Raw genomic sequence first — 57,671 nt, forward strand, 5'->3', positions numbered from 1 at the left:
ATGATAGTGGAGCACATGTTATTAATGCAGCATCCTCATATAAGGGAAGAAGTTATTCACTTAAAGGAACAAGGTTTAAAAACAGAACCTGCTTTTGCTCAAGTATTAAATATTGACGGAGATCCTTATGAAGAACTTATTTTATTAGGGCAGGAAATGAAATTGTGGTAAATAAGATACGTAAAAAAATCCTCCAAAAACAAAAGAGGATTTTTTTATGCTGTTAACTTCCGAATTAATTCACTGAGCAATTTAACCCCGTAAGTCATTTGTTCTGGAGAAGCATATCCATATGATAAACGAATGTACTGATCTGATTCTTCTTCATAAATACGTCCCGGGTTTAAAAGAATTCCTTTTGATAGTGCCTCTGAAAATAGTTTTTTCATCGGAATGTTATGTACAACCTTTAGCCATATAAAAACTCCACCACTAGGAATATCCCACGATGCAATATCTGCACAATATTTATTTAAAGCTCGTATCATTATTTGTCTTCGTTCTTTCAGGTGCATTCTTACGTTTGCTACATGTTCTTCATAAAAACCTTCATTTATCCATTCAGCAGCTACTCTTTGAGATAAAGAACTCGATCCATAGTCTGTTTGCATTTTTATATCTGACAACCTATCAATAACAGGCTCAGGTCCAATTATCCATCCAATTCTAAGTCCAGGGCTAAGTGTTTTAGAGAGGCTACCAATATATAATACATGTCCATGTTTATCCATCGACTTTAAAGAAGCTGGAGGTGATTCATCAATCCATAACTCCCGGTAAATATCATCCTCGATGATAGGCAACTGCTCTTTTTCACATATTTTTAATATTTCTTTTCTTCGCTCTTTGGACATCAATATCCCCGTTGGATTTTGAAAACAAGGGATTGAGTATAAAATATTATTCTTTTGACTATATTTAATTCGTTTTAATAAGTCATTAGGTAAAATACCGTGATAATCCATTGATATACCGGATAAATTTATATTTGCTGATTGAAAAACATGAAGTGAATATAAGTAAGAAGGTTGTTCAAGTAAAACAGTTGATTTTCTATGTAAAAGACCAATTGATATTAATTGTAATGCTTGGAGTGCACCAGACACTATTAATATAGAACCCGGTGATGCATGTATTCCAAATGATCTTACATATTTGCTTATTGCTTCACGTAACGGATAAAAACCTTTTTGTTCTTCGTATCCGAAATAATCTAATTCCTCACTGACTTTTTTTATTATAGATTGCATAGTTTCGAGCGGGAAAAGATGAGGTGCAAGTTCACCTTTACTAAGATGGATAAGCGTTTTATTTGCTTCTGCTGCATTTATTTCTCGCACCATTAACTTACTTGGTTTATGAATACCTGCCTTTACATATTCACTCCAATCGGGCGGGGGATTAGTTGCTAATAATGACCATGTATTATTTGTTACAATTGTTCCTGCTCCGATTTGTCCTTGAATTAAACCATCTGCCATAAGTTCATCTAGCGCAGTTATTACAGTACTTCGATTTACATGAAATAATTTTGCTAACTGCCGCTGACTAGGGATTTTACTTCCAATTGGCCATTCTCCGTTTTCAATTTTTTCTTTCATATAGTCTATTATCTGCCGATATTTGGGCACTTTTTTATCGTTTGTCATATAAAAAACTCCCTCGTTTATTTAAAAGATTCAAAGTGGTTGGTTTTTCCGATAAATAACTGGTTGAAGACATTGTATCAACTATTAAATATGATGAAAAGAAATAATTGGTAATTTAAAAATGGTTGGTTTATTAGGGAGGGAGAGAAAACATGCATAATAAAAAATGGGATTTACGCATTATATGTGCTCATGCTTTTACAATTCTTATATGGGGAACTGCTTTTCCAGCAATTCGTATGGGGCTTGAATCTTATACGCCTGAACACCTTACTTTACTACGCTTATTAATCGCTTCATTTATACTTTTGTTATTTTCATTTATATACAAACTACGACTACCGGATTTAAAGGATATCCCAGCAATTTTTATATTTGGTGCTTTAGGGTTTACTATTTATCACATCGCATTAAACTACGGCGAAAAAACAGTAAATGCTGGATCTGCAAGTTTAATAATTTCAGTCACTCCAATAGTGACGGCAATTCTTGCTTTTGTTTTTTTGAATGAAAAAATGAAATTAAATGGCTGGATTGGTGGTGTAATGAGTTTTGCGGGAATTGTCTTAATTTCATTTAGCCAAGGCGACGCTATTCAATTAAATAGCGGGGGATTATTTATATTATTAGCGGCGATTTCAGAAAGTCTATTTTTCGTTTTCCAAACATCTTACTTAAAAAAATACGGCTTCTTACCATTTACCATATATACAATTTTGTCTAGTACTATATGTATGCTTATTTTCTTACCCGGAGTTTATCAAGAAATATTAGCAGCTCCTCTTGAAGTTAACTTGAGCGTTATATATTTAGGTGTCTTTCCAACAGTACTCCCGTATATTGCATTGGCCTATATTATATCTCGTGCTGGTGCTTCTGAAGCAACAAGTTCTCTATATTTAACGCCAATAACTGCGTGTTTTATTGCTTGGATATGGTTAGGAGAAGTGCCAACTTTAGTTTCGATAATTGGCGGAGTGATTACTATACTTGGAATTGTGATTGCTCATATACCAGTATTAAGAAAAGAAAAACATAGGAATTTAGCAAATAATCAATCCGTATAATGTAATTCAATAATGACTTTAAGATACTTTTTTATATAGTTTCTTTCTTATGTTGATAAATATAATATTTTGTATTTCAGTTAAATATTGTATGTTACATTTTATGTAGTAAGCATTTTAAAAGGAGCTGACAACATAATGAATGGAAAAAGAAAAATTTTCACATGTATTTCTATTGTAGGAATTGGACTAGCTAGTTTTTCTAATTTTAGTTTCGCAGCAAGTGTAACGGACAATTCAGTACAAAATTCTATTCCCGTAGTTAATCAACAAGTAGCTGCTGCAAAGGAAATGAAACCATTTCCGCAGCAAGTTAATTATGCAGGTGTTATAAAACCGAATCATGTTACACAGGAAAGTTTAAATGCTTCTGTAAGAAGTTACTACGATAATTGGAAAAAGAAATATTTGAAAAATGATTTATCTTCTTTACCTGGTGGTTATTATGTAAAAGGAGAGATTACAGGTGATGCTGATGGGTTTAAGCCACTTGGAACTTCAGAAGGTCAAGGGTATGGGATGATAATTACAGTATTAATGGCTGGTTATGATTCGAATGCTCAAAAAATCTATGACGGTTTATTTAAAACAGCAAGAACTTTTAAAAGTTCTCAAAATCCTAATTTAATGGGATGGGTTGTCGCAGATAGTAAAAAAGCACAAGGTCATTTTGATTCTGCTACTGATGGAGATTTAGATATTGCGTATTCTCTTCTTCTTGCTCATAAGCAGTGGGGATCTAATGGAACAGTGAATTATTTGAAAGAAGCAAAAGACATGATTACAAAAGGTATTAAAGCTAGTAATGTTACAAATAATAACCGACTAAATTTAGGAGATTGGGATTCTAAAAGTTCACTTGATACGAGACCATCTGATTGGATGATGTCACACCTTAGAGCATTTTATGAATTTACAGGTGATAAAACTTGGCTTACTGTTATTAATAATTTGTACGATGTTTATACGCAATTTAGTAATAAGTACTCTCCAAATACAGGACTTATTTCAGATTTCGTTGTAAAAAACCCACCACAACCCGCACCTAAAGACTTCTTAGAGGAGTCAGAATATACAAATGCATATTATTACAATGCTAGTCGGGTACCATTGAGAATTGTAATGGACTATGCGATGTACGGCGAGAAAAGAAGTAAAGTCATTTCTGATAAAGTTTCTTCGTGGATTCAAAATAAAACGAATGGAAATCCTTCTAAAATTGTGGATGGTTATCAATTAAATGGATCTAATATTGGTAGTTATTCAACTGCTGTATTTGTTTCACCGTTTATTGCTGCAAGTATAACAAGTAGCAATAATCAAAAGTGGGTAAATAGCGGTTGGGATTGGATGAAGAATAAGAGAGAAAGTTATTTTAGTGATAGTTATAATTTATTAACTATGTTATTCATTACAGGAAATTGGTGGAAACCTGTACCTGATGATACAAAAATACAAAATCAAATAAATGATGCAATTTATGAAGGATACGATAATTAATTAAATTTGAGAATGGTTACTCAAGAAAGGAATTAGCATACGCTAGTTCCTTTTTAATATTTTGTAAAACATTATCCATTCTAAAATTTGCATAGATATACTTGCTTTTTTCATATACATAGTTACTAATGACTCGTTTTTTTCGTGAGAGGAGCGTATTTCTTGGAAAAAGTATTATTTTTCGGAGACCCAGGTATTGATGACTCATTTGCCATTATGTATGGCTTACTGCATCCCGAAATTGAAATTGTCGGTATTGTAACTGGATACGGAAATGTTGAGCATATACATGCTGCACATAATGCAGCGTATATTTTACAGTTAGCAAATAGACAAGACATTCCTGTCATTAGTGGTGCAACAAAACCACTTACAGAAGAAATCACTACGTACTATCCTGAAATTCACGGAGCAGAAGGATTAGGGCCCATCCATGTTCCAGAAAATATATTATCTATTCCAATATACAATTTTGGCAGTATTGCTGCGATTCTTATAAAGTACGGAAAAGATTTAACGATTGTTGATGTAGGAAGATCTACCTCGTTAGCAATTGCTTTTAATTTGTGGAATGATTTAATGCTAAATGTAAAAGGAATCTATTTCATGGGTGGTGTTTTTTTAGAAGTAGGAAACGTTACGCCGTTAGCAGAGGCAAATGTGTATGGAGATCCTATAGCAAGTAAAATTGTTTTCCATCAAGCAAAGAATTTATTAATATTCCCTTTAAATGTAACAAACAAAGCTGTGTTAACACCAAATGTGTTTGACTATATTCAAGCTAATTCAAAGAATCCATTCCATACGATAATGAAACCAATGTATGATTACTATTTTTCTGCATACCAAAAACTTAATCCATCTATCGAAGGGCCATTGCTTCATGATGTGGTTGCTATAAGTGGATTAGTAAATCCAAACTTTTTTGAATTTGTACATCGTACAGTGAATGTTGATACATACGGAGATACGAAAGGACAAACATTTGCTGATTTTCGCCTTAGCTCTATATCTGAAGGAGCCCGTATAGCTTTAGAAATAGATGCAGAAAAATTCATTCAAGATTTTATAAAAATTATGTTATAAGTTGTTGTCGAAAAAGGGAATTATTTCAATGCGTTGAATATAAACATACATCCTCTATATAAGGGAGCTTACAATATTGAATATCCAGTTAAAGGTTGTTACGAGAGAAAATTGGGAAGAAGCATTAAAGCTACAAGTTAAAGAAAATCAGTTGAAATTTGTTCCACCCGTAGCAGTTTCGCTTGCTAAAGTATATATAAAACCAGATGGTGACAATGTAGAGTACATACCATTCGCTATATACCATGGTGACCTTATGGTTGGTTTTGTTATGCATGCTGTTGTAAGAGAGACATCGGATATGTATTGGATTAACGGATTTATTATTGATCAATCGCAGCAAGGTAATGGTTATGGAAAAGCAGCATTACAAGAAAGTATTAATATAATAAAAAATACTTTTAAATCGTGTAAAGAAATAAGATTAACAGTACATAAAGATAATCTCTCTGCAAAGAAATTATATGAACGATATGGTTTCATATCATTAGGACAAGAGTATGATGGTGAGCAAGTATATCGTTTATTTGTTTAACTATTAGGAAGTAAAGGTGTAAATGAAATATGCAATTTACTGAAGTGAAAATTGAAGTGTTCATTCCTGAAGAATATATTGAAACATTAAGGGATGAATTAAATAAAATTGGAGCATGTAAAACGGGCGAATATGACCATTGCCTTTCCTATAGTTCAGTGAAAGGATATTGGAGACCTTTAGACGAAGCATCTCCTCTTAATGGAGAAATTGGGCGAATATGCGAAGGGCAAGAATGTAAAGTTGAAATAAAGTGTAAACGAGAACTTGTAAAAGATGCTCTTGAAGTTATTAATGATATTCATCCGTATGAAACACCTATGATTTATATTATACCAATACTAAATGACTATTTTGAGCAACTATACATTGAATAACTAGGAGGGATTTCAATTGAAAAGTAAATTCCATCATATTGTACGAGCAGTCATGATAAAAGATGGGAAATTATTAGTTGCTGAATATATCGGCCATCATTATTTTTTACCTGGTGGCCATGTTGAAATTGGAGAATCAGTAGAGAATGCATTAATAAGAGAGTTAAGAGAAGAACTTGGAGTAAACTGTAGTATACAACAATTTTTAGGAGTCATAGAAAATCAATGGCAAGATAAAGAAGTGCTCCATCATGAAATTAATCACATTTTTGAAGTAGAGTCACAAGATTTACATACGGACTTAACACCGAAATCGAGCGAGTCTCATTTAGCATTTCACTGGATAGATTATAATAAAGAAGCCTTAAATCATTATGAAATCATGCCAATGCCTTTAGTGAAGGAATTACTAGAAAGAAAGTTAAGTGATGAACTACTAAATTGTTGGATTAGTAATTTTTAAATCACTTTATTTATAGTAAATACGTCCATCGAATAAATATAAAGAAAATAGGCTGAAAAACAAGGTACATCACCTAGTGTAAGTTCATATTTTGTTGATGTACGCATTTAGTCTATAGTCTTGTTTCTATTTTGTTTACAAAAATATATAAACTTTAACGTTTGGGCGAAATTTATATTTATAAATGGAGGGGTTCGTAATGAATCAGTTTCAACATGAATTACAAACATTAAACCTTAATGATTATCAAACTGGTAATGTTGTGTATTGGGATCAACAACAAAGCCAATATCCATATTATTACATCCAAGGCGATGCACGTCGTTGTGGCGGATGCGGAGGTTGTGGTGGACGCTGTGGCGGTTGCGGCGGTGGCAGATGTGGTGGTTGCGTAGGTTGTGCCGGATGTTTTGGTTGCTTTAATTGCTGGAACTGGTGGATTATTTAAATATAGTACATCATTAATATTTTATATGAAAGAAAGGTGTAAATACTGTTTATACTTTTCTTTCATGCTGTAATTTTGATGTGTATTAAGGGGGATTTATTTGTATACATATGATAAGTTGATTTCTTGGGTAGAGAATATAAAAGAAAAAAATCATAGTTCTGCTACAGCAATTTGTATTATAAAAAATAATAAAGTCGTATTAGAGCATTATAGCGGTTATCACTCAAATACATCGACTAATAAAAAAGTAACCGCATCTTCGCAGTTCAACGTTGCTTCTGCTAGAAAAAGTTATTTAGGATTAATGATAGCGTATGCGCTTTACGAGGGGAAAATAAACTCTATTGATGATGAAGCGATAAAATATTTTAAAGACTTTAATCCTGCATTGCTTGGTAAAACAACGATAAGACATTTAGTAACACATTCGCACGGATTAGAAGAAATGAATGACGGGACAATTTTTCGTGAATTTGAACCGGGACAAGCATGGGCATATAGAGATATTAATGTAAGAATGATGACACGTCTTATTTATCAGCTATATAACAAAAGTTTTCCTGAATTGTTAAAGGAGCGTGTTTTTAAGCCTGCTAATTTTCAAGAAACAGGTTGGAGAGTTCAGCGAGATGAAAATTTAGTTGACGTTGTTAATAATCCAAATGAAGACGCGACTAGTGAAATTGGTACGGTAGATGACGGTACTGAAAAAAATCTGTTTGTCTCAGCTAGAGAATTTGCTTATTGGGGCAATCTTCATTTAAATCAAGGTGTGATAAACGGTAAGCAAATTGTTCCAAAAGAAGTTATAAAAATCGCTACGAGTTTGCAGAGTCCAACATATGTAAATAAAGAGCTACCACAAAATGGCTTGTTTTGGTTCGTTCAAAATGAACCTGCACAATTAAGCGAACTTGGTGAACGTGTTCCAAAAGGGTCATATCAAATATTAGGGATTACTGGACCGACTATTTTAGTAATACCTGAATATAATGTAGTTGTTGCAAAAATGTATAACAAAAGATATAACTACGGCGGTGATAATTACTTATATTATTTACGTGAATTTAGTAATTTAGTCGCTGATACATTTAGTAACGGTAATAGGGCATAATTACTCCTATAACAAAAAGGAGTGATTGTAAGTGAAAGATAAAGTGAACAAAAATAAAAAACAAAATATAAAAGATGTAAATACAGAGCAAAATGCAATTTATAGCGATCCTAAAGATGCAGCTAATATGCAAACTGTACCGCAGCCGGAGGATTTTGATGAAATCGAATATTAATTTTTCATCCGACTATATGATGAATGAAAAATACGTCTTAAGTCTCATCACATATAAGAAATTATTTGATAACATATATACATAAGCATTTGAAAATGGCTTATCTTAACAAAGCTTTCTTTAGAAACATCTGATATAACCTGCAAAAGACACTTCTTTATGAAGTGTCTTTTTGTGTATATGAACTTAATTACCATTTTCCGTACAGTATCTTGCAAATTACGATGGATATACTAACTGTGAAAATCCATGTCAAGATAAAAGAAGGGGACAGTTAGTATGAAACAAACTTCTATAAATCCGTTACTAATTGTTCTAGGTACAATCATTGTTCAAATTGGCCTTGGAACAATTTATACATGGAGTTTATTTAATCAACCCCTTGTAAGTAAGTTTGGATGGAATCTTAATTCAGTAGCGATAACTTTCTCTATAACAAGTTTTTCTTTATCATTCTCAACTTTATTTGCAGCAAAATTGCAGAAAAAATTAGGACTTCGGAAACTTATTGCTACTGCAGGAATTGTTTTAGGACTCGGCTTAATACTTAGTTCACAAGTTTCTTCCTTACCACTCTTATATTTATTAGCTGGTGTCGTTGTTGGTTATGCGGATGGAACAGCTTATATTACATCACTATCTAATTTAATTAAATGGTTTCCAAATCGGAAAGGGCTTATTTCAGGTATATCTGTATCAGCTTATGGAATGGGCAGCTTAATCTTTAGATATATAAACGGAAATCTTATCGATAATCTTGGTGTATCACAAGCATTCTTATATTGGGGCATTATCGTGTTACTTTTAGTATTAATCGGATCGTTCTTCTTACGTGAGGCAATTGTAAGTAATGCTGTAACTGAAACATTGCACAATGACTATACTCCGCGTGAAATGATGCGAACGAAACAAGTATATCTGCTATTTTTTATGTTATTCACCTCGTGTATGGGTGGTTTGTATTTAATCAGTATGGTAAAAGATATCGGTGTACAACTCGTTGGACTTAGCGCAGCAACCGCTGCAAACGCCGTTGCTATGATTGCAATTTTTAATACAGTAGGTAGAATTATTCTTGGGACGTTATCAGATAAAATCGGCCGAATGAAAATTGTCTCTGCAACGTTTATTATTATAGGATTGTCAGTCTTTACTTTAAGTTTTATTCCGCTAAATTACGGAATCTATTTTGCTTGTGTAGCAAGTGTCGCCTTTTGCTTCGGCGGTAATATAACTATATTCCCAGCTATTGTCGGAGATTTCTTTGGATTAAAAAACCATAGTACAAATTACGGGATTGTCTACCAAGGTTTCGGATTTGGTGCGCTTGCAGGATCATTTATTGGAGCGATACTCGGGGGATTTCAACCAACTTTCATTATAATCGGTGTTTTAAGTGTTATTTCCTTCATTATTTCAATATTAATCCGCCCACCAAATGTAGAAAAGAAAAAGGAACTAAAACATTTACATCGGAAATTAGCTTAATTTTAAAAAGAGTCCTCATGTTAGGGCTCTTTTTTATTCCATTAACTTTGCTTCTTTACGAACTTATTAAAGACAGGACAATTTCATTATAAAATTGAATAGATAAGTAAAAAGGAGCGTGACACTTAAAATGAAAATAGTACAGCAATGGGTACAAGAAGATAGTGATTACATAAGAGAGAAAGTAATTGAATACAATCAAAAATATCTTGCAGATGAAGAAAAAACACCTTCAGAAAAGGTTAGTTTCATAGTAAGAAATGAAAAAGAAGAAATAGTAGGTGGGGTAACGGCAATAACTTTTTGGCACCATGTACACGTTGACTTTCTATGGGTTTCTGAAGAATATAGGCATGAAGGTTACGGAAGCAAGTTAATAAAGCTTATTGAAGAATTTGCAATTGAAAAAGGGTGTAGGTTAATTAATTTAGATTCTTTTAGTTTCCAAGCACCTGATTTTTATAAGAAACATGGATATAAAGTAATTGGAGTAAGTGAAGATCATCCGAAAGGACATAATCATTATTATTTAGAAAAACGGTTAAAAAGTATATAGAATTTGTTAACGTTAGTATTTGAAATACAAATGCAATAAGGGCGAGGTTATTATTAATTTCAGTATTAATTGAATCAATTTTTATACTAAAACTGCAAGAACGTACTTTGGATAATCTTCCTAAGGTACGTTCTTTTTTTATATCAGTAGCCTATTCTTATTAACTCCAACAATAGCGGTAAAGGCAAGACTTAACTAACTAACTTATATATATTAAAAGGAGTTAATGGTAGAATGAATAGAAGACAGAAAATTCCTTTTATTTAAAATAGAGGAGGTACATATGAAAAAAGTTAATGTTACATACGCGATTTTGTACGATAAAACTAATGAAAAGATCTTAATGGTAAAAAACAAAGGGGAAAATGGTTCTTATTATACATTACCAGGTGGCGCAGTTAAACTAGGAGAAACATTAGAAGAAGCAGTAATTCGAGAAGTAAAAGAAGAAACAGGGTTACATATAAACGTAAACGGGATTTGTTCTATCAGTGAAGCCTTTTTCGAGGAAAGAGATCATCATGCAATTTTCTTTAATTTTCTAGGCGAAATAATCGGCGGGGAGACATATATATCAAGGCCAAAAGAAATCGAAGAGATTACTTGGATGGAATTACATATAGCAGCACCGTATTTACGCATACCAGAACATTTACTATATTTATTACAAAAGAAAGAAACAGTACCTTATTTTTTTAACGGAACAATCGTTCATCAATCTTCATAAAAATATTATCTCATGTAAGGCGGGGGAAACATGGAGTTTATCGTTAATCACAAACAATTCACTCAAGCACTTTCAGAAGTCAACAAAGCAATATCAACAAAATCTTTAATTCCTATATTATCTGGTATAAAAATAACTGCAGATCAATCTGGAATTACTTTAATTGCAAGTAACTCAAATATTTTTATTGAAAAATTCATTCCTGTTTCAATTGAAGACGAAAAGATTGCAACTATTTTAAAGGTAGGAACTATTGTTGTACCTGCAAAGTATTTCATTGAAATAATAAAGAAAATGCCAAGTGATATCGCAATAAAAAGTAAGAATGAGCAAACTATTAAGATACAATCAGAAGAAATCACATTAAGTTTAAATGGATTTCCTGCAGATGAGTTTCCGAATGTACCGCTTATAGACAATCATGCAGAAATCAAGGTAGAGACAGAGCAATTGATTGAAGTATTTAAACAAACAGTCTTTGCGGTAGCAAAAAATGAATCTAGACCTGTTCTTACTGGGGTGCATATAGAGTTATCTAATAATAAGTTAATTTGTGCTGCAACTGACTCACATAGACTAGCGATACGCGAAACATTACTTTCCTCAGATGTAAAAGCAAATTGTATTGTACCAAGCGCAACCATTAGTGAACTTCTAAAATTAATGAACAGCAATTCGGAATTCGTATATATCTACCTTTCAGAGAGTCATATTATATTTACGCTCGGAACAACTACATTATATTCAAGACTAATTGAAGGGAAATATCCTAATATTTCTAACCTTATTCCAAATGATTTTAAAACGATTATTAACGTAGATAGAAAAAAGATATTACAAGGTGTAGACCGATCAAGTTTATTAGCAAGTGAATGGGCTAATAACAATGTTAACTTAGAAATCATAAACGAATCCACAATTAAAATTTCTTCAAACGCTTCTCAAATTGGGAAAATATCTGAAACGCAACAAATAGATGCGATTCAAGGTGAAAAACAATTAAATATATCTTTCGATGGGCGTTTTATGGTTGATGCTTTAAGAGCAATAAAAGAAGAAACGATTACTTTAAGTTTTGGAGGTTCTATGCGACCGATATTGATTGAAGCAGGAGAGCAATCTGCAACAGTACATCTTATATCGCCAGTAAGAGCTTATTAAGGATAGAGGAAGGGATTAATAGACAAAGCAGCAATGGTAATCTGAAATACAAAGCAAAATAATAATAACCTGAATATAAAAGCCATAGATTAATCGATATGGGGTGAGTACGATGAAGAAAATAATTGTTTTACTCATTGGTATAGTTTTAATTATTTTTGCTTTTTATCAATACAACAAAAAAGACTATGCAGCTAAAAGTACTAACTTGTATGTAGAAAACTTTAAAGGGGAAAATGATTCAATAAAAATACAATCTGCTATTAATAAAGCAGAGTCTAGTAAAATTAAAACTGTATTGCTTGATGATAAAAAGTATAAAATCACGTCACCAATCATTGTTAAAAAAGGTGTGAAATTATTATTTGGTTATGGATCCCAATTTGTAGTTGAGGGAAACTTTAGAGTTTTAGAACTAGAGAAAAACGCATCCATTGAAGGAGCGTATATAACTATTGACGATCCTAAATTTAACTCTGAAGTTATTTATTTAGACGGTAAAAATAAATATTATAACACTTGGAACAAAACACAAATAAAAGATATAAATATTATCAATTGGACGGAAACGAATAAAGGTACCGGAATTTCTTTATACTCTGCTGGAAAAGAAAATGAAATTTCGTTTGTTAACTTCGAAAATATTAAAGTTGTAGGAATGGAAACTGGACTGAAATTAGTAGCGAAAAAACCGAGCACCGGACAAGCTTGGATAAATGCCAATCGTTTTATGAACTTTTCTTTAGAAGACTGTGTAAATATGATTTATATGGATAGTCAAGTAACTACGCCAAATGAAATTAGTGGGAATCAATTTACAAACCTTCAAATACAGCCTTCAAATAAAACAAAAAGCATTATACAGGTAAGTGGTCAACATAATGAATTTCATGGGATGGTGTGGGATTTAAATAAAATAAAACATGAAAACGAACTCATTGAACTGACTGATAAGAGTATGAATACAGTGGTTGAAATGTCCAGTGTACCAGCAAATAGAGTATTAGATAGTGGGAGATCCAATATAGTGAAATAAGTTTAAATACAGAAAAAAGAGCGAATTCTTTATAAGAGGATTCGCTCTTTTTATATTTTAAAATTAAATTTCCTTCCACCAAGCGGATAAAGGATAGTCTGTAGATTTTAACGTAATAGATTCGCCAATTTGTGGCGTTGTAATTTTAACTCCTAAACGGTTAGCTTCTTTCGTAACACGTTCTATCGGGTCACTCCATTCGTGTAATGCTAACGTAAAAGCACCCCAATGAATCGGAAGAAGTAATTCTCCTTTAACATCAATATGAGCTTGTACCGTTTCTTCAGGCAACATATGAATAGCAGACCACCTCGGATCATATTGCCCGCATTCCATTAATGTAAGATCGAATGGACCGTATTTATCACCAATTTCCTTAAAGTGAGGGGCATAACCGCTATCACCACTAAAGAAAATTTTAGTCTCTTGACCAAGAATAAGCCATGAACACCATAATGAACGATCTCTATCTGTCATACCACGTCCAGAGAAATGCCTTGCAGGCGCACATACTAACTTAATATTATCAAACGTAATTTCGTCCCACCAATTATGCTCACTAATTTTACTAGGTGAAACACCCCATTTAATAAGATATTGTGCAACTCCAGTTGGAACATAAAAGTGTTTTGCGCGATTTTTTAACTGCATAATACTTTTGTAATTCAAATGATCATAGTGATTATGAGAAATGATAATCGCATCAATTTCTTGAAGGTCATCACGTTCTAAAGAAAAAGCACCACTATAACGCTTACTATTAAACAAGGGAAATGGGGAAGAGGCATCTCCAAACATCGGGTCTAATAACAGTTTTTTACCTTCTATTTTCAAAAGAGAAGCAGAATGGCCAAACCATGTAACACTCTCTAACGCTTCATTATCTTTATTTGATAAAACAACAGGCAAATCCTTTATAGGACGCAGCTTTGATTTTATTTTAAAGTAATCCGTCATTAAACTTATAATATCTTTCGGTTTAAAACTCATATCAGTATGAATTTGATTTGTATATTTCTTATTCATTCGTTCTCCTTTTTACGATTAACAATTTACGTATGTTGTTATTGTAGCTATTTGTAGTTTAAACTATATTATTTTACCTTTCATCTAAAATGCCTTCTATTTCATAAATCCGTCAAATTCATTATTTGTATCTATAAAGTACAAATCGCATAGCAGCAGCTAAGACAAATATTAAGTACATGTAAATTGTTTTTATTTAGTAAATTCCTTCTTATACGCAACAAAGAACATATGTTTCATTGTATGTTATAGAAGAAAATATGTCTCTAATAAAAGAAAGGAAGGAGAGGATGTAAGTGCACATAGAGCGAAAAAAGAAATCAAAATGTAAACTATCAAAATCTGAAATCATGCATTTGTATACTGAAGGGAAGAGCACCTCAGAAATCGCTATGCTTGCTAATGTGTCTGCAAGGTATATTCGTATGGTTTTATCAGACAGCAACGTCCCAAGGCGCGCTATAGGGAGTTGGAAGAGAAAGTATGACATAAAAGAAAATTATTTTAAAACTTGGTCAAATAATATGGCTTATATTTTAGGATTTATAGCAGCTGATGGCGTTATACAAAAAGAAAATCAATGCGTCAGTATATCACAAAAAGAAAGTTATATTTTAGAAGATATAAAAAAAGAATTAAACACCAACCAGCCACTTTATCAAAACAAAAAAACAGACGTATATATGCTAAACATTAATAGCAAAACAATAAAAGACGACCTTATGAACATACATGGAATCATGCCATGTAAATCATTAAATATTAAATTTCCATTCGTGCCTGAAGAATATTTACATCATTTTGTTCGTGGATATTTTGATGGGGATGGTCATGTTAATTCTCATAAATACTTTGTTAGCTTTGTTGGAGGATCATATAATTTTATGAATTCTTTTAAAGATATCCTTGAGAATAATAAATTCCAATTAAGTTTTGTTGACAAAGAAAAACAATATCGTATTTACCTAAGTGGTAAAAATAATGTTAATAAATTTTCACAGTGGATTTATAAAAATAAAGGTTTGCATTTAAAGCGTAAATACAATATTTTTCAAGAAAAAGAATAATTGTAATGATGATCGAATAATTCACAAACAAGTTCAATTATAAAATTAAAATTCACGATAAATTATTAATTAAAATCAAAGTAATTCCTAAAGCAAACAAATTATAAATATAGTTTAGTCAATTTCAAAGCAACTTGTTTAAATTTAATAATTAAACAAGTTGCTTTTTATTATGTTTTATTAATTATTATTTATACTAATCCAGCATCAACGAACTTTTCATTAATAAATAAAGAAAAGGGAAGTATACCAAACTAAGCTAACTTATAATAAGTTTATTATTTTTTACTAGTAGACATAATATATATTATAGGTAGTTACAGAAACAAAGCGATATCGGGTATCAAAAACCAAGTAAACTATACTTAATGAGACGAAACAGAGATTTTTAGTGAGATTTACACAAAATCTTATCTAAACGAATTTCTACAGTTTTTATCATTTATTTTGCTATAAATCCATCACAGCAAATTCAAATCAATAATCAATTAAGAATTATCGAATCAAAAACATTTTTGATCGACAAGAAATTTTTTTATACAGAAAAATTATTTCTATACAAAATATAAATTAATAATTATATTTTATGTTTTACTTTATGAATTTATTGCTATTTGCACACGTTTTACAACTTCACATTATTTGTTGTTATTTCTGTTATTTAGGCTTGACTTTCATTACACTCATTGTTTCTTATCCTAGTTAACATAACGCTTATTTTTAACATAAAAAAATCCTCCTCACCTTCAGGAAGATTTTTTATTTGCTATTATTTTATTTATATCTTCTAGTAACAATCCCAATTGTAAATGACATTGGAAAAATCTAGATTTAACAGCTCTTCCTTACGTATAAAGAAATTAGCAACCCCAGAATCGCCCCACATAATATTTAATGAATCGTCTGTATCAATTTGCAGCAATAATATGTCATGTTGCTGGTATTTTTCTTCCCATTCTCTCGGATCTGTCTGTGTGAAAAATGGATATCCACCAATTTTATGTCCTTGATCTTTACATAAATCATCATACAGTTCGCCTAATTCTGTATTATTTTCTTCATCAACAATTTCTTCCCAATCAATGTTATCACTAAAAATCATTTCAAATCGATAATCTCTTGGTGTTACTGGTTGATAAGCTAACTCAAAATTCAGTTTTGCTGCTTCAGGTATGATAAAGTCTTCTAATTCTAAAGTGTTTAAATAACTAAAATCAGTAATTACCTTATTTAAATTTTCTATAATTGTAGAATGATAAATAATTCGAAAGTCTTTTTGGATTGTTGGATGATCAAAATCTGCTCCATAAAGCTCATCATCAGCACTTACGAAAAACTGTAACATTCCCTTTTGAGGCATATATTCAACATGCGGAATTTCTTCAAAGTTTAACTGCGCAAGTAGCATCATAGGTTGTCCATTTGAGTCTTTAGGATGCTCTTGATCTATAGGTAAATACGGATAACCACCAAACTTACTCTCAAAAAGTGTTGTCTCTGCTAATGTTCCAGACACTTTAACATACGGTTTTATACTTTCTTCTAAAATACTACGATACTGCTCTAGTTCTGTCGGAATTTGAAGTTGATACGTATTCTTCATCACATTTGCCTCCCTTTAGTAATGAATTGAAAATGCCTTACTTAATTATATAGCAAGAAATAGCTTTGTGAAAAATTGTTAAAAGTCCGTTTTCACCCTCGTTTTTTGCGCACTTGGTGGACAAAGTAAATTGTGTTCTAAAACCTTTTTATTAATAGTTCGAATTAAATCCGCTGCTTCTGCCGCATTTGTATTTTCTTTTAGTCTTTCTTTTAAATCGTCAATTTCTTTTGAAAGCTCAATCCACCTTGGTAAAACATGATTATTTGCTAAAGTTCTATAAAGTTGTTTTTCAGGATTGTAAGAAAGATCTTTATCGAGATTAAGAGGTTTACCTTTACCAGGTAAATTATCAAAAGCTCCTTTCTGTTCTGCTTGTTTAACGATAGAACTAATATGATCCTCATACGTATACGACCAAACTTTCTCATCTTTTACTAAAATCTCTTGCTTTTTTAGTTTTTTATCTAGTTCTTCTTGATTCATAGCTTCTCTCTCCTTTTTATTTTTTAGTGTCGTTTTTGTAAAATTCAATGCCCTTAATCCTTCGAATAGCTTTTCTCGCCACCACACGCTATCATGACCGCCTTGAAACTCTTCATAAGTAATTGGGTATTCCTTTTCTTTTAAAGATTTATACAGACGTCTATTAGCCGTTAAAAGAGGTTTGTTTTCAAGTTCTCCTACTGCTATGTAAGAATAGAGATGAGTCGCATTAGAATCTATTGATTAAATTTGATTTTCAATCCAAGGAATTGCATTTTCATAATCATCTTTTTTCCAATGTACGGATCCAGACATTGACAACACATTTCCGAAAACATGTGGATTTTGAAGTGTTGCATAAAAAGCTGCTAAGCCACCAAGACTGAAACCAGCAATTGTTGTATGTTTTGCTTCTTGATGCACACCACGGAAGTAATTCCTCCTTGAAAAATGCATTCATTTTATCATTATAAGTTAGCTCTTCTAATCGATCGACAGGATCTATAGCAACAGCAATACAAGATGGGATTTCATTTTTGTAAATTAAATAATTAAGTGTTTTTGCGATTGGAAGGTTATGAATGAATTCCCATCAAATACAATGAGAAGTTCTTGAAGATGTGAAGTGTGAGAATAATCATGAGGCGTATAAATATGAATTTTACGTGTGTTATTTAAAATCGAACTATAAAAAGAATATGTTTCAATCTTTCCGGATGGATAATCATTTGAAGGAAAACGACTGCTATACTGCACGTCCATACCTATTTTTAACACAGACGCTTTATTGGTACCTTCTCCATCACCTCTCTTTCTCCTTTGTAGTATTCTATATGTAGTTTTTTCATTAGAATCCCTATATAAAAGTAGTCGTAAGTTATGTGTTTAGAGAAGTTATTGATTAGAAAGATGATCAATTGCTTGAATAGAAAGTTCCAATGATTTTATTCTTCTTTCTAACAGTGTTCTTTGAGGACTCCCAAGCTTTGACTTAACATAAATCTTTTCAATTGATGGCAACAAACCAATTAGAACATTTCGAGCGTCTGCTAAATCCTCTTGGGTGTAATGATGGGTTTCTTGATTCCAAATACTTTCTAACATAGCTAAGCCGATACTAGCTGCTTTGAGTCTTTTTTTCACTAATGTAGTATTTGCACCTTTTTGAGTCATCTGAGATAGCGCATTTTCAAGTTTACGGATTGTTGACTGTAAAGACTGTATAGATTCTACTTTATCTACATTTGATACGTTTTCCATATTAAACCTGTCCCTTCTTCGTTTCTAAATTAGTTTTCTTGATATTTGATAATACCATTTAGAAGCGAATTTTACTTGAAATATTTGAGTTGGACATGAATTGAAAGGAAAACAGCTAACAAGCTTCTATCTCCTCCCTCTTACATATTCTATATGTACTTCTTTTTTCTCGTTAAAATACCTACATGGACAAGGTGTTAATATTGTATATTTTATGAACAAAAAACGTACAAGCAGCATCACTTGTACGTTTTTTGTTCAGTAAGATAATAAAGTAATAGCTTACGGGTCTTTTCATAATTCATGAAATCTCTATATAAAATGGGATAATTCATAATCTCTGTTTCTAGAAAACGATATTGCGGAAACCACTCAAAAAACGATTTTCTTAGCCACTTAATTTGATTAAACACAATCTCCTGTTCATTATTATTAAGCACGTAACTTAAAGTACCTGCTGTATGCATCCAATAATAATTTAAATCAGCGCTTATACAATCATCTTCTGTAAACGTATTATTAAAATCTTTTCTTATTTTTCGAATGTCACAATTCGGAAACGGTTTATACAGTGGACTAGACGTGTTCTGCAATTCATTAAAAATAACCTTTTTACCTACCACCCCTTTATTTCTCTAGCCAATTTAATAAGTTTTCATAATGATATTGAGCATCGATATACCCAAGATTATATAGATTAACGAGCTTTTCCTTATTTCTTTCTATTCCGCTTATAGGAAGCTGTACACTTGGTTGAATTACATAAAAATTATCTTTTTGTTCTTCTTGATTCATATAAGATATCGTCTCGTTATAAAAACGATAATGGTCTACTAAATTCTCTGCGATTTTCGGATATTTTCTATATAGAATTTTAGCTAGACCAGAAAATTTATTTCGCTGCTTCTCGTATCCTTCTGGCTTTGTCATAATTACAACGTTCTTTTCATAACCATCAGTTTGAGCTTTTAAAACTGGTATAGGATCTATAATTCCTCCATCTAGTAATTTTCGATTATCATATTCTACAGCAGGTGCTATAAACGGCACAGAGCTGGATGCACGGATGATTTTTAAAATATCATTTCCATGTTCTGTTTTATTATAATAAACAGCTTGTCCTGATTCGCAATCAGTCGTCCCTATAACAAATTGTTCATTACAGTTTAAGAAAGTTTGAAAATCAAATGGAACAATTTTATTAGGTACTTCATCAAATAAAAAGTCCATTCCAAATAATTCGCGTTTTCGAATTAAATTTCGATAAGATATATACCTGTAATCTGATACTAGCTCTGTATTTACTTTCTTATTTCTCCCTTGTTGACGCGACAAATAGGTTGCTCCCATACAGGCTCCAGCTGATACGCCGACTACATATGGAAAGAATAAGTTCTTTTCCATGAAATATTCGAGTACACCTGCAGTATATAAACCTTTCATTCCTCCGCCCTCTAATACTAAACCGATATTCTTCATTCTATATCCCTCTGCTTCTTTTTTCTTAATTTCATATTAGCATAAGATTTTAAGATGAGGTTATATAAACTAATTACAACAATAACCAGAAACTACTAAAGTAATGTGATAATATCTTTGTGAGTAACATGTTACAATATAAGTAATTCATTCCACATATATTAAAGGAGGAATTTAATATGGGTTTATTTAGCGGTATTTTAGGAAATGCATCAAATACGAGTTCTGAAAGTGTAGAACGTGATTTAGAGAAGATTATGCTAGACGATGAAAAAGTAGAGCATGCTTATAAATTAATTCGTGATCTAATCGTATTTACAAATCGTCGTCTTATATTAGTAGATAAACAAGGAGTAACTGGCAAAAAAACAGAATACCATTCTATTCCTTATAAAAGTATTACACAATATAGCATCGAAACGGCTGGGCATTTTGATTTAGATGCAGAACTTAAAATTTGGGTGTCTAGTATGGAGGAACCAATTACGAAAGAATTTAAAGGTGACGATAGTATTTTAAGCATTCAAAAAGCGCTAGTAACCTTTACGACAAAGTAGTGGTTTTTGAATCTTTATTCATTTTCGAAATTACTAACCCGAGCATTTTGGAAGAACATACATTATTTTTGTATATTTAATCTAAAATAACATAAAAAGGTAAAGCGTATTTTAAATGCTTTACCTTTCTTTTTTGTAATAAACAAGTGTAGTTTTATCATTTAATTTCTTTATTACTTTTGTTCTTTTATACCCCATTTTCTCGTATAGAAAACAATTTCTTTCTTCTTCTAAAATCGTAGCAAGTTCAAAACTTCGTGCTTCTGGAAACATTTCTTCAATTAAAATAAGTACCTTCTGAGCAATTCCTTTCCCTTGATAGATTGGATGAATAAACATTGGACTAATCCAAAATTTATAAGGTAGTTCTTTTGCGGATATACATATCGCTCCAACAAGTTTCGAATCTATTATCACCTTATAAAAATTACTGCTGGGATTATTTATTCTAAAAATAGTTTTTTCAATAGTTTCATTTGCTGGATTTGTTTCATAGTCTTTATATTTATGTAATAAAGAGCTAAATGAGTCTATTTGCATTTGAAATATAACTTCTGCATCAGTTTCTGTCACCTTTTCTAATATAATCTCCATGTTACCAATTTAGACGCTTTCTTAAAGAAGTAATATGAGCGGTATGGTGACGACCATGCCATGCATATAGTCCTATTGCAACAGCAAGTTTTGTTTCACCAGTTTCAGGATGGTTAAATGTCTTTTCTAAATCTTCAATTTCTAGAGAATATAAAAGATTAACCCATCTTTTATGTAATGAATCTAGCATTACTAGTGAAACATCTACCGGTAATTTTGAATCAGGTAACTCTGCCCACTTCTCTTCTTTATACGGCTTAATAGTTGGATTCTTTTCTGTCAGTGCTAATTTAAAGCGTATGTAGCTATTCATATGGCTATCAACGACGTGATGAACTACTTGACGTACAGTCCAACCTCCAACGCGATATGGTGTATCTAACTGCTTCTGATCTAAATCTTTAATTGCCTTTGTTAGTTCATTAGGTAAATCTTCAATTTCTTGAATCCATGTATCAATCATTTCTTCAGTTATAGGACGTTTGTATGTAAATTGGCCAATTGGATAACGTAAATCATTCATGAATAAGTCCTCCTTATTATAAGTGCGAAGTATTTCTCCAAATATAGTGTACAAACTTCACATGTTCTCCATTTAATTCTACAGATGTTATATCTGATTCGTTTTGATAAGAAGAAAATCCGCTTTTTTCTAGTACAATTTGTGATGCGAGATTATTAGTCGTTGTTTTAGCATGAACTTCAGTAATTTCATTATTTTTCGCTACATCTAAAATTAATTTTACGGCTGCTGTTGCAACTCCTTTTTTAGTGAATTTTTCTCCGACACGATACCCGAGCGAACTAATTCGAGTTTCCGTATCTATATCTACTAAATTGATTCGCCCTACAATTTCTTTTTCTTCATTACGAATTAAATAAAAATAAGAATCTCCATCTGCCTGTTCAATTAATAAATCGTCTAGTAGTTTTTGGAAATATTCAAATTCAAAATATTTCGAGCCACGATTTGGTACCATTGTTTCAAAAAAAGATTTATTTGTAAGTTCAAACGTAAATAAATCCTTAGCATCTTGTTTCTTTAGTTGCTCTATGTATATTTCCATCCCGTATTCTCCTTCTTGATTTACTAACTGTTATACATTCTTTTTTAATCAATTATATTCCTGCTATTTCTTTCGATTAAGTAATACAGATAGTAGCACTTTCGGATGAAAGAGATGAAATGGACTACGAATTAAATTCATCACTCGTACTAACCGAATATAAACATCAGAATTACTTGCGGATAGTCGATATATTTGCTTCGTATACCATAGTTGAAATTTTTGTTTTGTAGTTAATTCTCTCTTTAGTTGCGGGTGACGTGATATTTCTGTTGTTGTCATATCCCAAGGAGTTTCTATTATAGTAGCTGCCTTTTTATAAAATTGTTGTGTAAATGTTTTATCAAGTTGTTTTCTATCTTGCAAAAGTAATTGCAATTGGTGAGCCTCCATAGCAGCAACTGATACGCCTTGGCCGAAAACGGGATCAAAACGACATTGCGCATCTCCAATAACTAATAATCCTTCTGGTACATTATTCACTAAATCAAATCGCCGGCGTACTTGATAAGGAATTTTGTATGTCTTTATATCAGTAATTCCCTCAGCCTTATTTAAGAAGTCTGTAACATTAGAAATTGATAGATTTTCAGCAAAATCATAAAACTCATCATCTGTTTGTGGTGCTTTCTCATTTGCGTATCCACTAAAAGTAACAAAATAACGATTATCTTCTATCGTTTGAATAAGAACGCCATAAGGGTTATCAGGGAAACTAGGAGACATTAGCATATTACAACAATCTAACTCCTCATTTTCTTTAAGTTTGAACATTTTCGTTGCGTAAAATAAATCAATACGAACTTTCTCTTCTTGTACTTTAATTTCGTATTCTCGTAGCCACTCTATACTTTTTGAGCCAAATCCACTCGCATCAACTACAAGATCCGCATGAACTTCTTCTTGTGTGTTTGTCTCTAAATATTTAACTTTTACTCCACACACTTTGTTAAGCTTTGCATCTACCAATAACCCTTTAACCAATGTTTCATATTTAATAGTAATATTTGAAATTTGATGTATTCGTTTTTGAATATGCCATTCTAGCAAAGGACGACTTTGTTGAATCATATGTACTTCCCCTATGAACGGTTGTTTCCATAGACCGAATTGATGCCATTTCAAATCACGCGTAAAGTTGTTTATAATACTACCCGCTTCTATTAATTCATTCGTAATATTAGGAAACAATTCTTCAATTGCGTTTTCTCCACCTTTTAATAACACGTGAGGATGATTACTTTGTGGAACTCTTTTTCTCGAAGACTTTCCATCCCACCTTTCATCAGCTTCTATAATGATTACTTCTTTAAAAGAAGTTGATAATGCTTTTGCTGCAAACTTTCCTGCCATACTTCCACCAATAACGATAGCCTTATTAAACATATTTTCCCCCTTAATAAAAAGAGATCCTGCCTTGTATGAATGAAACAGGATCTTAAACTAATTAACTTCTTTATCATTATACTTAAAATACATCAGTAAATTGCAACATTAAAATTAAAATACCTAATCCCCATACGTAATACGCGAATACTTTTAAGGAGTGACGTTTTAAATATTGAATCATCCATGAAACGGCTATGTATCCAAAAAACGCTGCTGATAACGTTCCGACAATTAAAGATGTACTAGAAATAGATTCTGCTTTCCCTTGAAAAACGTCTACAAATTGCAAAATGATAGCTCCAACGATGGCTGGTGTCGATAGTAAAAAAGAAAAGTAAGCAGCAGTTTCACGGTCTAATTTTCTCCATAATGCAGCGACAATTGTCATTCCAGAACGGGAAATGGCTGGAAAAATAGCAGCAGCTTGAAATGAACCGATAATTAATGCGTCTTTATATGTTATGTCATCCATTTTTTTACGACCATTCTTTTGTTTATCTGCCATGTAGAGAAAGAATCCGGTCACTAAAAACTCCCAACCGATCGTGATTCCTGTTTTTGAAATATCTTCAAAGAAATCTTTAAACAATAAACCAATTACAACTGCGGGTATTGTCCCAACGATAAGTAATAACATGAGCTTTGAAAATGGGTTTTTAATTAAATATATAAATTCTTTTTTGTAATAAATAAAAACCGCAAGTAAAGTCCCAATATGCAGCATCGTATCTAAAAATAAGCCAGCCTCATCTAATCGGAACAAATGCCTTCCTAAATAAAGATGTCCGGTACTACTGATTGGTAAAAATTCTGTTAAACCTTGAATTATACCTAGTATGAAAGCTTCTAACCAATTCATGATGGTCTCCTTTCTCTTTTGCTTGTACCAATATATGAGGGTTAAATTTTCGATATGAAAAAAACTATATTTCTCTATGAATTTACTTTTTATTTATGGATATATATGTAAAGAGAGTTAAGGAGGGTTATTATGTGGAAGCACACAAAATTCGGTAATGTATTACTTTGGGTGGGCCCTATCCTTGTATTTTTAGGACTATGTATGACAAATGTTATTTCAGATATTCCTTTCTTTGAGGGAAAACATAAAACGGTTGGTATTGTACTTATATTTATAGGTGTAATCTGTTTTGTTGCTGCTAATCATTTGAAAAAAGGAGAAAGATATGAAGAATAAATCTAAATAAAAAACAATCCTTGCATATTAGCTAGGATTGCTTTTTATTAATGTTGATTATTTGTAGAATACTTTATCAACGTTATATTTCGCTTTGTATTCATTAATGATATATGTTTCGTAAATTTCTCTTTCTGTTGGATCTTCTACGATACATGCATCAATGCGGTATACTTCATCACGGTGATTTTTAATTGGTGAAACATTATCTTCAAAATGCTTCTTAATACGTTGTCTAATTTTACGAGCTTTACCTACGAAAAGAAGTTCGTCATTAATATTGTAAAACATAAAAATGCCGCCTTTATCTCTAGGGAACAAGTGGAAATCAATAAATCCATTAATTGGAGTAATGATTGGCTCGTCTCCTTTAATAACTTGTTTACGTTCAGTAATTGAAACATCAGCTTCAGGAATATTAATTTTAATCAAGTTCATTCACGTCCTCTTTTATTATAAAGATAAATAATAGCATACATAAGTAAGAAAAGCTATGTTCAGAGGCATATTTCATTTTATAATTCAAATATTATAGGTGTATCATGTAAACTTTTCTTCCAAATCATATGATCACTGGATTCTCCCCAGTAATCTTTCAATACATAGCTAGGTTTTCCAAACTTTTTCATCCATATACTTTGCGCATTTTTATATCCACTATCTAAACAATATTCTGTTATCCCTCTGCTAAGTAATGTAAGAAACATTGTATGTAGTAATAAACTCCCTATTCCCTTTCTCTGATACTCCGGAAGTATGAATACAGTTCCTATTTCATACAAATTTTTAAGTACACCACCTGTACAACTATTAATCAATGTACTTGCTGGACCGATTTCGATTGTTCCAATGATTTTATCGTTACTTGTATCAATTGCTAATAAAAAGTAACGACTTTCTCCGTTACTATCAAAGTCACTTTTCAAATACTGCTTTTTTGAGTTAATTTCATTTTCTATGTCATCTAATAATTGTGACAATCCTTCATTTTTGTATGTATTCGTAATAACTATACGGAAAAATAAATATAGTTCATCTACATCATTCAAATTCGGTCTTCTAACTGCAACGTTAGTCATGAATTCAATCTCCAATCCTCATTATGCCATTGTCAATACAACACTTTATATAATCTATTCATCATTATTCTGCAAAAACCTGCATAAATCCAACAGTATAGAAAGCTCATTATAAATATTGATAAAATAATTTTTATATCCATAGTTGTATGAACAGCAGGACCAAGTACCGGAAAATGGAAAACATCGAGAACGATCATAATACCTATAAGTAGACAAGTTGCTGAAAAAGAAACAATCCAAATTCTCCTCTTTAATTTTAAAAAGGATACTCCTAAGGCTAGACCTAATAAGCCTGTAGTAAAAGGAAAGACAATTAGTTCACTGGGCTCAATAATAAATAATAGAAAAATAGTAAGAATATAAGAAAGTATTCCCTCACGAATAGAATAGAAAATAGCAAAAAAAATCGGTAATGTCGAAAATGGACTAATGAGCAAACCTATACCAGGAACTAAGTTCCCAGCTGCTTGAAACATGGTGGCCAATGCACTCATCAAAGCTGTAAATACTAACTTATTCGCAAGGGACAATTTTCTTTTATGAACAAAGCTCGTATCATGTTCTATCATCAGTTGATACCAATAACGTACAAACCAATTCATTAAAATACCCCCTAAAGATACCACATTCATTACTTTCTATATTATTCATACACTTATGGTTTATGAGTTGCTTTCTACTAGTTATAAATCACTATATAATAGATACTTATAGATTGAAGATTTTTAGGGGGACAAGTCAAGTTGTGCGTTTTGGAAGCAGAATAAACTCTTTATGTTTTTAAACTGAGAATTTATATCGTATCAAGGAATAATTTCAAAAATGGTACCTTTGTTAAAATCAGTTACTTTCATAGAACTGTAAACTCCTAAATATAATTTAGTTTGATCCGAATTTGTTCCTAAACTCATATAATAAGCTGGTTGCGTACCAAAATCATAATTGGTTTCAATAGCATAAAAGTCAGCATGTTTACCGTCTGTACCTGCTCTAGTATAGGCTAAAACACCCTTAACTGGAGACTGAGATTCTCCTTTCTTGGCAAGGTCAGTAAAAACAACGCTACCTGTTAAATTTGGAATTGCATTTCCCATATATGGCTGAACTCCTGTAAGTGAAGTTCCTCCAAACTTATCTGTTCTAGAATCTTTATGAAAATAACTAAGTAGAGGCAGAATACGCTTCACTGAAGTTTGTATTGTTTCATCATAATAAACCATTGTTCTCTCATCCAAAGTCTGATTCTCAGAGCAATGTCGTATAAAAGAAGTAGGCAAATCCCCTTCCCATCCTCGCCACCCAAAATTGATAAACCCATCTTGATTGAGAGTTAACCTCATAAAATGCATTTGAACAAGTTCTGTTACCGGTATAGGTTTATATTGAACAAATGAAAAAATAGACTCTACAATATCTTGTCCGACATTTCCGGCGTATTTGATATATTGATTATAAAACCTTTGAAATGAAATGCCAGTTATATTACGTACTCCTTTTGCAATTACTGTAAGTGTTTCTTGTATAGATAAAGGAAGTTCATTAAAGCGTGTAACTACAGGAGGGTTATTTATAAATGTATTTTTACTTACATCGATTTCAATTATTTTTCCTGCTATTTCTAAATCATCTTGGCTTAAATTAAATGGATCATAACCTGATCCGCCATCTCCATTTGTAAAAACAAGTTTTCCAGTCTCAGGTGAAAAGTTTAAACTATTGACTCCGTTATGATTAAAAAATGGTCTTCTTACATTCAGTAATGTTCGTCGTTTTTGAGCTTGACCATTAGATTGTAAAGTCCATTCTTCCACTGTATCAATGTGATCATATTGCGTATTTCTATTAAACCACTTTAAATTTAACGTTTTAGGGTCACAAGGATTCGGTTTAAATTGCTCAGAAAATGCACCTGGCCCTTGAGTTCCAGCTACTGAATAATGAAGATAAAATAACCTATTTTGATAAAATTGTGGATGGAACGCAAGTCCAAGCAATCCGCGTTCATCATAACCGCTACTAGAAACACCTTCTTCAAATGTACCTAATTTAATAATTAGGTGACGAATATCTAAAAATGTCTTTATAACTCCGTCCCCTATGTAAAAAATCTCCCCTAATTGAGTTGCGATAAATAGTCTTTCGGTCGATTCACCTGGAAGTATCGTTGTTTTCAATACAGTTGGTAAATTTACGTTATGAACAATGGGTCGTAAACTAACTTTAACTTTTGTCAATTAACTGTACACCCCTTTTTCTTCTTTTTTATAGAAGAATATGATTAGAGTAGTTCTGTTAGTATCAAATAAGTCGCATTCCTTTTTATTACAATTTTGTATATAATATAATTATAAATAATCTGGGGGACGAACTATGATAATCGTACTACAAATCATCTTACCACTGATTTTCACAGTCTATTTATTTACCCTCTATCGTAAAGGGACGTATGGATCAGCTTCATTTCTTTTAGCAGTCATGATAGGAATTTTCGGTTTAGAGAATATTTTTCAGCATGCTAGTCTAACAGATCATGCTATTTATCCATATTGGGGCAGTTTGAAGGCTGTTGTTATCGTTTTATCAGTCGTATTTCTATTTAAAAAAGGTGGTTTAACAGAAAAATATTGATTTTTAATGCGTTACATATTTTCTTGTTAAATTGCTTTTATTTTATAAAAGAAGAAATATTTATGTAAAAACACGAAGGGATGTGTTACATATGTCTATAAATATTATTTCAATAGTATCTATCATAATATGGATTGTGTTAATTACAGAACTTATAAAACCTTCAAAAGAACAGAATGGACGAAAAATAGTAACTTTAGTAACTGCTGGTTCCGCATCAACACTTATTTTGACGGTTTCATTTATTCAAAATGTCCCGTTTTGGAATTGATAGTGATATAACTAACAAAAATATGTATAAATAAAAAGATTAGGATTTACTCCTAATCTTTTTATTTTTTGAGGTAACACCATATGCCCAGCAAGCTAAGGTCTTGAAATAGCCCCTAAACAAAATTTGAAATTTTTCTAAAGTTATTTATGTGAATTTAACTCGTTTTCAGGAACATATATGGTCCTTTTATAATTTGAAGTTCTTTTTAAGCTTCTTATATTTTCTATACGAACGCCTAACAATGTTTAACATAAAATACGGTATTTTAACCGGGAAAGGCAATTTATATATGAAAGGAAAATAAAAGGTGAAATATGCCTTTTCTAGATCTCTCCACTTACTATCTTCTTTTATTTTTAAGAAATCAGATACATCGACTACATATCCCCTTCCTTTTTCCATCATCACATTTTTCCCGTGAACATCACAAGGAGTTAACCCTTGTTCCCTCGCATACTCTAAAGCCTCATTAATATCAAGTATTACTTGCTTAGGAATTTTAATACCCTTATGAATAGCATCGTATAAGGTAATTTCTTTTAAACGTTTCAATACTATGAAATTTTCCCCTTTATATATAAGCTTTGAATAAGAAGGATGATCTCCAATTCTTCGGTATACTTCTGACTCTTTTTCAATTCCTTCTCCTTCTCGCACGTAAACTTTCACTACCCAATCTTTGTATTCTTTGTGCATGAATACTGCGGCATAATTACCTGTTCCTAAACACTTCCAAAGTCTAGGAATATCTTTAACTACTACAGGCTCGAATTCATCCTCACTTCTTATACTTACCTCTTTTAATAATTCGTCATTTATCAATCCCACAAAACTATTTATACTCATCATTCCCACTCCGGTTTTGCTAAAAGGGGGCCCACCCACATTTTAACGAAAATATACACTAAGCGAATTTTAGCATAAAACGAGTCATCTTTCTTCCTAAAATAAAAAGCTGACTCGTTTTATTTGAACTGTTGAATACTTAATATTTATTTCGTTATTCATAGTCAAAAACCGTACGATATAAAAATATTTCTAACTATTTTCATTTTTTCAGAGGCAACTGTATAGGGCTTTTCTTCGTGCAAGTTCTCTTCGTTCATTACCCATGCCAAATCTATAAAATATTGTTTAGAAGTGTAGCAAGGGTTTGTTAATGGTTCAATTCTTCTTCCACAACTATTTTTGTTAGCAAAAACTTTTATTGTTTTAATAGTCTTTTGTTTAATTCCCACAATGCTGTTTTGTTGCTATCCCATTTCAAAAGCGTTACTGCTTCCTCAAAGCATAACCATTTATAATTAAAGTGTTCTTTAGATAATGATATGTTTTTTGTAGGGACTTTAACTCCAAAAGAAAATTCTTTTATTACATAAACCTCTTCTCCCCAAAGGAATCCTCTAACTACATCCTCTACTGGTAGTGAAGACACAGAATCTAATTGTATATATGGACATTCTCTTGTAATACCAGCCTCTTCAAACGCTTCCCGTTTTGCTGATTCAATAGGAATCTCACCGACTTCTCCGCCACCAGCTATTCCTTGCCAATAACTATAATCACTTCGGTTGAAAATAGCATATTGAATGGAATCAGTAGTTTTTATATAAGGAAATATCAATACTTGATATGGCGCTCTCATTGCTTAAGCTCCTCTCAAAAAATAAGTTTTAAATAAATATAAATAAAGAGCCGACATCACAATTCTACATTATTAATGCAGGTTTATAATGTCGGCCTTCTATTTTTAAAGAATTTTATTTTTCATAAACAGGCTTACTCTTAACAGAGGGAAAACTGCTTATTCCTTGTCGAATTTGTTTAGCATGGTTCTTCCTAAATGTTAGCAGTACCCTATATTATTCAATTGCGCCAGCAACATCATAATCATTTAAATCTAACTCAATTGGTTGTCCCAGCGCTAATTTAGCAAGTTCCGCTCCTAAGTATGGACCAGCTGTTAAACCCGAAGCTCCTAATCCATTCGCAACGAGAATTCCTTCAAAGTTAGGTAGTGGTCCGATAACAGGTAAGAATCCTGGTGTGAATGGTCTGAATCCAACTCTCGTTTCAAGCATTGTAGCATTTTCTAAGCCAGGTGCAACTGCTAATGCCTTATGGAATACTTCATGTAAACCACCTGCTGTTACACGATGATCGAAACCAGTATCATTCTCATGTGTTGCACCAATTACGACATGCCCATTGTCAAACGTTAAAATATATTGATCGTTCGGTGGCATAACAACTGGCATATTTTCTGTTGCTGTATTCTCGATTTGCAGATGAACAATTTGTCCTTTTTGGAATGTAACTAAGAAATTAATTCCTAATGGATTCAAGATTTCATTCGCCCATGCGCCTGCAGTTACAATAACCTTTTCTGCTAAAATTGTTTCATCGTTTACTGTAACTCCCGTAATATGATTTCCTTCACGGACTAATATAGCATCGCCTTTTATTAAAGTTGCACCATGTTTTTTCGCAGCACTTATTAATGCATTGCGTAATAATCTTCCATTTACTCGTGCAGCACCACTAATATGAACAGAACTATATTCGTCTGATAATGCTGGGAATAATTTTTTTGTTTCTTCAGCTGATAAGCGAGTGATTTCACCAATCTCTGGGGCATCTTCACGTCGTTTATAAGCTCGCTCTTCCATTTGATCTAACTTTTTCTCGTCAGTATGTAAACTAATTGCACCTACACGATTATATCCTGTGTCAGTTTCACCGTCTTCTTCTAATTGCTGAATTAACGAAGAATAGTAACGTGCACCGCCTTTAACAATTTTATACCATGCTTTATTACGACGCTGCGATAGCCATGGACATACAATACCTGCTCCTGCATCAGTTGCTTGTCCTAATTGTTGGCGATCCACGATAGTAACATTCGCACCTGCCTTAGCAAGATGATAAGCAGTAGACGCTCCTAAAATTCCAGATCCAACTACAATATACGATTTCATTTCAAACACCTTTTCTCTTTTGCTAATTATATAAATATAAGAACATTCCTTAGTATAATGGAAGGAATGCTTTTTTCAATGTACTCATCACAATTAATTGTTGCAGCATTGTGACTTTCTTAATCATTATTTTTTCTTCTTACGGAATAATTCAATTGTTTTATAGCCTTGTGAAAGGATCTCTATCATTTTCTCTAGACGTTTTTCACGTGTTTTTTCTTGTTTTACAGAAAAAAGATTACGTGCCCAATCTTTCTGATATCCAGGCGTTAAACTTTGATAAAACTTAAGTTCATTCGGATGATTAGCTAATAATGCTTCAACATCTTTAATTCGATCTACATAATCGGCAACACATTGACTCATAGCAGATGTTTTCGTTGTTTTTTTCTTCTCGCGTTTTAAACCTACAACAGTAAAGACTTCATCCATACTTACCATTCGTGCAAATTTAATGTCGCTTTCTCCCACATAACCATCTTCTCCAACGTTTAATGCCGGAAACATCTCATCACGGTGAATAAACGTACTATAACGAGCATTACCTTTTTTCGGATATGCGAAGAATACGTAACCTTTTTCAATTAGTAATTCTTCATTACTAATAATAAAATTCGTTTGTTTCACCATTTCATCAAGCGTTTCTACAAATATAAAGATAGCATCGTGTTCTTTTGAGAATGCAGTTTCTTTACCTGTAAAAATGTCATAATCACTTGGTTCGTTAATAACGACCATATTTGTATACTTATTAAGTTTCAATTTATCAATAACTGACATAATAATCTTCCTTTACATTCAAAATTCATTGTACATACTTTTTCGTACTGTTCTAGTGTATTATATGTATTAAGAAAATCAAACTTTAAATCGTATTATTCTGCTGCAAAAGAACATAATTCTTTACTAGATGGGGTGGTTTTATGCCATATGTAATTCGAGATGAAGGGCTAGTTTTACAAGGGGATGATGGAAAAGAACCAATTTTTCATACATATGAAGAAGCTGAGAAAACATTAAAAACACTAACTATACCGCAGTTTCCGAAACATATTAGAAGAAAACCATTTACACCAAAAATAATAAAGATAGCCGCTTCTGAATAAGAACCGGCTATCTTTATTATTCATAACTTAATAGCAAATAAAGTATATAAAAACTCTTTATATTGATCTTCTGTAATTTCATGCTTAGTTTTTTCCCCACGAATAGCTTCAGTTAAACTTGTATTCGTTAATGAAATATGACCGGAGTTCGTCAACTTTACTGCAATTGGTCCTTTATTAAAAATAGACTTCTCATCTTCTATCACTCTTCTTTGAACATCGTTTACTATTATCTCATCAATATTATGTTTATAAAAAGCATGACAAACTTTCCATTCTCCATCAGTATCTATTCTTTCTAAAACATAATTTCCCTTACTCGTATCTTTTCGTCTCACCCGGTACGAACCATTTTTTGAAGAAACAGACTTACCAGTAAAAGGTACAGGAACAAGAGGTACTAACGAAGCTATACCTACATCAATTAAATACTGTACATTATCATAAGTTAAAATAATTGTTATATGGCCATCCTCAAGTGCCCATGCATTTATATCGTTTTTATAAACCGTACCTAATGCCAGTTGTACATCATAGCCACAGTCTCTTAAGAAATAGTAAAAAAGAGTATTTAATTCGTAGCAAAGTCCACCACGGGAACTAGTTAAAATTTTCTCTCGTAAGTTTTCCAGAGAGATTTGATTCGTATTTCGTGCTATAACATCTAAATTCTCAAATGGTATAGTGTGTGCAAATGAAAAGAGTATAGTAGGTAATTCTTCAAACGTTACTTCATTACGTTTTTTAAGATTTAATCTTGTGAAAAGCTGATTTTGTAAACTTTTCATAATTAGCACCCCTTAAAAATTTATAAGTTTAAATAATATATGCTGATTGTAAATTTTAAGGGGCACTGTAACAATGTACATTTCATTTAACTGTACCGGTACAAAAATTACGATTCACAAGGTAAATTAATAGAAGGCGTCATTACAAATGTCTTTTCTGTAATTACTTCTTTTTGGGGAAAATCAAAAGCTACGAATATAAATTTAATAGTTTATCTATAGGCAAATTATTAATATCACTTAAATCAACAAAATAGTGAAGTTGCCACGTTTGGCTCCTTTTAGCTTGATTGCTAACAGTGGTATCCCAAACAGGATAAATTCTCATTGCCATTTTCCCTGTTTGACTTTGTGTTCTCAATATTTTTTCTTTAAGAAGAATCTCTTTAGGAAAAATAAATTGTCCTAGTTTATTATCAGCAATACAAGTGATTACTAATAAATCAGGAGCAGCTTCATAAGAGAAAGCTCTATTTCGCATATTTTCATCTTTCTCCCAAAAAGAAACAAATTGACCAATTTTATTAGGAGTAACTTTTGATTTTCTAAAACGAATGGTTTTGTTATTTAAGTGGAATAAACATCCTGCATATTCTGCGTTTTGCTTTTCTTCTTTTAGATTCGTAATCATTAAATTGTTAGGTTTGTAAACTATATTGTTTAAATCTCGGATCGTATCATTAAAATTGTTCAAGAAAACTCCCCCTTTATTCATCTCTTAGTTTACCACAAACATCAGTTCTTCTATATCGTATATAATCATGAACTAAGTGAAATGGGGGAATTTAGCAGGATATAATTATTACTTTAATGTACTTAGTTTTTCAATTGCTTGTTGTTCAGTTGCTAAGTAAAAAATATCTTTTCCTTTATTACATTCATAAATAAAATCCTTTAAGCTTTTACTAGTATACATAGAGAAATCTCCAACAATAGCAATCTTTACCTTGTAGTTTATAAACTTTTGAAGGATATCGCCCGCAAGCCGTGTTTTTAGATCAAAGAAATCTTCACTTATTAAAGATTTATGGATAATAATATGTTTCGCATCTACCTCATATTGAACTGTTGCCATAGTATCTAATGCAGACTGAACATCCGATATTAATACCTTATCGTTCCTAATGACTGCAATATTGATTCCATCGATTACTACTTTCTTTATTTCCATAGTCCCACCCCTTTATAATTTATACAGTATAAGTAAAATTGTTTTACAAAACTTCGTATTAATCATAGATTAAATTAGCTTCAGCTATTAAAATGGCCTCTATTTTTTGTTGTAAATATATATTTTTTTATTACTAATACGGTCAATGAAATTAATGATAGTTTCTCTTTTTTTATATTTTTGAATATATATATGGAATTACTTTTACTTGTTATAAAAATATTGTGGAGTATCATAACTTAACAAACTATCCAAAGTGTTAATCTCGGCATATGGTTGTATTTTGGTAGTATTCTTGATTTTCTGAGGGTTAAACCACACACCTTTTATATTTGCATTTTGAGGACCAGCAATATCCTTTTCTAAGTCATCCCCAACAAATAAAGTATTTTCCGGTTGTAAATTTAGCTTATCTAATGCTAGTTCGAATATACGTTTATCAGGTTTACTAAATCCCACTTCTTCAGAAATAATGATTGTTTCAAAATACCTATTTAAATTCGTGTTAAATATTTTAGCTTTTTGCCTCTGAGTTGAGCCATTTGTTATAATTCCAACTTTAAAGTGCTTCTTTATTTGATTTAAGAAATGAATAGTATTTTGGTCTATTGAAAAACATCTAGGGAAATTATTATTCCAAAAATCTTGGATGTAATTGCGTGGCAATCTATACCTTGGCGTGAATTCATCAAACAATGATTCTAAAACTGTCGTTTTATTACTTATGCCATATTCTCTTTTATCGTATTCTTTGAATTTCTGTAACATGTTGCTTTTAGCCGCACCATCTACATTTTCATAACACTTTTCTAAAACAATTAAAAATAATGCCTCTACTGCTTTATCCCTATCAAGTAATGTATCATCTAAATCAAACAGCATCGCTTTATAACCCATCAAATAATTTCACAACCTTTCTCGCATGATTTAAATAATCCTTAGTTCACACCTTAATCGTTTACTAAATTAGCAAAAAACTCTAAAGTTTGTGAAGTACACTCTATAATTTCGCTAGCTTTTTTTATATTGAAATTCATTTCCGTTTCCCCTTCTAATAAGTAGCGAAAGTATATGTTCACACAGTTTAAGAAATCACATACAATTCCCAATATTATACATTGGTTTTTTAGAAATATAAATCGTTCAGCTTTTCATACGATAAGTTTTTTCAAGCATACAATTATTTTTTCATAAAAAGGAATATGGCTAATCATGTTTTTTTGGAGAATACACATTCTTGAAAATGAAGCTAATACGTTAAACGTCCTATGAAGTTCCTATTGTATCTCCACATAAACTCCAGATAGTACGGCTATAATGACTACCAGAGGTGATATTATGAAAAACTATCATATTCTCGTGGTAGAGGACGATCAAGAAATTCAGGAATTAATTAAACAATTTTTAATGACGCAGCATTATACAGTGATAGTCGCTTCAGATGGACTAGAGGGTATGACACAATTTAATAAGCAATCATTTGATTTAATTCTTCTAGATGTCATGATGCCCAATCTTAATGGGTTTGAAGTTTCTAAAATGATTCGAAGTCAGTCAAACGTACCAATTATTATGCTAACTGCGTTGGAAGAAGAGGAAGATCAAATGAAAGGATTCGACCTTGGGATCGATGATTATATAACAAAGCCCTTTTCATTTCATGTTTTGATTAGACGAGTCGAAGCTGTACTTAGAAGAAGTTATGATAAAAATGTAAATAATCATTTGATATTTAAAGAAGTGCGTATTGATGTGGATGCATATAGAGTATATGTAAATGACGTTGAAATTATATTAACGACAAAAGAGTTTGAAATTCTACAACTACTATTTCAAAATGAGAGAAAAGTACTCACAAGAGAAAATATCGTAGAGAAAGTCTGGGGTTACGATTATTTTGGAGAAACACGAATAATTGATACACATATTAAAAACCTACGCAAAAAATTAGCTATCCCTTATATTAAAACAATAAAGGGTATTGGTTATAAAATTGATGAATAGTATTGTGAAACTCATGAAAATGAAGCAAATTACTTATAAACTCTTTATGACTACATCTCTCATTTTATTATCCTTTGCAGTATTGATTTATTTAACTTTATACTTCTTTCTCCCTACGTTTTATGAGCAATATAAAACAGATCAACTTCAAACAGGGATAAACGAAATCATTGATAAGTCTAAAAATCTTACGTTTCAAGATGCGATACCACTTTTTGATGAATACGCCAAAAAAAATAATGCGATGCTTTATCTTCAAAATAAAGAAGGAGTAATTATTTACTCTCCTTCATTTTCTTTTATTCAAAGTGGTACGCAAAAAACAGTAGTTACTAAAGCAACACGATTCGAGAATGCAAGTACCCTCAGCAATTCATATAATGTTACGAAACCAATTCAATTCCAAGATGGTAATTTAACGCTTATAGTGTTTGCTACATTTCAACCGATTGATGAAGCTTCACAGGTTTTAGTACGCTTTCTCCCCTATATTAGTATCATTGTGCTCGTTATTGGTATAGGGAGTGCTTATTTTTATTCCAGGTTTATTACAAAGCCACTTATTTATATTAATGAAGGTGCACAAAAGATGGCAAATTTAGATTTCTCCGAAAAAATTGAGGTTCGCTCTACAGATGAGTTAGGAGAATTATCTAATAGTTTGAATGACATGTCTATTAACTTACAACAAGCTATGTTTGATTTAAAAAAAGCAAATGAACAATTAAAAAATGATATTGAAAAAGAAAGAGAAATAGAAACAAAACGCAGAGAGTTTTTTGCGATTGTAGCACATGAATTAAAGTCCCCTCTTACTGTAATGAAAGGATACTTAGAAGGAATGATATACAATATTGGCCCTTATCAAAATCGCGATCAATATTTAAAGAAGAATCATCAAATTATTGAAAGTATGGAACAATTAGTTCGTGAAATTTTAAGCGTATCGAAATTAGAACAACACACCTTCAAACTAAAAGTAGAGAAAGTTAATCTTTCAAAATTAATAGGTACAATTACAAAAGATCTCGAATTTTTTGCTTCTCAAAAAAACATCGAAATAATAAAAGAAATTGATTTTGACCTTTCTATTTATACAGATTGTGCTCTTTTAGAAAAAGCATGTAAAAATATTATACACAATGCGGTTATGTATTCACCACATAATGAAAAAGTCTATATAAAGTTAAGTGAGGATTCGAAACAAGGTCAAATCAAAATGCAAATTATAAATACAGGTGTCAATATTAAAGATGAAGATTTACAACAAATTTTCAAACCATTTTATCGAATTGAAAAATCAAGAAATCGAAATACTGGAGGAAATGGTTTGGGGCTATATATTGTTAAACAAATTCTTGAAACACTAGATATAAAGTATTCAATGAAAAATATGGAACATAGTGTGCAATTTTGCATGAGTATTCCATTATCTAAACATAAAAACAAACAAACTCTCCTTTAAATAGGACGAGTTTGTTTGTTTTTATAGTAAGTATAAACTTATTAACAGGTTTTTCATTTGATGATATGTATGTTCTTAGAGCTGCTTTTGATAAGCAATCTATGCAAGATCTTCTTGGGAATTTAATAGTTGTTCGCCAATCTACCCTGCATTTACTTAGAAGCTTAGATAAAGAAGCTTGGTCACAAAGAGGAAATGCGAATAATTCTGAAGTTACAGTTCGTGCATTAGCATACATTATTGCTGGTCATGAGCTTCATCATCTTCAAATTATAAAAGAACGTTACCTTGGTTCTGATTTATATCCAGCAACTTAATATTTGAAGAAAATGAGTCCTATTTATGTAGTGCTCTTTTTCAGTATTTATAACGAATTAGCGCTTAGAACCATGGCAATTAAATGCATTTATTTATAAAATTCACCACATAATATTTATGCTATCCCTTCTTATTCTGTACATAATTTTCTTTAGGCTGATATACTATAAACGCAATAGTTCTGGAAAGGTGATGATAGTATGTATGAACAACAAAATAATAGAGATAGAGATCAAAAAATGATGTTTTCTATGCAAGGAGTTCCCACAAATAAAATTAACATGCATCAATTACCTAAATGGATTAGAATTTTTGGCTATTGTGCGTTTGGTTGGATAATAGTATTTAGTTTAATTATGATTGTAGGTTTAATTCTGCAATAACTATACAGAGTAGGTAAACGGGACGATATTTAGGTCATACATCTAGGTAATGTCCCGTTTTTTATGTGTGATTATCCCATGATATAGGTAACCAATTATAATAAAAAGAACCTGTAGAATATCCTACAAGTTCTTTTTATTATATTATTAAAACGGGAACAACAAACTATTTTAACATTCAGTACAGGGAGACCATTTTGATTATGGCTTGATTTTATTATAAATCAAATATAAGCTTTTGAAAGGTCTAGATTTTGAAAATTATGTGAATTAAAAAGCTACGATGTTTATATTAGATTTCATTTACGACCAACTTCTTCTTACTTAAATACACTGCACGATCTGATTTTTTAGCAACCTCCTGTGAGTGCGTCACAACAATAATGCATTTATTCTCTTTATGTGCAAGTTCTTGAAATAGTTCTATTATATCCATTGCAGTTTCCTCGTCGAGGTTTCCTGTCGGCTCGTCTGCAATCAGTAAATCAACATTACAAGATAGTGCTCGAGCAATTGCTACACGCTGTTGTTGTCCGCCGCTTAGTTGCAGGACGTTTCGTTTCGCTTCAACTTCTGTGAGTCCTACCCTTTCTAACAATTCTAATGCTCTTGCTGTTTTATTTTGCACTTTAACACCCGTAATTTCCATTGCTGTTAAGACATTTTGAAGAGCTGTCATATAGGTTATCAAATTATAAGATTGGAAAATTACAGATACATTTTGATTACGGTATCGATCCAAGCCAATTTTTCTAATATCTTTACCATTATACAGTACATAACCATTTTTAGGGACATCCAGTCCACAACCTAAGCTCAGAGTTGTGGTTTTACCAGATCCAGATGGTCCTAAAATCGTGTAGAAATGTCCTTTTTGAAAAGAAAAGTTAACATTATCTAGTATCGCTACATTTTTCCCATTACTTTCATAATAATAATCCAAATTTTTAAACTGTAAAATCGTCTCCATATTAAGCCTCCTCATTCATCTTTTAAAAGAATTTGTTTTGGGTTTAAACGTAGAATAGATAATGCTGGAAGAAGCGTTGCTATTATAGCAATAGCTAGTCCAATTCCACCCATTTTCCCTACATCTTCTCCTGTTACACTTACATCAATTTTATCAATTGGTTCTTCTTTTTGATTTTGTAGAGTACCACCAGATCCAGCCATCATTACAGTACCATGTTGCGAAGTATCTGTTTCTTCGCTTGCAGTAGCAATTTCATTCGAAAGTAAATTATCTCCGATATATTGAGAAACTTTAGCTCCTGTTGTTATGGATAATCCAAATGCTAAAATAGCGACACACACTACTTCTACTACGAATTGCGCTATCAATTTCCACTTTTTCTCTCCAATAGACAATAGAATTCCCATTTCTTTACGACGTCCTTTAATTGATAGCATAATGATTAATCCTAAAATAATTGCACCTGCAATCGATACAACATAAATAATCATTTGAGAAGTCGAAGAGATATTTTCGATAGGACCAATCATTTGCTTGTACAATGAATCATGCGCATCTAATTTATAATAATTAAAATCAATGTTAGATTTTTTTGCTTCTTTTTTAAATGCATCAATATATTGTGGATCATTCAAGAAATACACGACTTGACCACTACTTATACCTTGGTCTACTTCTAATTTTTTCATAGTTGAATGCGGCATATATAGTTTATTAGCTGGATCCATAATAGGAGGAGCCTGTTGACCCATTGCTTGCTCATTTGTTTCGTAAATGCCGATAATTTCAACCTCAAGAGTTTCCTTCTTATCCCCTGATTGTACTTTAACTTTGTCTCCTACTTTCAAATTGTTTAATTCCGCTAATCGTTTTTCCATTAAAGCTACATTCTGATCTTTCATTTGCTCTGTTATTGGTTTTCCATCAATGATTTTACTTTTTCCGTTTTTAAAGCTTTCTTGTAATGCAGTCTTGCGAACTCCCTCAATCATAAAAGAAGCATTCATATCTATTTCTGTACCAGAGCTTGAACCGCCTCGCGCAGCCGTCATTCCCACTTTACCTTTTCCTTCTTCTTCTCCTTCTGAAGCTCCTACTAGTTTAAGCCCATCAGAAATACCGAAAGTGTTAGCTATGTAATTATAATCTTTTACATACTTGGACTTCGCTAATTGATCTGTTTCTTTTGCATCGAGCTGCGGCGGATTTGGCATTTCTCCAGTTTCCTTAGCTTTTTGACCTATTTTGTCGAAATCAAGACCTAAAGTAACATCTGCACCAAGTTTTTTTCTTGCAGCATCCGCTGCTTTTTTTGATGCATTTTGGATTGTGAAACCTGAAAGAACCAAATTTGTAACAATCAGAAAAACTGCCATCAAAATTAATGATGTTCCTATCCTTTTTTTCATACTGAGAATTGCTCGTTTCATAAAATTCATTTTTCTTACCTCCTTGATAACTTGTATTCTATATAGGTTATCTAGAGTTTATATGGAGCTAATCGGTAGTTTAACTAGAGATATAAGGAGTTTATGTGTAGTTATTCATTTACCTGTTCAAGAAAAACTAGAACACAAATTCAAAAATGCAGTCGTTTTTGAATATTGGTAAGGAGTTAGTCAATTTAAGAGACTTATAGAAAAGAGAGGTTAAGCTTAATTTAATGTATATAATATAAAAAATATATTTATTGTATAATTTCTATACAATAAATATAGAGAAGCTATTTGTGAATATCTAGATGGGAATTGTTAAGTTCCTCATAGAAATTACATCTTTTAATAAGAAAAGAAACAAGTTAACATTCTTTTATAAGGATAAGAATATTAACTTACTTCTTAAATTTTAGTATAAATTATTTATTGTAAGCTTTATAATATAATATGCAAATTTATCACCTATTTTTATAATTCAAGCACCTACTATTAGGAAAAGAGAATATTTCCTAATTAATTTAAAACATAAATTTTGTCTATGTTTTAAACAATATGTATTTTGGAGGAGGTTAATTTGATTTTTTCAAAACTCATTGATCGGTACGCCTTATATGATTTACACAAAAAAAGAAGTGTAGCGTTTCAGTTTACTTCCCTTTCTAACACTTCATTAAATATAAAGAACATAGAATCTTTTTATAAAGTAAAACCATCACATTTTCATTTTGACATTAAGCATTCAAAGCAGGAAAATGAATACATAGTTGGGCAATTCAACTATAAAAGTTCGGTTCAATCCGGTGATTCACACAACGACTCTGTAACTGGGGAATTATTCTTACATAAAAATGAAAATGCACCTCATGTTATCTTTGTTCACGGTTGGAGAATGGATTCTAACGAACGTGTGAAAAAAATATTCCACGATCATATGACCAGCCTGAAGTGGAATATGTATTATTTCACTCTACCCTATCATTTTGAAAGAAAACCCGATCAATCCTTATTCAGTGGAGAGTATATGGTAAGTGCAAATATTGAACGAACATTACAAGCAACTAGACAAGCGGTAGCTGATTTACGAGCTTTGATTAAATGGATTAAAGCAAATAAAAAGGGGCCCCTGATTCTAATAGGAATTAGTTTAGGCGGATTTATTACTAACTTAACCTCTCTTGTTGAAGAAGAAATTGATGTGTTAGCATCCATTTTCTATGCAAATCGACTTTCTTATTCGATTTGGAATACAACTCCAGGTAAATTTATTAGAGAAGACTTGGAACATCATGGTGTTACGTATGATGATTTAATAGATTATTGGAAAATCACTGAACCGAGTCAAGCATTGCCAAAAGTAAAAAAAGAAAATATTTTATTAATTTCAGGTAAGCATGATCTATATGTGCATTCTGAGGATACAGACTACTTGTGGGAATCTTGGGAAAGACCTCCACGATATATTTATAAATGTGGGCATGCCGGGATCGTTCTTAAACGTAAAAAAATTGCAACTGATACTATTGATTTTATTCAAAATCGATTGAACTCCCCACACTTATCCAATGTCATGCCTTAAATCGCGAGATTACTAAGTACAAAATCTTATACTTATATTGTTATATTTTTTACTAGTCACCTTTGTAAACCTTAGCCCCAAGCCTTACACGATTGAAAATGAAATAAAATAAATAAGGAACTAATTTACCATATGGAAAAACATTGCTCAGCATTTTCACCAGTGGTCCCTGTATATGCAATATTACATACAAAAATCTTTATGTATTACGTTATTAATTTAAAAATAAATTATTCATCCATAAATCTATACCATCCGTATTTACAGTTATGGATACCCTAATTACATATGAAAAAGAGAGAAGAACATTGGCTAGTTCTTCTCTCTTTGTTTATTTTTAAGATAACTATCTATAAAATTTTGCTTTTCATAATTCTTCATGAGTCTAGAAAAGAATCTAATCCTTTTCTAGACTCAAAAATAAATTTTTCTAATGTACATAATTACAACGACATTAAACCACTTTGCTCTTAAATCCACTACTTGTATTATTGATTGCATGAAACTCCTTCTTGAGAAAGGTTTTAATTTCCGAATATTCTGTTGACCGTTATAACATATCCAATTCACAATTAAACTACTTAGAATACACTTCATTTATTTGAAAACAATTACAAATAGAGGTGCTAAAATGAAAACTAGAGTAAATCCAGAATTATTACAAGGATTAGAGATGTTTCCGGATCTCGATTTACGCCCAGAAAATTTGCAATCAATCAGAGAAGGAATAGCTCAAATGAGACCACCTACCGTTGTTGATGACTCTCTTTCTTTAACAGATAAAGTCATTGTTGGGCCTGATGATAATCCGTTACCATTACGAATTTATCGTCCAAAATCAAATCATGAATCTTTACCTGTCTTATTATGGATACATGGTGGAGGTTATATCTTAGGGTCTATAGATGATAACGATGATACTTGTATGAGGTTTGCAAAAGAAGCTAGCTGTGTGGTCGTGTCTGTAGACTACCGCTTAGCACCTGAACACCCTTACCCAGCACCAATTGAGGATTGTTATTCAGCTTTAAAATGGATTGCTGATAATGCAAAGTCATTAAACATTGATTCGAATCGAATTGGGGTTGCAGGAGTAAGCGCTGGCGGTGGACTAACAGCAGCATTATCATTATTAGCACGAGATCGAAAATATCCTTCAATTTGTTTACAAATGCCACTATATCCAATGATTGATGACAGAAATGATACACCTTCAGCGAATGAAATTAAAGAGGGATTTGTTTGGAACCAAAAGGCAAATGAAGCTGGCTGGAAAATGTATTTAGGAGAAATGTATGGAACGGATCAAATCCCTGCCTATGCAGCACCTTCTCGAGCTGAGGATTATAGTGACTTACCGTATACTTACACATTTGTTGGTCAATTAGATCCATTCCGCAGCGAAACATTAACCTATGTAAGCAAACTAGCACAAGCTGGTGTTGATGTGGAGTTTCATTTATATCCAAATGCCTATCACTGGTTTGAAGGGTTAAATCCAAATGCCGATGTATCTATTTATGCTGTGAACGAAATAGTACAAGCAATAAAGACTGGTTTCAAACGAGTATCCAAGGTTGAGGCTTAATCCCATTACAAGAGAAACACTTATAAATAGTATATATGTATTTATCATTTAAATATAATAGCCGATTCTAAATAAGAATCGGCTATTAATATGTAAAATCCGCCTAATATATCAAGGTTGAGAAACAGATATAAGATGTTTAGGCGATGTGTTTATTTCCTCTGCTAATGCTTTTATGTTCATCATGATTTGAAGTATTTCTTCTTTTGTGGTTCTTGGGTTGATAGAGCAAAGTCGAATTACTACTTTTTCTTTTAATTTAGTCGTACTTAGCATAGCAAATCCTCTTTGATTAATTTCTTCCACCAATTTTTTGTTTATTTCATGAATTGTATCTGTAGATGTTAGCTCACATGGAATATAACGAAAAGTAACAATTCCTAATTGGGCAGGTGTTACTACTTCCCAATCTTTTTCTTTCCTTAAAAACTCTTCAACTTGTTCAGCTAGCATAATGCCATGATCAATTGCCTCACGAAAAGCTGTAACTCCGAATGCTTTAAAAGAAAGCCATACCTTTAATGCTCTAAATCTACGAGAAAGTTCAATTCCACGTTCCCCAAAATTCACTTTTTCTTCTATATTAGTTTCTGTATCCTTAATATACTCTGGGATCATACGGAATGTTTCACTTAAATATTGGCTATTTCGAATAAGTACACAACCAACATCATAAGGCTGAAAAAGCCATTTATGCGGGTCTAACGTTAAAGAATCGGCACGATGAATTCCACTTAATAACTCCCTTCCTTTTTCACTGAGAATTGCTGCAGCCCCATAAGCCCCATCCACGTGTAGCCATATATCTTCATCACCACATACATCAGCCAATTCATCGAGGGAGTCCACCGCTCCGCAATTCGTTGTCCCTGCATTAGCAATAACACAGAATGGTTTTTTCCCTTTTAATCGATCTTCTTTTATTTGTTTTCTTAAAGTACTAACTGAAATTTTTAAGTCTTCATCTGTCTCAATTCGGCAAATTTGATGCTGTTTAAAACCTAATACTTTAAGTGCTCGATCTACAGAAAAATGAGTTTGGTTAGAAAAATAAACAATCGCATTTTCTATGTCATTATTCAGCTTGACCTGTCTCGCTACAGTAAGTGCAGTCAAATTAGCCATGGAACCACCACTGACAAATAGTCCTTCAGCTGAATCAGGGAATCCTAGCATTGATTTTAACCAGTTAATTGTCGTTAATTCAATTTGTTCGGCACCTGCACCTACTATCCAAGCTGTAGGAAATACATTAAACCCACTTGCTAAAAAATCTGCTAATACACCAACATAATTATTAGGACCTGGCACAAAAGCCATAAAATGAGGATGATCCACATGAGTAATTTGATTAAACACATTGTTATTAAGAAAATGAAGTAATTCTTTTGGATTAGATCCGTTTTCCGGAATCGTTTCAATTAGCTTGTCTCTAAAAATATTACTATCAATCGTTTCTGAAACTGGTTTACTTTTTAAATGATTCATATGATCAACAATCAAGTCAACCGCTTGATATCCTAACTGACGCATCTCTTCGGCTGATAACTGTAATTTTTTTGTCATTTGATTTACTCCTATTCTATTTAAAAAGGCGAGTTCTTGCTCGCCTTTTCATTTTTTATAATTTGTAATCACAAATTGTTTGTATTGGATTTTGAAGAATCGTGTTGATTAACCCATGGATGTGATTTAATATTTCCTGTATTTTCTCTGCTTCATATACGGTTTGATCATATCCAAACTTTATTGTAAGTCTTTCTTCAGGGAAGCACATAATTCCATACTTTACATGTGGCTCATCAACAACTTCGTAATCCGTGATAGCAAAATGTCTGTTTTCATTTGAAGAAAAGATTGCTGGATTAGTTGGATAGTTTTCAAAAACCCAAAGATGGTCAGTCAACTCAGTTTTTAATTCACTTTGCTTTTGTATATCAACAAATGAATAGTATGCATACTCATTACATTTCAATGTCTCTAGTTGTACCTTTTGCAGGAAGTCCACAAAAGATTGCGTTTCTGTCCATGCTAATCGGATAGGCAAAACATTTGTGAACAGACCGAACATATTTTCAATTCCTTCTACTTCGGGAGGTCTGACTGATACTAGATTAGGCAATACTACTTCTCTCGTTCCGTTGAATTTGCCAAGCAATATTCCCCATACAGCTAGTAATGCCGTATTCATAGTTATATTATTTTTAGTTACAAATGTCTGTAACTGATTAGTCAAATCCTTGTCTAATGTTAAATCCATAAAAGTGAAGTTTAACCCTTCACTTTTAGATGGGACTTTCTTTTTAGGAATACTAATTTTCTGATTGTATCCTGATAAATAATCTCGCCAAAAATGACGTGCTTTCTCATGATCTTGTGCCAAAGTCCAATCTATAAATGTTTCAAAAGGTTTTACCATGGGTAACCCCGCCGTAGTTCCGGCATTTGTAGTTTCGTAGAGCTGGAATAATTCGTCTATCAAAATGCTGACGCTCCAACCATCACATAATAGATGATGGGAACTCCAAATTACTTTATGCTCGTTATTACCTAGTTGGAATATACAGAGACGTGTCATAAGTTCATCATTTTTAAATCCTCGACTTAAATTTTCATTCATCCACTGTTTTAGGAATTCTTGCTGTTCTTGTTTCGTCATCTCAATCAAGTTTTTTATTTCTGAATTTATTTGAACATCATATAGAACAGCTTGCCAAGGTTTTGCTTGTTCATCTTGCACAATTATTGTTCTTAAAGAATCATGACGATCAACTAATTGTTGGAAACACTGAATAAAGAGTTTAATATCCAGCTCCCCCTCAAGTGCCCAAATTGTTTGTTCAAAATATGCATTTGTATCAGGTTCATTCGTAGCATGCTCATAAATAACTTCCTGGAAAGGTGCTAACGGGTAAATACGTTCTATTTTTATATCCGGCATTTTTTCTTGTATTTTGTTAAGTGTATGTTGATTAAGTTGTTTATCTTTAACATTTAGTAATGTAGCTTTATTATCATTCATTATGTTTACATCATTTGTTTGTGAACTTGAAAACTGGTCTAGCTTTTTAACAAATTGAACCATGTCCCTTAATATAGGAAATGAAAATATATTTTTTGGTTCAAGCTCGAATCCTTGTCGATACAGTCTGACGGACACTTGAATCGCTTTTATCGAATCTCCACCTAAGGCGAAGAAATGATCATTTACTCCAACTTGATCTATTTTGAGTACTTCTTGCCAAATACTAGTTAATATTTTTTCCATTTCAGTTTTTGGGGCAATAAATACTTCATTTTTTTGTTTCTCCGGAGTAGGTAGCGCTTTTCTATCTAATTTCCCGTTTGGAGTCAGGGGTAATTGGTCCAAATAAACAAAATAAGAAGGAATCATATAATCTGGCAAGTGATCTCGCAAATGCTTTCGTAGTTCTGTTGTACTAATATTTTGCTCAGTTACCACATATGCAACTAAAAATTTTATTCCGTTCTCATCTGTTTGATCAATTACGACAGCATGTTCGACTTGTTTATAAGTTAGAAGACAATGAGAGATTTCTTCTAACTCTACTCGATATCCCTGAATTTTCACTTGGTAATCTTGTCGGCCTAAAAATTCAATATATCCCTCAGAATGCATTTTTCCACAATCTCCTGTTTTATATATAAGACCAAAATCAGGATGTGACACAAACGCTTCATTTGTTTTCTTTTCATCATTTAAATATCCTTTAGCAAGGCCCACTCCCCCGATATATAAATCTCCAATTACACCAACAGGGCACATTTTCTTTTCATAGTTCAACACATAATACGTTTGGTTTGCCAAGGGCATCCCATATGGAATACTATTCCAATGTGATTCCACCTGTTTGACCGGATAATAAATTGACCAAATCGATGCTTCTGTTGCCCCTCCTAGTGAAACTACTTCTGCAATTGGAAAATGTCTTTTTATTTTTTCTGGTAAAGAAAGCGGAATCCAATCTCCACTATGTAAAACTAAACGTAAAGAAGGATATTCAAAATGAGAACCTACTTGATCCAATGCCAAATCCATGATTGCAGGCACTGTATTCCAAATTGTAATCCCTCTACGTTCGACAGTGCGGATTAATTCTTGCATGTCTCTTGGATCACGAATCATTATTAACATTGCACCTGTGCTTAAAGCTCCGAAAATATCGTATACAGATAGGTCAAAACACATGGAAGAGATACCAATAATACGATCATCTTCATTCACCTCATATTTTTGATTTATGTCTTGAATAGTATTTGTAACCGCTTGGTGAGTAATAATTACTCCTTTTGGTTTTCCTGTACTTCCTGAAGTGTATATAATATAGGCAATATCTTCTGGACCAGCAATAGCGGGCATATCTTCTGTTGTATAAAATGACAAATGATTTTCTTCATAAAGACTAGGTTCTAATAAAAGCTTGCATGAGCTATTTTTTAAAATATATGTTTGGCGATCTAAAGGATGATCGGGATCAATCGGAACATAAGCGGCACCTGATTTTAAAATACCTAACATATTAACAATTGTGTCAACTCGCCTTTTTGCTAAAAGACCCACTTTGTCACCTAGACCAATACCTTGCTCTTTTAAGAAGTGGGCAATTTGATTAGAACGTTTATGAAGTTCCGAGTATGTTAACCATTCTTGTTCAAATACCACTGCTACTTCATCGGGTGTACGTTTTACTTGGTCTGTAAATAATTGATACAGAGTAGTTGAAGGTATTTTTTGTGTTGTTTCATTGTATTGCTTAATTAGAGTTCGATCCGATTCTATCATCTGCAAAGATGTTATATCGCTTTGTTTCACCAATTGTTCCAATAAGTCAACAAATTGGGAAAACATTGCTTCTATTACATCAACATCAAACAACTCTTCAACATAGTTCCAGCTAATTAATAACTCTCCATTTTTTTCAATTACTACATTATCCAAATACACTTGTGGAGTCCGAGCATGAATATAGCGAAGAGAACCAAGTTGTTCCCAAGAGAAAGCACCTGCACCTGCTAACATCGAGGTGAAAACGATTGGCATAACTGCTTTTGGCGTCATTTGATGATATCGAGTAAAATCTCGAATAAAGTTAACTCCATCGTAATGACGATGTTCAAGGCCATCTAATAAAGTAGCTTGCGTTTCTTTTACTCTAGTAAAGAAAGTTTGCTCTGGTTTTACATCAACATCCAATAAAATAAGTGATGTGAAATCTCCAACAATCTGTTCTACTTCATCATGAACAGGATAACGGTTAAATACAGTCAAGTTAATTGCTAATCGACGTTGATTACTCCAATATGCCAACACATCACCATATATTGTACAAAGTAGAGCGGAAGGCGTTACCTCTTTCTCTTGTGCTAACTTTCGTAGCTTTGTCCATTTTTTATTATCCAGGATTTTTGTAAGTGATTGGAATTTAGGAGTAGCAATCTCTGCTGGATCCTTTTTTAACAGCAAAGAAGGTGCAAACGGAAAGTCAGGAAGCTTACTTGTCCAATAATCTTTTGCTGTTTTATATTCTTCGCTTTGTTCCATTTCATCATAGATAAACATATAATCTTGAAAATCAAAAGATAAAGATTCTAATTTTTGATTTGGTTTATAATAATAATGCAACAAATCCTGTCCAACAATGTTCATGCTTGCTCCGTCCATTAATAAAGCATCGTATCGAAAACATAATAAATACGTGTCTTCTTTTAAAAGAAAAGCTTTCAATTCAAACAAAGGCCATTGCCCCAAAGGGAATACATGGTTAGTCATTCGAGAACGCTCTTCTTGTAAGCGAGCATGTTGATTCCTATCATCTAAATCTATGAGACTCACTATTTCAATCTCGTAATCAGGAACGCTTTGTAATATTTGCTGTTTTCCCTCTGGTAAAATTACAGCTCGCAACATTGGATGACGATGAATTACCTTTTGAAAACTTTTTGAAAGACGATTGATATCCAATGCTGTTTCATATTCAAAATATGTTTGAGGGGAAATACCACTTAATTCAAACTGTGAATTCCGTCCTATCATATACGCGGTCTGAACTTCTGTTAAGGAAAATGGCTTAGACAAATCTTTAACATGAGTTGGTCTACTTTCAAGGTTTTCCTCTTTATGCTCTAGCTTTACACAAGAACTCAATTGAGCGATTGTGGGGTGCTTAAAAAAATCTGTTGTACTTATTTTTAAGCCGTCTTTTCTTAATAAATTAATTACCTGAAGTGCTTTAATAGATTCTCCTTTTAATGCAAAAAAATTATCATGAATACCGATTCCCTCGATCTCCATAACTTTTTCCCATGCACGCACTAATTTTTGTTCAATTTCATTGCGCGGAGCAACGTATGGAATTGATACATAATCTATTTGTGTTATATCCAACAATCTTTTTCTATCCACTTTTCCATTTGGATTCAATGGAATCTCTTCTACCTGAATCATTTTTTCAGGAATCATAAACTCAGGTAATTTATCACTTAAATATTTTCTGATTTCATCAAAAGACACCTTGTTATCCGATACATAGTAGGCAGCTAATAATTTCCTATTTCCATACACTTGATCAACAACGATAGCCTGGTTTATTTCTGGATATTCCCTTAATTGAGTTTCGATTTCTCTTAATTCAATCCGATACCCCCGAATTTTCACTTGATGATCCATTCTACCTAAATATTCAAGTTCTCCATTAGGCAACCAACGAACGAGATCACCTGTATGATACATCATTTCCCCTGCCGCAAAAGGACTCGGTACAAACTTTTCATCTGTCAGTTTATTTTTACCAAGATACCCTCGTGCTACCGCTACGCCAGCAATGCAGAGTTCACCGGGAATTCCAAATGGTTTTAATTGGCCATACTTATTCAATATATAGGAATGATAATTCGGGTTAGGTTTGCCAATCGTAACTTCTTTGGAAGTGCTCAAGTCTTTTACTGTTGCGCAAATGGTTGTTTCTGTGGGACCATAAATATTTAAAATTGTTGCTTCACTGATACAACGAATTTTTTCAACCAAATCAATGGAAAATGATTCTCCTGCTAATAAAATAGATTTTAAATCTTTTAGAAAAATCGCCCATTCTGGATCACTCAAAATCACTTCCATTCGCGATGGCGTTGATTCCCATAAATCCACCTTATGTTTTTTGACCAAATGAGCCAATTCTTTTGTTGCAAACTGGTCCTCTGTAGCAATTACTACTTTTGAACCTTGCGTTAAAGGAAGACATATTTCTAACAAGGAAATATCAAAAGATACACTAGCAAGAAACAAGAATGATTGATTAGCTTTTACTTTTTCTCTCATTACATTTAAAAAATGAACTAGCGATTTTTGTTCTATCATTACCCCTTTTGGATTTCCTGTCGATCCTGATGTGTAAATAACATAAGCTAAATCATTAGGATTATGTTCTCGTACTAAATTACTTTCTTCACCTTGAAAAAGATATTCTTTATCAAGATACAGTACTTCACCTGCAAATTGTGGCAATACTTCCTCTGTTCGCTTACTAAGTAAATATTTTGCTTGACTATCTTGTAACATATATTCAATTCGTTCAGTTGGGTAGTTAGGGTCTATTGGTAAATAGGCTGCTCCTGCTTTTAAAATCCCCATCATACCAATAACCATTTCTAATGACCGATTTACCATAACGCCAATAATACTTTCTTTTGAAACACCTTTACTTTGAAGAATAGAAGCCAATTGATTCGCTTTCTTATTCAATTCTCTATATGTCAAAGATTGATCATTACAAACAACAGCAATTTGATCTGGAGTTTTTAATACTTGCGCTTCAAACAAATCTTGAAATGATTGAAACAAGTCTATGCCTGTTTGAAAAGTATTCAATCCTTCTAACAACTCTTTTTCTTCTTCTGCAATAATACAAATATCTTTCAATGCCAAATTCGGATTTTGTGAAACTTGCTTTAAAACATAACAATACGAATTGGCAAACTGTTGCAAAGAAGAGAATGAACGGGACTTGCAAGAAATTTGAAATTCAAATTCATTATGTATTTCATTCCATTTTCTTCGTATCCATAGGGCTAAATTATTCTCTGCGTATTCTTCTAGCGAATTTTCATTATGTAATCCTTCCATCCCGATTACAATTTGAAAAGGAGTTAAATTGTGTTTAACTAATAATTCAGAGAGCGGATACTCCTGATTTTCATACCCGAATAAAGTCGTTTGTTCAATCTCATTTACTAATTGTTTAAAGGTGTGATGCGGCTGGATTTCACTTCCTAAAGGAATCAACTTATTAAGATTCTCACTTTGTTCAAGATTCTTTTCAATTATAGGAATACCAATAGTAATTCTTTCTTGATCTGTATAATGTGCCAAACAAACCCTTAAAGCGGCTTGAAACCAGCTAAATAATAATAAATCTTGAGACTTACTTATTTTTTGTATACTTTTACTAAATTCTACATTCACTATGACTTGAACGTATTCACAAGGTGTTTCTTTATTTAGTTGGTAATCGCTATTAAATTTAAATACAGAAAAATCGAGAATCTCGGAAGATAATTGCTCCTTCCAAAACGCTTCTACTTCTTTATTTTCATGAATCGAACTTCGATCTTTAATGTGCATTTTTATCTTTATCCCCCCTAATATTCATTTCTTCTACTCGTTAATTTTCAAGCCAACTTCAAGCCCATGGAGAAACACTTGATGACTATCCAAACATAAAAATTGCTGAATATCTTCAAATTTCATATGACCAACTGAACAAATCCCTAAATTTAATGTCTCAGCAACCATATTTAAGGTAGCAGTGATAATGCCTGACTCAATACAAGCAAATAAATATCCATCTGAACCGTATTTCGGGATGGAAGCGTTCGCATTATAAACCAAATAAACTGAGAAGGCAGATTGAGTAAATAAATCCTGATTAATTAACTCATGATCACTTTTGATTACTTGATCAATATTGTTTACAATCACAAGACTATTTTTTGATGGGTTATAATAATAAAATCCAGCTTTCATATCCTCTATACGTTTTGGTTTTACATAAACAAAGATATCAATGGGATAGAGCCCGCCTGCACTTGCGTAATGATAGTATATTTTTTCTTCCCTAACCTGTTTTAGAGTTGATAAGAATCGGGAAAATTCCGAAAAACTAATATGTTTTTCCATATCAAATTGACGACAAGACCTACGTTCCTTGATTATAGTAGGTAGCTCATTTGTTGTTTCAAGTTGAATTTCGGTCGACCGTGCAGCAACGTGCGTGCGATTTAATTGTTCACTCATATACTTATCTAACTTTTCTTTAGAAAAGCGAATCTGGTTGCTATATGGATTTGAAAAAATCTTTTCTTGTGAAGAAAATACTTCTCTTGGGTGTAATATGTTACTTACTAACACACGATTTTTTATCATGAGCTCTATGTTTTTGTGTGTCTCTTCTACATTTCCTAACGAAAAGCGCTCTACTAGTTCACTAATTTTCACACCTTTTTGAGCCATAAAATAAAAATCTGGAAACCACTCAGACAGAATACCTGTAAATCTCATTTCCCCTATCAAAACTTCATTATGCAACTTCTCCCAATGCTTAATCGGAGACCAGTAATAAATTTTCTCGCTCATATAACCCTCCATAAACGTTTAACTTATTTTTGAAATGCAATTTTCTAATTTACAAAAATTTTTTCGGATTCTGCTCCTTGTCTCATAGTGATTATAAATACATGCACTTTAACGAAACTTGAAAATAATGAAATAACTTTTTCTTCATTAAAATTTTTTATTTCATCATAAAAAATGATTTCTTTTTGGATATTTCACATCCTTTCCCATAGTAATCCTATAAGGTATAAACCATTTATAACATTGAGAATATTCATGTATTTCCAATGTGAAATTATTGTAATGGATTGGAGAGCGGTTGAATATAGTTATTAAATCAAATAATGTTGAGAAAGTTTTATTTATTATATCGATAAAATTTTATGATGTAATTTATTACAAATAGATTAAGAAAAGAGTTTTAAATTTTTCTTAATCAGTTAGTGTGAAAATATCACATACTATTACATACAATCGAGTTACTTACATTTCATATTCAAAATAGAGAAAAGACACCTTGAATGGTGTCTTTTCTCTATTTTAATTCCATATACTTTTTACGCCTTTGTTATTTTTAAACGATTTGTAGGAATTAATACAAATCGAACATCTAGTTCGTTATATGTTCGAATATATAATAAACATTATATGAATTACGAATGTATTTCAGGTAATTTTATAAATAAACTCAAAGATATCTTCTCCTCCTACTGTCACAAAAGAAATAATCTATTGCTTATTTCTTTTATTAAATTGTAATATAATTACAGTATGTGAAATTATATTACATTAACTTTAAAAACGAAGTGAGAATAATCTTCACTTCGCTTTTTTTATTTGCAATCCTTGTTAAATTTGCTCAATGCAGTATTTATTTCCACATTCTTCGCTTTTATTTAATCGGTTTCTCTGTTTTTAAGACAAATGAACTTAATGCAGGAACTTTAATTTTATTGTCATGGACAACATAAAGTGGTTTACTTCCCGCCTGCTTGCTGTCTACTAGTACTTTCCAAGGCCCTTTCGATGGAAGTGTTATTTCAACAGCTTCTCTATTTGCATTGTGAGCCACTGTAAAGTATTCATTTTTATTCCCCTCTATTGTATAAGCTATAGTATTTTTCGGAGCATCAATAAATGATACGTGTGTTTTTATTTGCTCTGCAGATGTCATTCGAAAAGCTGAGTACTTTTTGCGTAATTCTATTAAACCCTTCATATAATCTACTTCATTATTAAACGTTGCACGGCGCAACCAATCCATCTGGTTAATTAAATCTGGAGATTTGTAACTATTATGATCACCATATTTCGTCCGCATAAACTCTTGTCCTGCATGTAAGAAGGGAATTCCTTGTGATGTTAATAAAATTGAAGAAGACAATTTGTGCATTTGTTTTCGCAATTCTTCACTGTCACCTGGATTAGTTAACTCAAGTTTATCCCATAATGTATGATTGTCATGTGCTTCCACATAAGTTAATACCTGTTCCGGATCTTGATAGGTAGACGAATTTGTATCGTAGTCAATACCTGCTGTAATGCCTTTTTTAATACGATCTTCCATGTTTTGCTTTCCATTTACAAAACCATTTTCCTTTTCCTCAAATACACTACCTTTCAACCCATCACGTATATTATCGTTAAAATGAGCAATCCCTTTCATTTTCTCTGCATTTTTTTGATTTGCTTTCAGCTCAGCTGCAAGAGGTGTATTTAAATCCCATCCTTCTCCGTGTAGTATAATAGAAGGGTCAATTTGATTAACAGCTTTACGTATTTCATTCATCGTTTCATAATCATGAATACCCATTAAATCAAAACGGAATCCATCTAAATTGTATTCTTTTGCCCAATATGTTACGGAATCTATCATAAATTTCCTCATCATTTTTCTTTCTGAAGCAGTATCATTTCCTACTCCAGTTCCATTTGCAAATGTTCCATCTTCATTGTAACGATAATAATAACCTGGAACTAACTTATGAAAATTAGATTCAGCAGCATTATACATATGGTTATATACTACATCCATCACTACTCGAAGATTATTATCATGTAGTGTTTGAACCATTTGCTTTAATTCAGTTATTCGAACAGTTGGCTCATAAGGATTTGTAGAATAGGAGCCTTCTGGAACGTTGAAATTTTTAGGATCATATCCCCAGTTATATTGCGGTTCATTTAAAGTCTCTTCATTTACTGAAGCATAATCAAATATCGGTAAAAACTGAACGTGAGTAACACCAAGCTCCTTTATATGATCAAGTCCTGTTTTTACACCTCCTGGCCCTTTTGTTCCTTTTTCTGTTACACCTAAATACTTCCCTTTCTGTTTAATACCACTTTCAGGTTGAATGGAAAGATCGCGTACATGTAACTCATAAATAATAGCATCTTCCGGATTTTTAAATTTTGGCTTTTTGTTTGCTTTCCATTTTTTCGGATTTGTTTCTTCTAAATTAACGACTGCACCTTTATCGCCATTTACAGAAGCAGCACGCACATATGGATCAACCGCTTCAGCCCACTTATCACCAATTTTGACCTTATACGTATAAAAGAGCCCTTTTTGGTTCCCCTTTAGTTCTGCTGTCCAAGTTCCCTTTTCACCTTGTTGCATGTTTATTTCAGCACCTATTTTATCGTTCCAGTTTTTATATGTAACTAACTTCGCTTCGCTTGCAGTAGGAGCCCATAAACGGAACTTTGTATGTTGCGGAGTATATGTATTTCCTAAATCGTTGCCACCATAATAAAATAAATTATCAAATTCTTCGCTACGAATGACTTTACCAATTTCAGTATTCGTATCAGCTAAGTTTTCAATTTTAACTTTGTATGTTTGTTTTAAATCAATTTTCTGTTCCGTAATTATTTTAACCTTATTAGTAATATCTCCACTGTTTGTATCATAAGGAGTAATATTTTTAATTTTAATGCCTTCAATTTCAATTTTCTTTTCCTTAATATGAAACGGGACATTAGTCGTTACAGTAATTTCATTGAAACTATCAATAGTTGCTTTTTGAATTGAGAGATCCGATGAAGGCTTAGAGTTATATACTTTTTCATCACCCGAAAGAATCCATACTTCAGCACGACCGTCCTTTATATTTTCAATCCAACGATCCCCACCATCTTTTTCCCATTCATTTGTTC

The 57,671-nt window shown here is 32.2% G+C and carries 56 protein-coding genes and 2 pseudogenes (2 of these 58 cut by a window edge); 27 read left to right on the forward strand and 31 right to left on the reverse strand.

Features of this window, described 5'->3' with window-relative positions:
• Positions 1 to 171 carry the 3' end of a DUF4269 domain-containing protein gene (locus tag BHV55_RS13265; protein WP_000495169.1) on the forward strand. It extends 360 nt beyond the left edge of the window, so the window shows 171 of its 531 coding nt (coding positions 361-531); its start codon lies off the left edge, out of view; the stop codon is at positions 169 to 171.
• Between the two features lie 44 nt (positions 172 to 215).
• Here BHV55_RS13265 and norG read toward each other — a convergent pair whose 3' ends face one another.
• On the reverse strand, positions 216 to 1,649 hold the full coding sequence (gene norG / locus BHV55_RS13270) for an efflux pump transcription regulator NorG (protein WP_048567644.1): 1,434 nt from the start codon (positions 1,647 to 1,649) through the stop codon (positions 216 to 218).
• A 152-nt stretch (positions 1,650 to 1,801) separates the two neighbouring features.
• Here norG and BHV55_RS13275 point away from each other — a divergent pair, with 152 nt between their 5' ends.
• From BHV55_RS13275 to BHV55_RS13340, 14 genes are all read left to right on the forward strand, one after another.
• Entirely contained in the window at positions 1,802 to 2,716 is a 915-nt protein-coding gene (locus tag BHV55_RS13275) for a DMT family transporter (RefSeq protein WP_070757821.1), read from the forward strand.
• A gap of 138 nt (positions 2,717 to 2,854) precedes the next feature.
• A complete protein-coding gene (locus BHV55_RS13280; RefSeq protein WP_070757823.1) occupies positions 2,855 to 4,216 on the forward strand; it encodes a family 8 glycosyl hydrolase in 1,362 nt (453 codons plus the stop codon).
• Between the two features lie 162 nt (positions 4,217 to 4,378).
• Positions 4,379 to 5,302 (forward strand): nucleoside hydrolase, encoded by a 924-nt coding sequence (locus tag BHV55_RS13285; protein WP_000416775.1) that lies wholly within the window; start codon positions 4,379 to 4,381, stop codon positions 5,300 to 5,302.
• 76 nt (positions 5,303 to 5,378) lie between these two features.
• On the forward strand, positions 5,379 to 5,837 hold the full coding sequence (locus BHV55_RS13290) for a GNAT family N-acetyltransferase (protein ID WP_001025612.1): 459 nt from the start codon (positions 5,379 to 5,381) through the stop codon (positions 5,835 to 5,837).
• 29 nt (positions 5,838 to 5,866) lie between these two features.
• Complete coding sequence (gene cutA / locus BHV55_RS13295; RefSeq protein ID WP_001160790.1) at positions 5,867 to 6,214, forward strand: divalent cation tolerance protein CutA; 348 nt, start codon at positions 5,867 to 5,869, stop codon at positions 6,212 to 6,214.
• Positions 6,215 to 6,230: 16 nt separating this feature from the next.
• Complete coding sequence (locus BHV55_RS13300) at positions 6,231 to 6,677, forward strand: NUDIX domain-containing protein (RefSeq protein ID WP_000836837.1); 447 nt, start codon at positions 6,231 to 6,233, stop codon at positions 6,675 to 6,677.
• A 199-nt stretch (positions 6,678 to 6,876) separates the two neighbouring features.
• Positions 6,877 to 7,125, forward strand: a complete 249-nt coding sequence (locus tag BHV55_RS13305; RefSeq protein ID WP_001071345.1) for a heterocycloanthracin/sonorensin family bacteriocin — start codon at positions 6,877 to 6,879, stop codon at positions 7,123 to 7,125.
• A 100-nt stretch (positions 7,126 to 7,225) separates the two neighbouring features.
• Positions 7,226 to 8,242: a serine hydrolase domain-containing protein gene (locus tag BHV55_RS13310; protein WP_000288900.1), complete on the forward strand. Its 1,017-nt coding sequence runs from the start codon at positions 7,226 to 7,228 to the stop codon at positions 8,240 to 8,242.
• Positions 8,243 to 8,273: 31 nt separating this feature from the next.
• On the forward strand, positions 8,274 to 8,417 hold the full coding sequence (locus tag BHV55_RS13315) for a hypothetical protein (RefSeq protein ID WP_000653678.1): 144 nt from the start codon (positions 8,274 to 8,276) through the stop codon (positions 8,415 to 8,417).
• A gap of 279 nt (positions 8,418 to 8,696) precedes the next feature.
• Positions 8,697 to 9,905 carry an L-lactate MFS transporter gene (locus tag BHV55_RS13320; RefSeq protein ID WP_000815135.1) on the forward strand — a complete coding sequence of 403 codons (1,209 nt, stop codon included), beginning with the start codon at positions 8,697 to 8,699 and terminating at the stop codon, positions 9,903 to 9,905.
• A gap of 130 nt (positions 9,906 to 10,035) precedes the next feature.
• Positions 10,036 to 10,461 (forward strand): GNAT family N-acetyltransferase, encoded by a 426-nt coding sequence (locus tag BHV55_RS13325; protein WP_000706905.1) that lies wholly within the window; start codon positions 10,036 to 10,038, stop codon positions 10,459 to 10,461.
• Between the two features lie 283 nt (positions 10,462 to 10,744).
• A complete protein-coding gene (locus BHV55_RS13330) occupies positions 10,745 to 11,188 on the forward strand; it encodes an NUDIX hydrolase (RefSeq protein WP_000757608.1) in 444 nt (147 codons plus the stop codon).
• 30 nt (positions 11,189 to 11,218) lie between these two features.
• Positions 11,219 to 12,349 (forward strand): DNA polymerase III subunit beta, encoded by a 1,131-nt coding sequence (gene dnaN, locus BHV55_RS13335; RefSeq protein WP_000394483.1) that lies wholly within the window; start codon positions 11,219 to 11,221, stop codon positions 12,347 to 12,349.
• A gap of 112 nt (positions 12,350 to 12,461) precedes the next feature.
• On the forward strand, positions 12,462 to 13,385 hold the full coding sequence (locus BHV55_RS13340; protein WP_000721076.1) for a hypothetical protein: 924 nt from the start codon (positions 12,462 to 12,464) through the stop codon (positions 13,383 to 13,385).
• Between the two features lie 63 nt (positions 13,386 to 13,448).
• Here BHV55_RS13340 and BHV55_RS13345 read toward each other — a convergent pair whose 3' ends face one another.
• Positions 13,449 to 14,411, reverse strand: coding sequence for an MBL fold metallo-hydrolase (locus BHV55_RS13345; RefSeq protein WP_001037071.1), 963 nt, complete (start codon positions 14,409 to 14,411; stop codon positions 13,449 to 13,451).
• A gap of 296 nt (positions 14,412 to 14,707) precedes the next feature.
• On the opposite strand from BHV55_RS13345, the gene BHV55_RS13350 reads away from it, so the two are divergent.
• Entirely contained in the window at positions 14,708 to 15,478 is a 771-nt protein-coding gene (locus BHV55_RS13350; RefSeq protein ID WP_070757825.1) for an LAGLIDADG family homing endonuclease, read from the forward strand.
• 787 nt (positions 15,479 to 16,265) lie between these two features.
• On the opposite strand, the gene BHV55_RS13355 is transcribed toward BHV55_RS13350, so the two are convergent.
• The 6 genes and pseudogenes from BHV55_RS13355 to BHV55_RS13375 form a co-directional block, all read right to left on the reverse strand.
• Entirely contained in the window at positions 16,266 to 17,081 is an 816-nt protein-coding gene (locus BHV55_RS13355; RefSeq protein WP_070757826.1) for a YwqG family protein, read from the reverse strand.
• Between the two features lie 78 nt (positions 17,082 to 17,159).
• Positions 17,160 to 17,567, reverse strand: a complete 408-nt coding sequence (locus tag BHV55_RS27475) for a DnaJ family domain-containing protein (RefSeq protein ID WP_033667379.1) — start codon at positions 17,565 to 17,567, stop codon at positions 17,160 to 17,162.
• 24 nt (positions 17,568 to 17,591) lie between these two features.
• Positions 17,592 to 18,371: pseudogene (locus BHV55_RS27480) on the reverse strand (alpha/beta hydrolase); the annotation flags it as partial.
• A gap of 90 nt (positions 18,372 to 18,461) precedes the next feature.
• Positions 18,462 to 18,827, reverse strand: coding sequence for a hypothetical protein (locus tag BHV55_RS13365; RefSeq protein ID WP_000432685.1), 366 nt, complete (start codon positions 18,825 to 18,827; stop codon positions 18,462 to 18,464).
• Between the two features lie 239 nt (positions 18,828 to 19,066).
• Entirely contained in the window at positions 19,067 to 19,450 is a 384-nt protein-coding gene (locus BHV55_RS13370; protein ID WP_048567634.1) for a YxiJ-like family protein, read from the reverse strand.
• Positions 19,451 to 19,454: 4 nt separating this feature from the next.
• Entirely contained in the window at positions 19,455 to 20,306 is an 852-nt protein-coding gene (locus tag BHV55_RS13375) for a patatin-like phospholipase family protein (protein ID WP_000789291.1), read from the reverse strand.
• 179 nt (positions 20,307 to 20,485) lie between these two features.
• Between BHV55_RS13375 and BHV55_RS13380 the strand changes: the two genes are divergently transcribed.
• Complete coding sequence (locus BHV55_RS13380) at positions 20,486 to 20,863, forward strand: PH domain-containing protein (protein ID WP_000522476.1); 378 nt, start codon at positions 20,486 to 20,488, stop codon at positions 20,861 to 20,863.
• Positions 20,864 to 20,983: 120 nt separating this feature from the next.
• Here BHV55_RS13380 and BHV55_RS13385 read toward each other — a convergent pair whose 3' ends face one another.
• From BHV55_RS13385 to BHV55_RS13405, 5 genes are all read right to left on the reverse strand, one after another.
• Positions 20,984 to 21,457: a GNAT family N-acetyltransferase gene (locus BHV55_RS13385; RefSeq protein WP_070757828.1), complete on the reverse strand. Its 474-nt coding sequence runs from the start codon at positions 21,455 to 21,457 to the stop codon at positions 20,984 to 20,986.
• 1 nt (position 21,458) lies between these two features.
• Positions 21,459 to 21,980: a YfiT family bacillithiol transferase gene (locus tag BHV55_RS13390; protein WP_000999070.1), complete on the reverse strand. Its 522-nt coding sequence runs from the start codon at positions 21,978 to 21,980 to the stop codon at positions 21,459 to 21,461.
• A 16-nt stretch (positions 21,981 to 21,996) separates the two neighbouring features.
• A complete protein-coding gene (locus BHV55_RS13395) occupies positions 21,997 to 22,524 on the reverse strand; it encodes a GNAT family N-acetyltransferase (protein ID WP_000409242.1) in 528 nt (175 codons plus the stop codon).
• A gap of 63 nt (positions 22,525 to 22,587) precedes the next feature.
• On the reverse strand, positions 22,588 to 23,910 hold the full coding sequence (locus tag BHV55_RS13400) for an FAD-dependent oxidoreductase (protein ID WP_000482044.1): 1,323 nt from the start codon (positions 23,908 to 23,910) through the stop codon (positions 22,588 to 22,590).
• A gap of 82 nt (positions 23,911 to 23,992) precedes the next feature.
• Positions 23,993 to 24,772, reverse strand: coding sequence for an undecaprenyl-diphosphate phosphatase (locus tag BHV55_RS13405; RefSeq protein ID WP_001104298.1), 780 nt, complete (start codon positions 24,770 to 24,772; stop codon positions 23,993 to 23,995).
• A gap of 132 nt (positions 24,773 to 24,904) precedes the next feature.
• Here BHV55_RS13405 and BHV55_RS13410 point away from each other — a divergent pair, with 132 nt between their 5' ends.
• Complete coding sequence (locus BHV55_RS13410; RefSeq protein ID WP_000265477.1) at positions 24,905 to 25,111, forward strand: hypothetical protein; 207 nt, start codon at positions 24,905 to 24,907, stop codon at positions 25,109 to 25,111.
• A 57-nt stretch (positions 25,112 to 25,168) separates the two neighbouring features.
• Here the strand turns inward: BHV55_RS13410 and BHV55_RS13415 are convergent, their stop codons facing one another.
• The 4 genes from BHV55_RS13415 to BHV55_RS13430 form a co-directional block, all read right to left on the reverse strand.
• Positions 25,169 to 25,549, reverse strand: coding sequence for a nucleotide excision repair endonuclease (locus tag BHV55_RS13415; RefSeq protein WP_001048941.1), 381 nt, complete (start codon positions 25,547 to 25,549; stop codon positions 25,169 to 25,171).
• A gap of 77 nt (positions 25,550 to 25,626) precedes the next feature.
• Complete coding sequence (locus BHV55_RS13420; RefSeq protein ID WP_000185961.1) at positions 25,627 to 26,190, reverse strand: GNAT family N-acetyltransferase; 564 nt, start codon at positions 26,188 to 26,190, stop codon at positions 25,627 to 25,629.
• Positions 26,191 to 26,222: 32 nt separating this feature from the next.
• Positions 26,223 to 26,795, reverse strand: a complete 573-nt coding sequence (locus BHV55_RS13425; protein WP_001103992.1) for a YybS family protein — start codon at positions 26,793 to 26,795, stop codon at positions 26,223 to 26,225.
• Positions 26,796 to 26,996: 201 nt separating this feature from the next.
• Positions 26,997 to 28,427, reverse strand: coding sequence for a PQQ-dependent sugar dehydrogenase (locus BHV55_RS13430; protein ID WP_070757830.1), 1,431 nt, complete (start codon positions 28,425 to 28,427; stop codon positions 26,997 to 26,999).
• 136 nt (positions 28,428 to 28,563) lie between these two features.
• Between BHV55_RS13430 and BHV55_RS13435 the strand changes: the two genes are divergently transcribed.
• Both BHV55_RS13435 and BHV55_RS13440 read left to right on the forward strand, forming a co-directional pair.
• On the forward strand, positions 28,564 to 28,821 hold the full coding sequence (locus tag BHV55_RS13435) for a hypothetical protein (RefSeq protein WP_000587708.1): 258 nt from the start codon (positions 28,564 to 28,566) through the stop codon (positions 28,819 to 28,821).
• Between the two features lie 91 nt (positions 28,822 to 28,912).
• Complete coding sequence (locus BHV55_RS13440) at positions 28,913 to 29,092, forward strand: hypothetical protein (RefSeq protein ID WP_000026326.1); 180 nt, start codon at positions 28,913 to 28,915, stop codon at positions 29,090 to 29,092.
• A 189-nt stretch (positions 29,093 to 29,281) separates the two neighbouring features.
• Here the strand turns inward: BHV55_RS13440 and BHV55_RS13445 are convergent, their stop codons facing one another.
• The 4 genes from BHV55_RS13445 to BHV55_RS13460 all read right to left on the reverse strand — a co-directional run bounded on the left by BHV55_RS13445 (position 29,282) and on the right by BHV55_RS13460 (position 32,853).
• Complete coding sequence (locus BHV55_RS13445; protein ID WP_000026533.1) at positions 29,282 to 29,941, reverse strand: protein kinase family protein; 660 nt, start codon at positions 29,939 to 29,941, stop codon at positions 29,282 to 29,284.
• A 358-nt stretch (positions 29,942 to 30,299) separates the two neighbouring features.
• Positions 30,300 to 30,740, reverse strand: a complete 441-nt coding sequence (locus BHV55_RS13450; RefSeq protein ID WP_001202618.1) for an NUDIX hydrolase — start codon at positions 30,738 to 30,740, stop codon at positions 30,300 to 30,302.
• Between the two features lie 217 nt (positions 30,741 to 30,957).
• On the reverse strand, positions 30,958 to 32,073 hold the full coding sequence (locus tag BHV55_RS13455; RefSeq protein ID WP_000844389.1) for an NAD(P)/FAD-dependent oxidoreductase: 1,116 nt from the start codon (positions 32,071 to 32,073) through the stop codon (positions 30,958 to 30,960).
• A 126-nt stretch (positions 32,074 to 32,199) separates the two neighbouring features.
• The gene (locus BHV55_RS13460; protein ID WP_070757832.1) at positions 32,200 to 32,853 is read right to left on the reverse strand and encodes a YdeI/OmpD-associated family protein; all 654 of its coding nucleotides are present in this window, start codon (positions 32,851 to 32,853) and stop codon (positions 32,200 to 32,202) included.
• Between the two features lie 143 nt (positions 32,854 to 32,996).
• Between BHV55_RS13460 and BHV55_RS13465 the strand changes: the two genes are divergently transcribed.
• The gene (locus tag BHV55_RS13465) at positions 32,997 to 33,179 is read left to right on the forward strand and encodes a hypothetical protein (protein ID WP_001147161.1); all 183 of its coding nucleotides are present in this window, start codon (positions 32,997 to 32,999) and stop codon (positions 33,177 to 33,179) included.
• A gap of 20 nt (positions 33,180 to 33,199) precedes the next feature.
• On the opposite strand, the gene BHV55_RS13470 is transcribed toward BHV55_RS13465, so the two are convergent.
• The 4 genes from BHV55_RS13470 to BHV55_RS13485 form a co-directional block, all read right to left on the reverse strand.
• Entirely contained in the window at positions 33,200 to 33,967 is a 768-nt protein-coding gene (locus tag BHV55_RS13470; RefSeq protein ID WP_070757834.1) for an arylamine N-acetyltransferase family protein, read from the reverse strand.
• Positions 33,968 to 34,157: 190 nt separating this feature from the next.
• Complete coding sequence (locus BHV55_RS13475) at positions 34,158 to 34,661, reverse strand: MepB family protein (protein ID WP_001058767.1); 504 nt, start codon at positions 34,659 to 34,661, stop codon at positions 34,158 to 34,160.
• Positions 34,662 to 34,769: 108 nt separating this feature from the next.
• Positions 34,770 to 35,138, reverse strand: coding sequence for a DUF4180 domain-containing protein (locus tag BHV55_RS13480; protein ID WP_000403462.1), 369 nt, complete (start codon positions 35,136 to 35,138; stop codon positions 34,770 to 34,772).
• Positions 35,139 to 35,342: 204 nt separating this feature from the next.
• Positions 35,343 to 36,035, reverse strand: coding sequence for an HAD family hydrolase (locus tag BHV55_RS13485; RefSeq protein ID WP_070757836.1), 693 nt, complete (start codon positions 36,033 to 36,035; stop codon positions 35,343 to 35,345).
• Between the two features lie 441 nt (positions 36,036 to 36,476).
• Between BHV55_RS13485 and BHV55_RS13490 the strand changes: the two genes are divergently transcribed.
• The 4 genes and pseudogenes from BHV55_RS13490 to BHV55_RS13505 all read left to right on the forward strand — a co-directional run bounded on the left by BHV55_RS13490 (position 36,477) and on the right by BHV55_RS13505 (position 39,308).
• Positions 36,477 to 37,142 (forward strand): response regulator transcription factor, encoded by a 666-nt coding sequence (locus BHV55_RS13490; protein WP_000800726.1) that lies wholly within the window; start codon positions 36,477 to 36,479, stop codon positions 37,140 to 37,142.
• 13 nt (positions 37,143 to 37,155) lie between these two features.
• Positions 37,156 to 38,607 carry a sensor histidine kinase gene (locus tag BHV55_RS13495; protein WP_070757976.1) on the forward strand — a complete coding sequence of 484 codons (1,452 nt, stop codon included), beginning with the start codon at positions 37,156 to 37,158 and terminating at the stop codon, positions 38,605 to 38,607.
• Positions 38,608 to 38,648: 41 nt separating this feature from the next.
• A pseudogene (locus BHV55_RS13500) lies at positions 38,649 to 38,924 on the forward strand (DinB family protein); the annotation flags it as partial.
• Positions 38,925 to 39,125: 201 nt separating this feature from the next.
• Positions 39,126 to 39,308: a hypothetical protein gene (locus BHV55_RS13505; protein WP_000273232.1), complete on the forward strand. Its 183-nt coding sequence runs from the start codon at positions 39,126 to 39,128 to the stop codon at positions 39,306 to 39,308.
• Positions 39,309 to 39,600: 292 nt separating this feature from the next.
• Here BHV55_RS13505 and BHV55_RS13510 read toward each other — a convergent pair whose 3' ends face one another.
• Both BHV55_RS13510 and BHV55_RS13515 read right to left on the reverse strand, forming a co-directional pair.
• Positions 39,601 to 40,278 (reverse strand): ABC transporter ATP-binding protein, encoded by a 678-nt coding sequence (locus BHV55_RS13510; RefSeq protein ID WP_000447855.1) that lies wholly within the window; start codon positions 40,276 to 40,278, stop codon positions 39,601 to 39,603.
• A gap of 11 nt (positions 40,279 to 40,289) precedes the next feature.
• Positions 40,290 to 41,720, reverse strand: a complete 1,431-nt coding sequence (locus tag BHV55_RS13515; protein ID WP_070757838.1) for an ABC transporter permease — start codon at positions 41,718 to 41,720, stop codon at positions 40,290 to 40,292.
• 571 nt (positions 41,721 to 42,291) lie between these two features.
• Between BHV55_RS13515 and BHV55_RS13520 the strand changes: the two genes are divergently transcribed.
• Both BHV55_RS13520 and BHV55_RS13525 read left to right on the forward strand, forming a co-directional pair.
• On the forward strand, positions 42,292 to 43,293 hold the full coding sequence (locus tag BHV55_RS13520; RefSeq protein WP_070757840.1) for an alpha/beta hydrolase: 1,002 nt from the start codon (positions 42,292 to 42,294) through the stop codon (positions 43,291 to 43,293).
• Between the two features lie 631 nt (positions 43,294 to 43,924).
• Complete coding sequence (locus BHV55_RS13525; protein ID WP_000857943.1) at positions 43,925 to 44,881, forward strand: alpha/beta hydrolase; 957 nt, start codon at positions 43,925 to 43,927, stop codon at positions 44,879 to 44,881.
• Between the two features lie 111 nt (positions 44,882 to 44,992).
• Here the strand turns inward: BHV55_RS13525 and BHV55_RS13530 are convergent, their stop codons facing one another.
• The 4 genes from BHV55_RS13530 to pulA form a co-directional block, all read right to left on the reverse strand.
• Complete coding sequence (locus BHV55_RS13530; RefSeq protein WP_000162820.1) at positions 44,993 to 46,447, reverse strand: pyridoxal phosphate-dependent decarboxylase family protein; 1,455 nt, start codon at positions 46,445 to 46,447, stop codon at positions 44,993 to 44,995.
• Between the two features lie 55 nt (positions 46,448 to 46,502).
• Positions 46,503 to 53,519 (reverse strand): non-ribosomal peptide synthetase, encoded by a 7,017-nt coding sequence (locus tag BHV55_RS13535; RefSeq protein WP_070757842.1) that lies wholly within the window; start codon positions 53,517 to 53,519, stop codon positions 46,503 to 46,505.
• Positions 53,520 to 53,552: 33 nt separating this feature from the next.
• A complete protein-coding gene (locus BHV55_RS13540; protein ID WP_070757844.1) occupies positions 53,553 to 54,530 on the reverse strand; it encodes a SagB/ThcOx family dehydrogenase in 978 nt (325 codons plus the stop codon).
• Between the two features lie 871 nt (positions 54,531 to 55,401).
• Positions 55,402 to 57,671, reverse strand: the 3' portion of a protein-coding gene (gene pulA / locus BHV55_RS13545) for a type I pullulanase (RefSeq protein WP_070757846.1). 289 nt of this gene lie beyond the right edge of the window; only the last 2,270 of its 2,559 coding nucleotides appear in the window; its start codon lies beyond the right edge, outside the window — the gene reads right to left on this strand; it ends in the stop codon at positions 55,402 to 55,404.

The sequence above is a fragment of the Bacillus sp. RZ2MS9 genome, from assembly GCF_001816185.2.
In the GTDB taxonomy this organism is placed as follows: Bacteria; Bacillota; Bacilli; order Bacillales; family Bacillaceae_G; genus Bacillus_A; species Bacillus_A cereus.

Coding starts and splice junctions, on each gene's coding strand:
- norG (WP_048567644.1), bottom strand. CDS start 1,649: ATGACAAACGATAAAAAAGTGCCCAAATATCGGCAGATAATAGACTAT.
- BHV55_RS13275 (WP_070757821.1), top strand. CDS start 1,802: ATGCATAATAAAAAATGGGATTTACGCATTATATGTGCTCATGCTTTT.
- BHV55_RS13280 (WP_070757823.1), top strand. CDS start 2,855: ATGAATGGAAAAAGAAAAATTTTCACATGTATTTCTATTGTAGGAATT.
- cutA (WP_001160790.1), top strand. CDS start 5,867: ATGCAATTTACTGAAGTGAAAATTGAAGTGTTCATTCCTGAAGAATAT.
- BHV55_RS13305 (WP_001071345.1), top strand. CDS start 6,877: ATGAATCAGTTTCAACATGAATTACAAACATTAAACCTTAATGATTAT.
- BHV55_RS13320 (WP_000815135.1), top strand. CDS start 8,697: ATGAAACAAACTTCTATAAATCCGTTACTAATTGTTCTAGGTACAATC.
- BHV55_RS13325 (WP_000706905.1), top strand. CDS start 10,036: ATGAAAATAGTACAGCAATGGGTACAAGAAGATAGTGATTACATAAGA.
- BHV55_RS13330 (WP_000757608.1), top strand. CDS start 10,745: ATGAAAAAAGTTAATGTTACATACGCGATTTTGTACGATAAAACTAAT.
- dnaN (WP_000394483.1), top strand. CDS start 11,219: ATGGAGTTTATCGTTAATCACAAACAATTCACTCAAGCACTTTCAGAA.
- BHV55_RS13340 (WP_000721076.1), top strand. CDS start 12,462: ATGAAGAAAATAATTGTTTTACTCATTGGTATAGTTTTAATTATTTTT.
- BHV55_RS13345 (WP_001037071.1), bottom strand. CDS start 14,411: ATGAATAAGAAATATACAAATCAAATTCATACTGATATGAGTTTTAAA.
- BHV55_RS13355 (WP_070757826.1), bottom strand. CDS start 17,081: ATGAAGAATACGTATCAACTTCAAATTCCGACAGAACTAGAGCAGTAT.
- BHV55_RS27475 (WP_033667379.1), bottom strand. CDS start 17,567: ATGAATCAAGAAGAACTAGATAAAAAACTAAAAAAGCAAGAGATTTTA.
- BHV55_RS13365 (WP_000432685.1), bottom strand. CDS start 18,827: ATGGAAAACGTATCAAATGTAGATAAAGTAGAATCTATACAGTCTTTA.
- BHV55_RS13375 (WP_000789291.1), bottom strand. CDS start 20,306: ATGAAGAATATCGGTTTAGTATTAGAGGGCGGAGGAATGAAAGGTTTA.
- BHV55_RS13380 (WP_000522476.1), top strand. CDS start 20,486: ATGGGTTTATTTAGCGGTATTTTAGGAAATGCATCAAATACGAGTTCT.
- BHV55_RS13385 (WP_070757828.1), bottom strand. CDS start 21,457: ATGGAGATTATATTAGAAAAGGTGACAGAAACTGATGCAGAAGTTATA.
- BHV55_RS13390 (WP_000999070.1), bottom strand. CDS start 21,980: ATGAATGATTTACGTTATCCAATTGGCCAATTTACATACAAACGTCCT.
- BHV55_RS13395 (WP_000409242.1), bottom strand. CDS start 22,524: ATGGAAATATACATAGAGCAACTAAAGAAACAAGATGCTAAGGATTTA.
- BHV55_RS13400 (WP_000482044.1), bottom strand. CDS start 23,910: ATGTTTAATAAGGCTATCGTTATTGGTGGAAGTATGGCAGGAAAGTTT.
- BHV55_RS13405 (WP_001104298.1), bottom strand. CDS start 24,772: ATGAATTGGTTAGAAGCTTTCATACTAGGTATAATTCAAGGTTTAACA.
- BHV55_RS13410 (WP_000265477.1), top strand. CDS start 24,905: ATGTGGAAGCACACAAAATTCGGTAATGTATTACTTTGGGTGGGCCCT.
- BHV55_RS13415 (WP_001048941.1), bottom strand. CDS start 25,549: ATGAACTTGATTAAAATTAATATTCCTGAAGCTGATGTTTCAATTACT.
- BHV55_RS13420 (WP_000185961.1), bottom strand. CDS start 26,190: ATGACTAACGTTGCAGTTAGAAGACCGAATTTGAATGATGTAGATGAA.
- BHV55_RS13425 (WP_001103992.1), bottom strand. CDS start 26,795: ATGAATTGGTTTGTACGTTATTGGTATCAACTGATGATAGAACATGAT.
- BHV55_RS13435 (WP_000587708.1), top strand. CDS start 28,564: ATGATAATCGTACTACAAATCATCTTACCACTGATTTTCACAGTCTAT.
- BHV55_RS13440 (WP_000026326.1), top strand. CDS start 28,913: ATGTCTATAAATATTATTTCAATAGTATCTATCATAATATGGATTGTG.
- BHV55_RS13445 (WP_000026533.1), bottom strand. CDS start 29,941: ATGAGTATAAATAGTTTTGTGGGATTGATAAATGACGAATTATTAAAA.
- BHV55_RS13450 (WP_001202618.1), bottom strand. CDS start 30,740: ATGAGAGCGCCATATCAAGTATTGATATTTCCTTATATAAAAACTACT.
- BHV55_RS13455 (WP_000844389.1), bottom strand. CDS start 32,073: ATGAAATCGTATATTGTAGTTGGATCTGGAATTTTAGGAGCGTCTACT.
- BHV55_RS13460 (WP_070757832.1), bottom strand. CDS start 32,853: ATGTCAGTTATTGATAAATTGAAACTTAATAAGTATACAAATATGGTC.
- BHV55_RS13465 (WP_001147161.1), top strand. CDS start 32,997: ATGCCATATGTAATTCGAGATGAAGGGCTAGTTTTACAAGGGGATGAT.
- BHV55_RS13470 (WP_070757834.1), bottom strand. CDS start 33,967: ATGAAAAGTTTACAAAATCAGCTTTTCACAAGATTAAATCTTAAAAAA.
- BHV55_RS13480 (WP_000403462.1), bottom strand. CDS start 35,138: ATGGAAATAAAGAAAGTAGTAATCGATGGAATCAATATTGCAGTCATT.
- BHV55_RS13485 (WP_070757836.1), bottom strand. CDS start 36,035: ATGGGTTATAAAGCGATGCTGTTTGATTTAGATGATACATTACTTGAT.
- BHV55_RS13490 (WP_000800726.1), top strand. CDS start 36,477: ATGAAAAACTATCATATTCTCGTGGTAGAGGACGATCAAGAAATTCAG.
- BHV55_RS13495 (WP_070757976.1), top strand. CDS start 37,156: ATGAAAATGAAGCAAATTACTTATAAACTCTTTATGACTACATCTCTC.
- BHV55_RS13505 (WP_000273232.1), top strand. CDS start 39,126: ATGTATGAACAACAAAATAATAGAGATAGAGATCAAAAAATGATGTTT.
- BHV55_RS13510 (WP_000447855.1), bottom strand. CDS start 40,278: ATGGAGACGATTTTACAGTTTAAAAATTTGGATTATTATTATGAAAGT.
- BHV55_RS13515 (WP_070757838.1), bottom strand. CDS start 41,720: ATGAATTTTATGAAACGAGCAATTCTCAGTATGAAAAAAAGGATAGGA.
- BHV55_RS13525 (WP_000857943.1), top strand. CDS start 43,925: ATGAAAACTAGAGTAAATCCAGAATTATTACAAGGATTAGAGATGTTT.
- BHV55_RS13530 (WP_000162820.1), bottom strand. CDS start 46,447: ATGACAAAAAAATTACAGTTATCAGCCGAAGAGATGCGTCAGTTAGGA.
- BHV55_RS13535 (WP_070757842.1), bottom strand. CDS start 53,519: ATGCACATTAAAGATCGAAGTTCGATTCATGAAAATAAAGAAGTAGAA.
- BHV55_RS13540 (WP_070757844.1), bottom strand. CDS start 54,530: ATGAGCGAGAAAATTTATTACTGGTCTCCGATTAAGCATTGGGAGAAG.